This is a genomic window from Pseudomonas sp. 300 (assembly GCF_055803035.1).
Window position 1 is genome coordinate 714,665 of sequence record NZ_JAVLRV010000003.1, and the last position, 57,671, is coordinate 772,335.

Consider the following 57,671-nt stretch of genomic DNA (forward strand, 5'->3'; position numbering starts at 1 on the left):
GTGCTGAATATCGACACTGATTGACGTCCCTTCATAGGTGTAGCGCAGCGCATTTGAGAGCAGATTGGAAATCGCTCGGTGGAGCATAAGAACATCACCTCGCACGCTCCCCCGTCCTGAAACCTTGAGCTCGATCCCTCGTTCATCAGCCAACAGGCGGTAGTACTCAAGCAATTTTTCCACGACAGCCACCAGGTCTATTGGCTTGCTCTCGTGCGTAATTAGACCATTGTCAGATTTCGCCAGAAAAAGCATGTCATCAATCATCCGGCTCATGCGCTTCAAGTCATCAAGATTGGAGTACAAATTGTCTTCGTAGTCCTCGATGTTTCTTTTTCTCGAAAGCACCACTTCAGTGTGGGTCATCAAGTTGCTCACGGGGGTCCGTAGTTCGTGGGCAATGTCTGCCGAAAAGTTGGATAACCGGACAAATGCATCGTCGAGCCTGGATAACATGGCGTTGAACGACAACACCATCTGTTGAAGCTCTTTCGGAACGGGTGCCAGGGGAATACGCTCCTTGAGTGATTTTGCTGACATGGAGGCAGCAACCCATGTGACCTGGCGGATAGGCCGCATGCCACTGCTAGCTACCATCCAGCCGAGTGCAGCACTGACCAATGCGCTGATCACCAACCCTATCCAAAACCATCGTTCGAGCGTCTCGAAAAAGGACATATGCTGCGTAACGTCAAAAATCAACATGACAGTTAATGGCCTTTCTTGTCCCGTCACTACGGATTGCGCAGTCACACCACGGAACATCTGCTCTTGCTCCCGCCATTCCCAGACGGTTGTGTTTGTGGTTGTTCGAAACGCCTTCGGAACGTCGACCGGGCCGGGATCCGCAAACAGCACCTTGCCGTCGCCATCGATGATAAGCGCAGTCAAATCACGGTGTGCGCCCAGCAGCGCTTCTAACTCCGGTTTAGCCTCGCTGAATTGATCGATGTTGCTCAGCCCGGACAAGATCCGCTGGGTCGAGTGGAGTTTTTCGTACAATGCCTGCTGATCCAGCATCTTGAAATGATGCCGGCTGAGGTTATTGAAACTGAGTCCGGCGACCGTGAGCACGGCCGTTACCGCGAGCATAAACATCAGACTCATACGAGTCGTCAGGGACATCCGGTTCATCACGACTCCGAATCTGGTGCATCGAGCATGTAACCCATTCCCCTTGAGGTATGAATCAACTTGACCTCAAAATCGTCGTCTATCTTGGCCCTGAGCCGTCTCACTGCAACCTCGATAACGTTGGTATCGCTGTCGAAGTTCATATCCCAAACCTGGGAGGCGATAAGAGACTTTGGCAGCACCTCCCCTCGACGACGCAGCAGAAGCTCAAGCAACGCGAACTCTTTGGCCGTAAGGTCTATGCGTTTGCCTCCTCGGATGGCTCGACGCTTGAGCAGGTCCACTTCAAGGTCAGCCAGTTTCATAAAGGTTTGCGAAGGTGCGCTGCTACCGCGACGCAGCAGCGTTCTGACTCGAGCAAGCAATTCAGAAAACGCGAAGGGTTTGATCAGATAGTCATCCGCACCGAGTTCAAGTCCCTTCACTCGGTCTTCAACGCGGTCTCTGGCGGTGAGAAAAAGCACCGGGACGTCTTTCCCGGAAGCGCGCACCTTCTGCAGGACTTCCCAGCCATCCAAACCCGGCATCATGACGTCGAGAATCAGCAGATCATAGGCTTCGCTCAAAGCGTGCTGAAGCGCCTCTTTTCCATTCGTGAAACGGTCGACATTGAACCCGGCCTCGTTGAGCCCTTGCTGCAAATAGATACCTATTTTTGGTTCGTCTTCAGCGACAAGAAGTCTCATGAGGTCGTTCTCAGATAAAGGTTAAGCGGAGTCTGCAACGAAAACTGGCAGCCAACCAGCAACTGACAGAAAAGTAATCTTGGCTTCAGGTAGATGTCAGCGAGTGCTGGCTAGGGTTCAGACATGAGCACTTCATTGGTGCTCGACCGACCTCTGAGCGATGAATCGTATGGAAGTCGGATTCCCTCATGAGGAGCTACCCCGATGAACCACCTGAAAATGCTGTTTTTTGTAAGCTCGATACTGGTCTCGGCTTCTGTGTGGGCTGAAAGCGGCGGAGATCGTGTGATTGAGCGTATGGAAGGTTTGCGCGACAAGGCCGAGGCCACGTTGATGAAAGCTGAACAAGCCCCTGAAGGAGAGCGTCACGTCCACATGGCAGAACACATGAAGATGCTTGGCGACATCATGAGCCAGCTCCACAACGATCACCCAGATGCCTCAATGTCACCCCAACAGCATCTAGCCTGGATGGAGAAGCACGACAAAATTGTTGACGACGTTTTGCGCCAGATGCAGCGCGAGCACAAATTGATGCTTTCAGAAAACCATCAATAAACGCCCCCAGGATAAGTACTTGTCAGCATCTTGTTGCGGCGTCAATTGGACGCCGTATCTATTTAGAAAACTGACAAAGAAGTAATGCCCAAGTCAGTTAGCTGGCAGCTGAGCATCATTAGCATAGCCAATGTTCCCACGTATTCCTGAGGTCACCATGAAAACTACGCTCGCTACCCCGTTCATCGCAGCAATGACCCTTTTTTTCGCTGCTACGGCTATGGCTAATGCTGGGCATGGACAAGACGACATAGGCCAGCCTGGTGTGGCCTCTGACGTTACCCGCACTGTAGAGGTCGAGATGGGCGACATTTTTTTCAAGCCTAAAAGCATCGACGTAAAACCTGGTGAAACAATCCGCTTTGTCCTTCGCAACGAGGGTTCGCTGCTGCATGAGTTCAACATCGGCAAAGCCGCTGCTCATGCAGCACACCAGAAAGAAATGGCAAGCATGTTCAAGAACGGAACATTAAGCCCTACCGGTACCGGGAAGATGAGCGGCATGAGCCACGGCATGGGCGGAATGAAGATGGTCGCAATGGAGCATGACGACCCTAACAGTGTCCTGATTGAGCCTGGCTCAACCCAAGAGCTGATCTGGACCTTCAACGACAGTGCAGGGCTTCAGTTTGCCTGCAACGTGCCGGGGCATTACCAATCGGGAATGGTCGGCGAATTTGATCTGAAATAAACCGGAGTCGGCTGTTTCTGCCGGCCCGACGCAAGAGTTGGCTACGCTAAGTCGCAAGTAACATAGCAACGCTTCTCAGCCGGGGTCCGTGCGGAAACATCACCGCACCACTGTGGAGCCGCAAATCAGCGTTGTACTGAATATGCTCATTTCTAGTAGCACCTTACAAGGGGAATAGACATGCCTACCACCTCTGGCCATCACGACCATAATCACACCCATGCTGCTTCCCGGGATGATGCTGATCTACATGACCCGGTGTGTGGAATGGCAGTCACTTCGTCGAGTAAATTTGCTGAGACTTACCAAGGACAGACGTATCGGTTCTGTAGCCTGAAATGTCAGGAGAAGTTTCGAGCGGACCCTGAGCGCTACAGTGGCCACGTGGTGCGCAACGAGTCAGGCAGCACAACGCCGGAGTCTGCGGTACAAACGGGCACTGAATTTACGTGCCCGATGCATCCTGAAATACGGCAGACCGGCCCCGGTAACTGTCCTAAATGTGGCATGGCACTAGAGCCTGTCATGCCGGCGCTTGATGAAGAAGAAAATCCTGAACTCCGGGATTTCAATCGCCGCTTCTGGTGGTCGCTGCCCTTAACCGTGGTCGTAACCGTGCTCGCGATGGCGGGTCACTCGTTACAACTTCTTCATGGTTCGGCTCAAAACTGGATCGAGTTCGCTCTGGCGACACCCGTGACCTTATGGGCAGGATGGCCTTTTTTTGTAAGGGGACTGGCCTCGGTTAAAAATCGCAGTCCCAACATGTGGACTCTGATTGGGTTGGGCACCGCCGCAGCTTATCTGTACAGCGTCATAGCAACGCTCTTCCCCCAAAGTTTTCCCTCCAATTTCATGCAAGATGGACGTATCGGCGTTTACTTCGAAGCGGCAGCGGTCATCATCTCGCTCACGTTGCTTGGCCAGATCCTTGAGCTCAAAGCCCGATCACAAACTTCCGCCGCCATTAAGTCTCTTCTCGGCCTTTCGCCCAAAACTGCACGCCGGATCAATGCCGATGGCCAGGAGGAAGACATTCCTCTCACACATGTGCACCTGGGAGACCACTTACGGGTCAGACCGGGTGAAAAGGTGCCAGTTGATGGTTCGGTACTTGAGGGTGAAAGTGCGGTGGATGAGTCGATGCTCACTGGCGAGCCAGTCCCGGTAATGAAGAAAGCTGGAGATAGCCTGATCGGCGCCACGCTGAATACGCATGGGAGCCTGGTGATGGAGGCCCAGAAGGTCGGTGCCGAAACCATGCTGTCCCAGATCGTACAGATGGTCGCGAGAGCTCAGCGTTCCAAGGCGCCGATGCAACGAATGGCCGACTCGATTGCCGGCTACTTCGTGATGGGTGTTATCGCGATTGCGATAATGACATTTATCGGTTGGGGGCTTTTCGGCCCTGAGCCCAGTTGGGTGTTTGGTCTAATCAACGCTGTCGCCGTGCTGATCATCGCTTGTCCCTGTGCGTTGGGACTTGCTACGCCTATGTCGATCATGGTGTCGACAGGTAAAGCAGCCAGCATGGGTGTTTTGTTCAGAGATGCCAGTGCAATTGAAAGCCTTTGCAGAATCGACACGCTGATTGTCGACAAGACAGGCACCCTGACAGAGGGACGGCCCGTGTTTCACAGCGTGGAGGCCACTCCCACCTTCAATCCCGACGACGTCCTTCACCTGGCTGCCAGCCTTGATCAGGGCAGTGAGCATCCTTTAGCACATGCGATCGTCGATCACGCCCGAGCCGAGAACATAAAGCTCACCAAGCCCGAATCCTTTGAGTCGGATTCGGGTATCGGCGTCAGTGGCGTTGTCGATGGCAAGAAGCTCCAGCTGGGGAACACAGCGTTGATGGAAGCCGCAGGCGTGAGCACCAACTCCCTACAAGAGCGCGCTGAGGTGTTGCGACTTGACGGCATCAGTATTATCTACCTCGCCGTCGACGGCGCATTGGCAGGTTTGTTGGCCGTATCAGATCCGATCAAGCCAACCTCAAAAGAGGCCGTCACCAAGCTTAAGGCTCACAACGTGAAAATCATCATGGCTACTGGGGACGGGCTTACTACCGCTCGGGCTGTCGCCAGGGAGATGGGGATTGAAGAGGTCCACGGTGAAGTCAAACCCCAAGACAAGGAACGTCTGGTGGCAGACCTACAGCAACACGGGCGAAAAGTGGCCATGGCAGGTGACGGTATCAACGATGCTCCGGCCCTGGCGCGAGCAGATGTGGGGATAGCCATGGGAACGGGGACTGACGTGGCGATGAATAGCGCGCAACTCACGCTGGTCAAAGGTGACCTGATGGGGATCTTACGAGCACGAGCTCTTTCGGTCGCCACAGTTAAAAACATGCGCCAGAATTTGGGCTTTGCTTTTCTCTACAACTCAATGGGTATACCTCTTGCCGCTGGTTTGCTCTATCCATTGACGGGGCACCTCCTGTCGCCAATGATCGCTGCCATAGCCATGAGCGTCAGTTCCGCGTCGGTAGTTTTCAATGCATTGAGGCTGAGGAATACCCGAGTTGACTGACCTTCAAAATTGCAGCGGTTTTAACTCGGGGGGAATGGCGATCCATGTGCTTTCTTCAATCCCTTTAAGCGCGCATTCGCCCTTTGCACAGCGGCCATTTTTTCGGGCCGCTTCATGCGCTTCCACTTTCTGATGTCTTCCTTATTCCGCCCGCAGCTCACACACAGATCACCACTGAGTTGGCAAACCGAGATACAAGGATTCTCGATTTCTTTTGCCATGGTCAGTCCCCCTTAGCTTTATGTAGTTGAGCCACGCGACGTTTCCAGTCGCCTATGTGCGTGCGTTGGCACTCTTGCTCCGAGTCAAAGCGGACATTGCGGTCTGAAACAGGCAGGTCAAGATTGGCCTCTTTCAAGGCGATCGCCGTCAACTCAAAGATGCGGGCCTTCGCGTCAATCTCGGCCCGCTTCCTGTCAGCCAGGGTTTCGAACACCCAGATGACCTTCAGGGTTTCAGCCAACGCACTTAGGTCAGCGGTGTGAGTGAGCCAAATAAACCCCTTTATCTCGTCCTTTGCTGTTTCGCACGCGTCGGTGAGCGTGACGATCAACTGGCGCTCGATCCGAGCCAGTTCACGTTTACCGGGCGGCATCGGTGTGTCCTATAGAGGTTGTGCTGGACAGGCGCTGAGTCATGTCTGCCGGAACTCGACGGTCAGGTGGCTGACTTCGTGAACTGTTTTGAGACGCTCACGAATGCTCTCGGCGTTCACAGTGGCTTCACCTAGAACGCTGACGATCGCCGCGCACGCTTGAGGTCCCACCCTCCAAACGTGCAAGTCTGTAATGGTAGCGCCACCAGGTTTCTCAACGAGTTCGCGGATTTCCTCGGCAACGTGCGCGTCGGTCTGATCGAGCAACACGCCCGCAGTTACCCCCATCAAGGTCCAGGCCCAACGCGCGATAACGATAGCGCCGACGATACCCATGACCGGGTCGAGCCACACCCAACCCAGATATCGACCGGCAAGCAAGGCAGCGATGGCCAGAATCGACGTCAGCGCGTCTGCAACGACGTGGACATAGGCGGACCTCAAGTTGTTGTCGTTTCCGTTGTGGGCATGAGGGTGATCGTGGTCGTGCCCATGTCCATGTCCATGCCCATGCCCATGCCCATGACCCAGCAGCAGGGCACTGACAATGTTGACGAGCAAACCGACAACGGCGATGAGGGTCGCGGTGCCAAACTGAACCGGTGTTGGCTGCAACAAACGCATGAACGATTCAACGCCAATGCCCAACGAAATCATGCCAAGAATCAGCGCCGAGGCGAACCCGCCCAAGTCTCCAACCTTTCCTGTACCGAAACTGTAGCGCTGGCTGGTAGCGTGGCGTTTTGCGTATCCGTAAGCGGCCGCCGCGATGCCCAATGCGCCGGCATGGGTTGCCATGTGGAAGCCATCGGCCAGTAACGCCATCGAACCCGTGATATAGCCGGCGGTGATCTCCCCGATCATCATTACCACCGTGAGTGCTACAACCCAAAGCGTACGCTTGGCATTCTCATCGTGCGCTGAGCCTAGAAACACGTGGTCGTGTGTGTAATCGATGTCGGTCCTGCTCATACGTGTTTACCTGGATGCATTCACTTGGAGTACCGGCGGATAGCTTCAAGAAGCTCTTCGACGCCCTTGTTACGCTCTTCTTCGCTGAGCGCGGGGTTCGCGACATGTGCTCGTGCGTGATCCTCGATGATCTCCTCCATCAGCCCGTTGATGGCACCCCGAGTGGCCGCAACAAGATGTAGTGTCTTGGCGCAGTCGAAGTCCGATTCCAATGCTCGTTCAACAGCTTGAATTTGCCCGGCAATACGTTTTACACGTTTAAGAAGATCGTCTTTGTGTGATGCGATATGACCCACGCTATACCCCCCCTACCTATATAGGGTCGCATGATAGGCCTCCCCCCTATACCTATGCAAGGTTCGCGGGAGGACAGATCAAAGCCGTTGACGAAACGAGAGGCATACAAAATCGTTGGATCAAGCGAGAGAGCCGCAATGTTGCCGTTAGCCGACCTTTACCGACGAGAACAATAGGGCGCACTCCTGGAAACCGTTCAAATGGTAGCGAGCTAATTAGCAGCCGAGTGGTCAAGTCCCGTAAAACTTCTCGAAATCTGCGCTCACGGCTTTGATTAGATAATCGTTGACCTTGCCATGGTGTCAACGTCGATGCTGTCGCTGCGGGGAAAAGACACCGCTCAGCACGAGGGTAATTCACATGGTCGTCTTAGATGTATCAGGCATTGGTTGCGGCAGCTGCGTCGGCAAAATCACCAGAGCGATCCAGGCACTGGACGACAACGCTACGGTCTCCGTCGATCGATCAACCGGTAAGGTGAGTGTTGAAAGTAGCGAAAACGCTGAACAGCTCCGTAAAGCTGTGGAGGCTGTTGGTTTTCCTTCCAAGATCAGCCATTGAATGGAGACGCCTGCTCCTGAGTAGAGCGTCGTCTGATGGTGAATACCTTTGAATCCGAAAGTACCTGAGCCGCTGTATCGGCCAAAGTTGGCTCGCATGCGCCTATGCTGCTAGTCACCGCGCAGAGCTTTGAGCAAACCCTTGAATGCTCCATTTAGCCGAGTAAAAGCGGCATCGAAACGTATCGCGTTTTCCGTGTATTTCGCGACCTCGACCTGCTGATCGACAGTATTTTGGTCCAAGGCAGGCTGAGCCGGCGTGCTGTAAAGCAAGTCGCGCCCGTATATAGCCACCGCCGATTCTTTCTTAAGAAAATGCTTTGCGTTTGTTGTTTTCAAAGAAAACGCAGTGGTAGCAGGTTCTTTGGTTTGGCTGGCGAGCACAGTAGAAAAATCCAAGTCTTGGGCTTTGAAGTTCGGAGTGTCAGCGTTCGCGATATTGTTACTTAAGATCTCAGCTCTTTGGCCACGATAAACTAACGCTCTTTCTGCGGAGCCTAATGCTTTCTCAAAATTAATACTCACAATTAATCACCCTCGGTGGCATTACTATCTTCTTTGATCATTGAACACCCAGCTGTTGCAGCAGAGCATTCAAGTCTCCTATTAATTTTAATGCAGAGACCTAGAACATCGCCTCCGTGAGAATTAATGGAACCCAAAGCAATGATTACACTTCAATCTTATATTCAATAAAAGTCGCGCAATGCGAAAAGATGGAGACCATACGTATTAAATAGCGTGTACTTCAAGAAAAATATTCCAAACTGACACAACTGTAATATTGGCCTAAGCTTCCTGACAGGGGGTGTCTCTTATAGTCCAACTGAGTCTTTTGCTCACCCCCAAAGAGTCCAATCCATGATGTGATTCAGAGGGGATATTTTCACACATCTGAGGTAGCCCATATGAACACCATCAAAACCTTGTTCGTCGTCGCAGCGCTGACTGTTTCCACTCTGGCCATGGCTGAAGGCGGTGGTGACCGGACTTTCGCACGTATGGAAGTGGCCAGGACGAATTCGATGGAATCGTACCAGGTAGCTCAAACGCAGAGCGCTCAACCGCCTGTCGCTGAAAGCAAAGCCAAAGCGATGGACCATAAAAACTGCTGAACGATCAGGCACGCGGCCAAGCTGACAGAAATGTAATCACGAAGGTGGTTTAGATGTGGCAATTTCTGAGCTCGCTTGCAATGAAAAATTCGTCTTTTTTTCGGTACGCGAAGCTCATCTTGCCAACTCACGGGTTGATTTGAACGGCTCCCTTTTGACTGATTGGAAATAAACGGCATGCATTCCAAAACCTCTAGACGGACATTCGTTAAAGGCCTGGCCGCCGGCGGCATCCTTGGTGGCCTTGGTCTGTGGCGCACTCCTGTATGGGCAGTGACCAGTCCCGGCCTGCCGAGCGTCCTCACCGGCAACGAATTTGATCTGTTTATTGGTGAAACGCCGGTAAACATCACTGGCTCGCCGCGCACAGCCATGACCATCAATGGCTCGTTGCCGGGGCCTTTGCTGCGTTGGCGCGAAGGGGAGACGGTCACTCTGCGCGTGAAGAACCGTCTGGATCAAGACACCTCCATCCACTGGCACGGCATTATTTTGCCTGCCAACATGGATGGCGTACCGGGTTTGAGCTTCCACGGCATCGCGCCCGACGGCATGTACGAATACAAGTTCAAGGTGCATCAAAACGGCACGTACTGGTACCACAGCCATTCTGGGTTGCAAGAGCAGGCAGGTGTTTACGGGCCAATAGTCATCGATTCGAAAGAGCCTGAGCCGTTTCAATACAATCGCGACTATGTGGTGATGCTGACTGACTGGACCGATGAGGATCCTGGGCGCGTCATGGCCAAACTCAAGAAACAATCGGACTACTACAACCACCACAAACGTACCGTGGGCGACTTCATCGACGACGTCAGCAAGCAAGGTTGGTCTGCTGCCGTCGCCGACCGGAAAATGTGGGCCGAAATGAAAATGAACCCAACTGATCTGGCAGACGTCAGCGAGGATACTTACACCTACCTCATGAATGGCCAAGCGCCGAACGGCAACTGGACCGGTATTTTTAAGCCTGGCGAGAAGCTACGCCTGCGCTTTATCAATGGCTCAGCGATGAGCTATTTCGATGTTCGCATTCCTGGTTTGAAAATGACCGTGGTGGCGGCCGACGGCCAATATGTCCAACCAGTCAGTGTCGATGAATTCCGAATCGCCGTGGCAGAAACCTATGATGTGATTGTTGAGCCTGCCACCGAGGAGGCTTACACAATCTTTGCCCAGTCCATGGATAGAACCGGCTATGCGCGGGGGACCTTGGCAGTTCGTGAAGGACTGAAAGCACCGGTACCGGCGATCGATCCGCGTCCGCTGTTGACCATGGATGACATGGGCATGGGCGGTATGGCTGGCATGGACCATGGCAGCATGGCTGGCATGGGCGGCGGCGATATGAAACAGGGTGACATGTCAGGTATGGCTGGCATGGATCACAGCAAGATGCAGGGAATGGACCAAGGTGACATGACCGGGATGACCGGCATGGGCAGTGGTGACATGACCAACATGGCCGGCATGGACCATAGCAAGATGGCAGGTATGGACAAAGGTGACATGTCCAACATGGCCGGCATGGACCACAGCAAGATGGCGGGGATGGACAAAGGCGACATGTCCGACATGGCCGGCATGGACCACAGCCAGATGGCAGGGATGGGCGGTATGGGAGGCGAGATGCAATCTCACCCAGCGTCCGAAACCAACAACCCGTTGGTTGACATGCAGGCCATGAACCCAACGCCAAAACTGAACGATCCAGGTATCGGTTTGCGGAACAACGGTCGACGGGTGCTCACTTACTCAGATCTGAAGAGCACTTTCCAGGACCCTGATGGCCGAGAGCCCAATCGCACCATTGAGCTGCATCTGACCGGTCACATGGAAAAGTTTTCCTGGTCCTTCAACGGCATCAAATTTTCTGATGCTGAGCCCCTTCGTCTCAAGTACGGGGAGCGTCTTCGCATCACCTTGGTAAACGACACCATGATGACGCACCCCATCCACCTTCATGGAATGTGGAGCGACCTTGAAGATGAAAACGGCAAGTTCATGGTACGTAAGCACACAATCGACATGCCACCGGGTACCAAGCGCAGCTATCGAGTAACCGCCGATGCTTTAGGTCGCTGGGCCTATCACTGCCACCTGCTTTTCCATATGGAAATGGGCATGTTCCGTGAAGTACGGGTTGATGAGTAAAGGAGACGATCTGTGAGCACACACCTAAATCGTAAATCGCTGATCGGTTGCCTCTTTGCTTTTGGCCTGATGGGTGGATTCTCCTGCGTAGCATTGGCAGTCGAAGAACGTGGTGATCCTTCACCTGCTACTTCTGCGGATGCGCCGAACAAGACTGCGACCACGTCAAACGAGGCAACGCCGAATCACGCGACGATACCTCATACCAAGATGCGCCATGAGTCGATGGATCATGACCATGAAAACAAGAAGGCGGATTGAGATCATGACCAAGAATTTTTTACGCCCAACGTTGATGGTATTGGCAGTTTCTACGAGTCCTGTCTTCTTTGCCGTGGCTCACGCCGCTGAAGAGATGGATCACTCGAAGATGAACCATGGCTCCATGGGAGCGATGGACCATAGCAACATGGGGGCTATGGACCACAGCAAGATGAAAATGGACGACGGTCAAATGACCGGCATGGAAAGTATGGATGAAGGGACGACGACAACCAGTCGAACCCCTGTCCCCGTACTTACCGATGCTGACCGTGCAGCCGCCTTTCCAGATGTCGCTGGTCATGGTGTCCACGACAAAACAATCAACTCTTTCATGCTGCTGGATAAGTTTGAATACCAGGATGCTGACAACGGTAGTGCGTTGGCTTGGGATGCGAAAGGATGGATCGGCGGTGACATTGATCGACTGTGGTTGCGCTCGGAAGGCGAACGTACCAATGGCGTGACGGAAAGTGCTGAATTATCCGCGCTCTGGGGGCACTCCATCGGACCGTGGTGGGACGTCGTCACCGGTGTACGACAGGATTTCAAACCAGGGTCTCCTCAAACCTGGGCCGCACTCGGCATTCAGGGCATGGCCCTCTACAACTTCGAGGCCGAAGCGACTGCCTACATCGGTGAGAACGGTCAATCGGCTGCTCGACTGGAAGGCGATTACGACATTCTGCTGACGAATCGATTGATCTTGCAGCCGACGGCCGAGGTCAATTTTTATGGGAAGAATGACCCTCAGCGCGGCATCGGGTCCGGATTAGCCAACACCGAAGTGGGGCTCCGATTGCGTTATGAGATTGTCCGCCAATTTGCCCCTTATATCGGGGTGAGTTGGAGCCGTTCCTATGGCAATACGGCAGACTTTGCACGTGAGGAAGGTGAAGATGCCAGCGAGGCACGCTTTGTCGCCGGTATCCGGATGTGGTTCTGAGAACCGGGCATGAAGATTACACTGAAGGCACTGATAGCTGCTGGTCTGGCCACCGTAGCAGCGGCTGCCGGCGTGGTATATTTCGGCGTGATCAATGTCGGGGCGGATGATCCCCACTCTGCCCCTGTCTACGCGCTACTTTCTATTGCTCGGGATCGCTCGATCGAAGTGCGCTCGCGCGACATTCAGGTCCCCGACCTGAGCCAAGAAGCCCTCATCCGTGAAGGTGCTGGCAACTACAACTCGATGTGTGTCGGTTGCCATTTGGCTCCGGGCCTTACAGGCACCGAACTGAGTAACAGCCTTTACCCCGCACCTCCGAACCTTTCAAAACTGGGCGTCGATGGGCACCCAGCCGCAGCTTTTTGGATCATCAAGCACGGCATCAAATCCACCGGCATGCCCGCGTGGGGCAAAAGCATGGCCGATCCGTACATATAGGGGATGGTCGCATTTCTCCAGCAGCTTCCGTCACTTGATACAGAGCAATACAAAGCCCTGATCACGAGTAGCGGTGGCCATCAACACGGTGGTGGCGAAAGCGTGATGCACAACCATGAGGGTCAACATGGAACGACCCAGGGGCAAAGTGGCGCAGGTGCTGCCAACCAAAGGGCGGAAGTCCGCGCTAATGATGACGAGAAAAACACGGCACATGCCCATGGCCCCTCCGCAGCGCCGTCTGCAAAGGAGCCTGCGGACCACGCCGATCATAAGGGTAGGGAAGCTTCAGATGACGCGGCCCCGACTCCAACCGTACAGCCCAAATCACATACACATACTGATGGGAAGGAACATACCCATGCGAAATAATTCTCTTCGTCGCAGACGGGCACTTCGTCTCGCTGCTCTCGTGGCTCTGTTCATCAGTTCAGCCAGTCACGCAGCAGAGCCATTGACGATCGATGTACATCGCGACGCTAATTGCGGATGCTGCAAGAAATGGGTCCAGCACCTTGAAGCCAGCGGCTTTACCGTCGTTGATCACGTGGAAACCAACATGAGCGCGATCAAGCGCGGTCTCGGGATTTCTCCTGAGCTCTCGTCCTGTCACACAGCAACCATCAACGGAAAGTTTGTTGAAGGTCACGTGCCCGCCGAGCAAATCATTGCGATGAGCAAACGTGATGACCTGCTCGGGATTGCCGTTCCAGGCATGCCGGCCGGCTCCCCAGGAATGGAAGTGGACGGGAAACATGACGCGTATAACGTAATCGGCTTGTCAAAGGCAGGCACAGACCACGTCGTTGCTGAATACCCCGAAAACTGATCTTCTAATCTCACTCCTGCATGGTGAAGGTCATGGCCGTGCAGAGGACATAGCTCATTTCGAACGTAAAAAAGGCGCCACTAGGGCGCCTAAACCACCTCCCAAACCAAAGGAAAAACAAGGAGGCGGGATGTATCAGGTGGTCGAGCAATTGTTTACTGCACGTTAGAAACCCTTCGACTGACGGAATGATTTCATAAAATGGATAACTTCAGGCTTTCCTGAAAATTACTTCTACGTCAGCGAGCAGTAAGCTAGTTTCGGACAAAGGAGAATTATGCAGTTCTTAAATAATTTCATTGTCTAGCTTCCATGGGGGCAGTTGTCGGCCATGACCTTATATTCCACGGTGTTAAGCTTGCCCGTAGAGTCTTCATAGGTCATGCGCGAAGGGGCAACCCCACAGGTTTTATTGGCTTGCGTGACACTGACGACCTTGTGGATATCGAGGTTCATACCATATTCATAATGAACAACTTCAGGAGGAGTCTTGCCGTTCCTTGAGGCATATTGCTCCATTGCTTGTTGGTTCTCTTGCATCATTCGACCATACACGCGGTCACCGCCACCTTCAGCCATGGCTAATGAAGATAAGGTCAAAATCGAAGCGGCGCAAAACGCTTTCACTGCTGTCATTGCTTTCATGATTTTCTCCTAAAGCTCAATTTACTGAGTTAAAGAGTAACAAGTGAAAGCTTTCAGAAAGCTGCCGCGAAGGTTACTAATGTGAAAGGTGGACGCTACCCCGCATTTACGCTTTCAAGCCAGATGGGATTTTTGTTAACACCAAAGGTTGGCAGACGCTGACGGAACAAAGATGCCCTCAAAAGCTTATTTGAACCGGTGGTCCCTCCCAATTCCTCGATACGCCGGTAGACCTGAGCAGGGCCTCCGCGTCGACCCCGGTTCTTGCCAGGCTTTCCAGATCCCACTCGAAGAAACTGCAAAAAACCAGGAAAACCTTGCTTGATACCGCTGAGGTCAATCTTACCGTCGAGTAATTCACGGGGAGCTTCATCCTGATGAGTTCAGAGACAGTCCACACCAAAGTTCTTAGACGAAAATGCCATACTGACTCCTGATGAATCTTGATCTGTTGATAAGTAAGAGGGAACCTCTGCTTGCGTAGATCCAGCTCATGAGGTAACGAACCTGGGAGCAGCGATTGCAAATTCCGAATGTTCACTCTCTTCGGATCTTTCGTAACTTTATACAGCTCATCTACGCCCGCTTCGATAAGGGCTGCATAGGCGTCGTCTCTTGAGTCGACGGACTTTTCGACCTTAACTGTAGCTTTTTTAGGGGCATGGAGTTTTGCCATTAACCATGCGTTATCATTTTCTAGAATCCATTGCGTAGGTTTGTACGCCTTCTTCCAGAGGTACTCGATATTGGCATCGGTACGTAGCGCTAAAAGCAACTCGATTTTTTGGCGATATCTAGTTTTTTGACTAAGACGCGATTCTTCGACTTTGGGCGCTCGCGGAGAAACAGCGGCACTCAGCAGAATAGACTCATTCTTCAGAGCCTCTTCAAAGCCATCTGCACTGGAAAACAAATGAAGAGCAATGATCAAATGCCGCGCGAGCGGCATATTTAGCTGACCTTTATCTGATTTGAGCCGGATCCATTGCTCATGCTTTCCGGTGTTGTAGGCTGGATCAATCTGCGCCAAAAGCTCATCGCCGTAAGCGCTTTGGATGCTGTCGAATAGTTTTGCGATACCCGCATTTTTTCCGAAAATGAATCCGCGTTTCTTGCATTGGCGGACGTAGCACGAACTTAATACCGTACTGCCTATCGGAGGGATATTGCGTTGCAGGATATCGTGTGCGAACAGAGCGACTTTCTGTTCCATCTTTGACCCCTTGTGTATTGCTGCGCTGTTTAACGGGCTCCAGCCGCATGCGCATGGCTCAGTCAGATTGGGAAGCAGCTTCAATTTACGGTAGAACGGGCGAGAGCACTCGGGGCAGGCATGGATCAATGCGTCGCCATGACGCCAACAGACGGCAACACCGGGTATCTGGTGAGATCGATGCCAGTAGGCAGAACCCCGCTCAATCAAATCTTCCTGAACGCAGGTAGGACAAAGCTTAGCCTTGCCATGGGTGGACTCTTCTCTGCGGGGCACCCGTACCACCCCGTCATAACCCAGTGGCCCTACGTCGTTCTCTGGCCCCTGCTTAACCCCAAGAAACGGTCGGTAAGCAGGAAAAGTAGTATTGCTTCTGATCAACTCTGCGAGATTGCTCTCCGATTGCCCCGGCAGCCTGTGCGCGAGCCTCTCGATCTGCTTGGGTACGATGCCACCGATGCAAAAGGGTTTCGATGCGAACAAATCGCGATAGGTTTCCGTCGCGGTTCTGTTACCTGACAGATAGTGATATCGGGTGACACGAGAGTAAAGCATTTCATCCGGCATCGAAACGGGGAAAAATAATAGATCAGACATCATTTACCGATTAAAGGTAGGGCTCGAAGAGAATGTGCATCCGGGGGCAGTATATATGCAACCCCTAAAATTCTGCATCCGGTCTGGATTTGAAATGACAAGCCGCTCAACTTTGAATCGTAGTGAATTCATCTAAATCCTGCCGCGCCCGTATTCCTCGAATACAAAACACGTATCGATAAACCCGCGTAGGTCAGCCCATGCCGGTTGCAAAACTATTTCCGTTGATCGCGGGTTAGTACGTTTACATGCTGATCGTGATGATCCAGCGTATGCCGGACCTATTCTGGAGGGGAATTTTTTCATTAACAGAAAAATAATGGGTTTATGGTGAATTGATTTAGAACTTTTTAGATGGAGGGGGAATGCCCAGCTGGATTACAGCATGGGTCGAATGCTCGCGACCCTGTAGAGCGAAGAACGTGATACAGCCTTGCCCTCTGAGAGCAATTGGCGTCTAGCCCATCGCAGACGCCTATCGTGAAAGCCTTCGATTGGTTCACATACTTTTTCGAGCATTGCTGCACACAGAGGAAGCTTGCAAAGCTGCTTTTCGAAGCGAGAAAGAACATGAAGCTCCCGACCTATCCTGGTACGCGAAATGCGGACAGGCTTACCCGCAAGAGCATAAAGCGCGTCGGCACACTGACGGACTTCGCCGGCCAGTCTCGCATCGAGGGCAGCGAACATTTCGGTGCTATTTAGACGAGGCGTACGATGGGGGCTTGGGTTTGCAGTTGACTCCGAAAGCCACTGCTTATCGTGGCGATACAGCCACGCATACCCCCTGCATGCATGTGCTTTGTAAAATCGATAATCAGCCTCGAAAGCCGCGCGTCTTGCGCATAGCTCAGTGTGAAATCGTGCCTCCCTCCAAGCATCTTGCCCGCCGGGTACATTTCTGATGTGACGATAGACATACGCTGATGAAACGCCTAGAACGGCAGCGATCTTTTTGGCATCAGCTCCTTCAAGAGCATGTTGCCACACAGCGGCTGACGAACAGTCCAGGCCTTCACCAGGCATCACCGGAGAAAGGCGCGCGTGAAGCCGAATGTGAGCTTTCGGATCACATGCCACCGCCTCTTTCACTGGGCATTGACCATGAAGCAAGCTCACCATTTCAACGCCCAGAGCACCGGCCAATAAAATGTATTTGAGCGGATGGTGAGAGGTTATAGGCGTACGAAGCAGCTTCGTGACCCATGAGGCGGGTGTACCTGCACGAACATCTCCGAGTATAGAAAACTCCCATTCTCGCGGGAGTGCAGCAAAAAAATCGGCCATGTGCTGCGCCAGCATGTGCAGGTGCAAGCGATGGTTATCAGAAGCAAGGTTGAGCTGCGTTGCCCTGTGTAAAAGCGTGAAGCGCACCGCCTCCGCCGACAAAGCAGTGACGTCAGACTCGAGGACCTGAAGTGAGCGCAACGCTATTTCGTGAAGCGGTGGCATGCACCGCAACGGGGTGTCGAGAAGTACTGTGTGTGCTTGCACATTCTCATCATTGGGCAGATTGAGTTGTCGAGAGCTGCGGCTGGACCAGCGAGGATCAAGGATCCTGAGTGACGTACCGTGATGCGGACATACCAGCACGCCTGGAAGCATGTGGACCCTGTGCCAGTAAGCGACTCCCCGTTGAGCCTGATCTTGTGCGATACATTCTGGGCATAACCGCACTCGGGAGGCGAATCCAATACGGCTCGCGTTGACGCCCAGCTTCAACATCAAGCCTTTCCCATCAGCGGTCATCAGCGTCCGAGCGTGTTCGACCTGGCTCATCCTCAAAAACGGCGCATAGTAGGGTAATAATGTGTGGCGCATGAGGACCTCGGCTACCGATAGCTCAGTACCGCTGGGTAGCGCATCGACAAAATCCCCTAAATGACTCGGGAATGCCACATTTTGCGAAAAAGCTGCCGCCGATTTCAGTCCGGCAAATGCTGCTTGGCAATTACGAACACCGCAAAGACGGGCATAACGAGAAATCACGCTGTGCAGCGTCTCGTCGGGAAACGCGGCGGGGAAGAAATGGAGTTTAAGTTGCACTTCACCCCCCCTCCGACTCACGCTTTGTGATACATCGGTGAGAACTCAAACAGGTCCTCGTTGAGCCAGCCCGCAGCGCGCAGAGCGTCGAGGGGAGCGTCATGTTCGCTAAGCGCTTTAGCCTCTGAGTTTTCCACAGCAGTAGCAATCGGCGATGGGTGATCTTTCGCAAAAATGGTCGGAGATGGGTCTACCGGCTTCTCACGGGATACAACGCTTCGAAGCAAGGTGAGGCGATCCTCTCGTGCCAATCCATCGAAAACCATCATTTCGCTCAGCTGATCCTCAATCGGCAGCAAATCGTCAAACTGTCGCATCCGCTTCGGATCACGGCTACGCAGAGCTGAAAGGGCTGGCTTTAGAATCTGCATTTTTGAGTTGCTTACCTTCACCAGGATCTCGGCAGTCAAACACTCCGAGCCACTCTGGACCGCATAACGCTGACTCAATACCAGCAGCTTGACCAGGAAATCCGTGACGCCTTGAGTGTGCTCATACAGCGTGTCAAAAATCTCGTCGGTCAGCTCAGCCGTCTGTTTGCACCACTGATAGCTCCAGAGATTTTCGACCAACAACCGCCACTCCTCATCATCCTTTTCGAATCGTTTGAATTCGAGCGTACCAGCACCACAAACTCGGCGGGCAGTCCGCATGGCTTCTGAGAACAGGCTAATCGTCGAGTTCGTGCCACTGAAAACCACCGGGATACCGATGTTGTTTACCAAGTGCAGGAAAAAATTCAGCATGCTCTCCTTACCACCGGTTTTCGCCAGGTGGAGGTTTTGCAGCTCGTCGATCAACAAGGCGCCGATGAAAAACGTGCTGGCCACCTGCTCCATCTGTTGCAGCGCATCATTGATGTTTCGATGCCGGTAGCGCTTGTGGTAGTCCTTGTCTCCTAGAGCGTCTCCAACCGCATAAAAAAACTGCTGGCAAAATCCAGCCAGCGATCCATCCCGAGGGCAGTCAAGCTTCAGCCATGTGATTTGGGTATGAACAAACTGCTTTCCCTCATAGCGCTCATGACGGATTGTCTGTGGATAAAGGCTCAAGATGGCGTGGAGTGCCGTTGACTTGCCAATGCCGCTCAGGCCGACGACCGTAAACGTTTCTGCAGTGGACTTGAACGCATCGTGGTAACGCTGAGCTCCCGATAAAGAATGCAAATGCCGGACGGTAGCGGGCGACATCGGGTTACGCCCGACATACCCTCGACGGATGAGCAGTGAGAACAGGGCCTCCAGTTCCAGATGTAGCAAGAACGGCTGTACGACGGTTCTCAGCCTGTCGATACAGTGAATTCGAGTGGCTCCTTCGAGCGTCAGCTCTTTCGGATCCACCGGCTGAGGAAAGTTCGAAATCAGTTCAACAGCCGCCGCCTCCGACAATATCGGAGGCAAAGCTTCGATAAGCGGGTTACCCGCATACTCACTAATGTCCTGTCTGACGTAATTGGCAAACGTCTGTGCACCTTTCATTTTGCCTGTCCTGGCCGAATTCTTTTGAGCAAATCGATAACCTGAGCGGTGCGCTCACCGGCATATGAATCATGCGCTTTCTGTGTCGTTTCAGATTGAAGTGAAGCTGGCTCCACCCTGACGCCTTCAGGAACAACCGCATTTTCACGCTCGCGGAGACGTTCTTCTGCGCGGTTCTCGCGGATGTTTCCAGTGGCCTCTGCCTTAGTAGGCGGAGCAGGTTCCTGTTTTCGTTCTGCGAGCGCGTGACTGATGATCTGGTGGACCTGATCGCTAAGCTGCACACGGCTTTCCAGCTCAGCTCGACGGCGAGTAGGCGGTTTTTGGCGATAGGCTTCGAGCAGATCAAAAATCTCGTCCGAGCGATAATTCGCGTAACCGGCATCCGATCGTCGAAGATCACAACGGATAAACTGCTTGGCCTCTCCTTGAATCCAAATGTGTGCCGCAGAGTTCGGATCGAACCAACACTCTATTGACCAAACGCCCCCTTTGCGAGCCTTGGCAAACCAATCTTTCTCTATGGCCATATCACACACGTAGTGCATGCCGCGAAACATCACTCCGCCCTTTTGAACGGTCGCGCGCTCACGCGGTAAAAGGTGGAGATAAACCAGCTCGTCGGGACGTTTGTTGGATTCGATCAGGTCGTTGTCGCAGGCCCAATTCCATATACCGTTAGGCGTAGGTTCTACGCCGTCATTCATCATCGCTTGAGTCAGTCGGTCAGGCTGTCGATGGTGACGGTTATAGTGGAGCACGCAATTGATGAGGATTTGGGTGAACTCTTTGAGGTTCAGCGTGGCATCGAGCCGGTAATCTCGCTCGCCGCGCTCTTTGTCCCGCGCAGCTACCCCGCCAGGTAGCCACCTGATACCCGTCAAATCATTCAAAATGCCAAACCGACTTTCTACCATAGGCTTCCAATCAGGCCGATAAGGTGGGGCAGTGCCCATCTCAATTCCCAACCCTGAGGATAACCCCTCTGCTGCGAGTGACAGCATCTCTCCCCGGTCGGCGTAAATCTGGTGGGGCAGGTGGTGACAATTCCAATCATCTGCATTGATGTCAACGCCGTTCTGAGCGCAGAACTCGACTTTGGAGGTAAACGCGTTGAACAGCGCTTGTCTCGCCCCATTCCAACTAGGGCCCTCCAATCCTACATAGAGACCAGCAATTATTCCGGAGAAACTATCCACTACGATATAAACAACGGGCCGACCAATGAGCATCCGTCTAGAGTAGCTGTTGACCAAATAAATATCGGCAATCGTTGCGTCGATTTCGAACTGATGACAGGGTCCACGCAGCCAATCTCGAACGGTACCTGAAAGCGGACGGCAATCCTTTAACCACCTCCTCAACCCTTTACGGCCACGCTCGGTTTCAATCTCGTCGAAAAAAATCTGTCCCCAATATTGGAACTGCCTCAAGCTGGGGAGTTCTGAACCAGGCAACAAACGAAGCTCTTCTTCACTGTTTTTAGAGATGTCTCGAACAGAGTAGAATCGTCTCAACATTTCGTCATATGCGCTCGAAATAGATGATTTCTTATCTCTTACATAAAGAGCATATCCAACACGGATGCATCGTTTATCAACTGCACTGAGCATCTTGGAAGGCGAAGTAAGAACGCCTTGAAATTTAGGCTTTCGCCCTGGTGGCCTGCTCGGATCATATTTTCTATCGGCAACACCTACCGCCGTATAATTATTAAGCAATGAGTTGCGAACTTGACCATAAAACCAATATCGGTAAAGAAGCCGATAGATCGTTTTCCGCTGGATTCCGAGCTCTGACGCCCGTCTGCTAACAAGCCGGCCTAACTCACCTCGTACAAATATTTGTCCCGGGTATTCAGGATCTAATAGAGGGGCGATGACGGCCCACTTTTCGTCCCGGCCTTGCTTGGCTCTCTCATCCAACTGTTCCTCAAGCACAAGCATAAACTCGGGCGTGGTGATGGCTGCTGGTTTGGTGTGACCAGACGCTATCGAGCGACGCAGCTCATCCAGACCAACCGCGTACGGCTGCCGGGGTGGGTCAGCTAGATCCATCAAAACTGCTAAGTCATGCGTTTCATCCTGGTAAAGGAGCCTGGCTATCGTAGCAATGACCGACAGATCGGTTACAGGCTCGAAAACGTCATTAACGAGAACAGTCATGATAATTTCTCCTTCAACGATACTTGGACAGGGCCCGGTGAAACTTCGAAGCCAGGAACTAGACCAGTAAGGTGGAGAGGAGTGTTAACCAAATCGATTTTCAGTATCTTGTTCCAAACCAGATGAAAGAAAATTGCTTGAGCGTCTATATAGGAAATGGACAGAAGTGATGCTATTTTTCTTAGACAGGTGGCCAAGGTCCACGAATATTCCCGGCTGTTTACAAGGCACTCGATAAAACTCGAATGCAACGGCGCTTTCATTAAATCACGAGAGAGCTTCGAGTACCTCCTGATTAGTCCAAGATTTTTAATCAAATCTCGTGTAAAAAACTCGTCTGTTACGATTTTCCAATCAACACCTTGGCTTTCCCAAAAACGCTTTTCAATTTCAAGTTTTTCAAGCGTTCTTTTACTTCCATTGCCAATTAAATCGGAACGATACTTCACCGTCCTAGCTACCGATTTGAAGTTTCCGCTCGGGTCCTTAACAGTTAACAGGAAGTCTGTTGTCATCACATAAGGCAGTGTTGTTCTAGGGTATCTTGGATAGCGTACATCGATCGCCGACGCTATCGCTTGCGCACGCTCTGTGGGTAGTAAAGGGTATTGCTCCCGTATATCCACGACGTCTTCAGAAAATTCACACACAAGGAAGTACGAACGCTCGAGATCTGACAGGAGGTGATGAATCCTCTCGATCTTCACGCCTTGAATCTTGTGCGAACGACCTATCGACGGGACATCTTGTACCCGCAGCCAAGGCACGTAGCTTGCCCCGGCGCCTTCGCCAAATCCATTTGCAATGTGCCGTTCAATGTCCTGCTGTGATGCAAACTTACGACCTCGCAACCCACGCCTCCTCAGTCGATGCGGACCGCTTCACCTCGCGCCGAGAAAAAGTCGTAGAAGGACACGACCGGCAAAGCGGCCGTATACAAAACGTTTTCTAGACTACACCCGCTGAAAGTTGAAGCGATGATTCCAGACCAAAGGGAAAGCCTGGAAAGGAAAACCCCCGTAGATACGGGGGTTTGAGCCTTGTGTCAATCTATGTTCGCCAGTGTCAAACTTTATTGTTTTGTGTCAATCTTTATTGTTAAAAACCACCCCTCGATTCAGCTGTGGATAACTTATTCCACGGTGACGGACTTCGCCAGGTTGCGCGGCTGGTCAACGTCTGTGCCTTTCAACACCGCGACGTAGTACGACAGCAACTGCAGCGGGATGGTGTAGAGGATCGGCGACAGAATGTCGTGGATGTGCGGCATGTGCACAACGTGGGTGCCTTCACCGTTGGTCATGCCGGCCTGCTCGTCAGCGAAGACGATCAGTTGGCCACCACGGGCACGGACTTCCTGGAGGTTGGACTTCAACTTCTCCAGCAATTCGTTGTTTGGCGCCACGGTCACTACCGGCATGTCGTTATCCACAAGCGCCAACGGGCCGTGTTTCAGCTCGCCAGCCGGGTACGCTTCGGCGTGGATGTAGGAAATCTCCTTGAGTTTCAGGGCACCTTCCATCGCGACCGGGAATTGCGCGCCACGACCGAGGAACAACGTGTGGTGCTTCTCGGCGAACAGCTCGGCGATTTTCTCCACAGTGCTGTCCATGGCCAGGGCTTCGCCCAGACGGGTCGGCAGGCGACGCAGTTCTTCAACCAAAGTAGCCTCGACACCTTTGGCCAAGGTGCCGCGCACCTGACCCAGGGACAGCGTCAGCAACAGCAGGCCAACCAATTGAGTGGTGAAGGCTTTGGTCGAGGCCACGCCGATTTCGCGGCCGGCCTGAGTCAGCAAGGTCAGGTCGGATTCACGCACCAGCGAACTGATGCCGACGTTGCAGATCGCCAGACTGGCGAGGAAACCCAGTTCCTTGGCGTTGCGCAGCGCTGCCAGGGTGTCGGCGGTTTCGCCGGACTGGGAAATGGTCACGAACAGGGTGTCGGGCTGCACCACGACTTTACGGTAGCGGAATTCGCTGGCGACTTCGACCTGGCACGGGATGCCGGCCAGTTCTTCCAGCCAATAACGGGCGACCATGCCAGCGTGGTAGCTGGTGCCGCAGGCGACGATCTGCACGTTGCGTACTTTGGCGAACAGCTCGGCAGCCTGCGGGCCGAAAGCCTGCACCAGTACGCCGTCCGGGCTCAGACGACCTTCGAGGGTACGTTGCACCACGGCAGGTTGTTCGTGGATTTCCTTGAGCATGAAGTGGCGGTACTCGCCCTTGTCCGCCACATCGGCGCCGTCACGGTACTGCACGGTTTCACGCTGGACAATCTTGCCGGTAACGTCCCAGATCTGAACGCTATCGCGACGAATTTCGGCGATATCACCTTCTTCCAGATACATAAAGCGGTCCGTGACCTGGCGCAGGGCCAACTGGTCCGAAGCAAGGAAGTTCTCACCCAGGCCCAGGCCAATCACCAGCGGGCTGCCACTGCGAGCGGCAAGCAGACGGTCGGGTTGCCGAGCGCTGATCACCGCCAGGCCGTAAGCACCGTGCAGCTCTTTAACAGTAGCCTTGAGGGCCACGGTCAGATCGTGCAGATCCTTGAGTTTGTGGTTCAGCAGGTGGGCGATGACTTCAGTGTCGGTGTCCGATGTGAACACGTAACCCAGTGCCTTGAGTTGTTCGCGCAGGGCTTCGTAATTCTCGATGATGCCGTTGTGCACCACCGCCAGGTCGCCGGAGAAATGCGGGTGAGCGTTGCGCTCGCACGGCGCACCGTGCGTGGCCCAGCGAGTGTGGGCGATGCCCAGGCGGCCGATCAGCGGCTCGGCCTGGAGCGCCAGTTCCAGCTCGCTGACTTTACCCGGACGACGCATGCGCTCGAGCTGTTGGTCATTGGTATAGACCGCCACACCGGCGCTGTCATAGCCACGGTATTCCAGGCGCTTGAGGCCTTCGAGGAGGATGGCAGTGATGTTACGTTCTGCGACTGCACCGACAATTCCACACATGCTATTTCTCCTGACTGACAGCCGCGCATATCAGCGTGATACCGCGGGCTTGTATCTGATCGCGTGCCTCCAGCGGCAGGCGATCATCGGTAATTAGGGTATGGACGCTGCTCCATGGCAGCTCCAGGTTGGGAATCTTGCGGCCGATCTTGTCGGACTCCACCATCACGATCACTTCGCGAGCCACATCCGCCATGACGCGGCTGAGTCCCAGCAATTCATTGAAGGTGGTGGTACCGCGCACCAGGTCGATGCCGTCGGCACCAATGAACAACTGGTCGAAATCATAGGAACGCAGCACCTGCTCGGCGACCTGCCCCTGGAAGGACTCGGAATGCGGGTCCCAGGTACCACCCGTCATCAACAGCACCGGCTCGTGTTCGAGTTCGCTCAAGGCGTTGGCGACGTGAAGCGAGTTGGTCATCACCACCAGACCTGGCTGCTGGCCGAGTTCCGGAATCATCGCCGCCGTGGTACTGCCGCTGTCGATGATGATCCGCGCATGCTCGCGAATCCGCGTGACCGCAGCCCGGGCAATCGCCTGTTTGTATCGGGACACTGGTTGACCGATATCGGCAACCAGTTCCTGAGGCATGGTGATCGCACCACCATAACGGCGCAGCAACAGGCCGTTGCTTTCAAGTGCCGCCAGGTCCTTGCGAATCGTAACTTCCGAGGTTTCGAAGCGCTTGGCCAACTCATCCACACTGACTTCACCCTGCTCATTGAGCAAGGTGAGGATGTTGTGACGGCGTTGAGGTGTATTGCGTTTCGACATGACGGAGTAAGTTTCGATTCGAAAGATAACGTAAGCAATCAAAACCTATCAGCGAAACTTCGTCAAGCGAGAGGCGACAAAAAGATCTGTGGATAACCTCATAGGAGCCGGCTCGCTGGCGATTGCGGTTTCCGCTGATACACCGCGTCGTCTCGATCGCCAGCAAGCCGGCTCCTACAGGGATTGTGGATAACTTACGTCTTTTTGATCTTCTCCGGCCGCTTCCAGCCGTCGATGTTCTTCTGACGCGCACGGCCCACGGCCAATTGTGCGTTATCCACATTCTGCGTAATGGTCGATCCGGCGGCGGTGGTTGCACCGCTAGAGATATCCACAGGCGCCACCAACGAGTTGTTGGAACCAATGAACACATCTTCACCCAACACGGTTTTCCACTTGTTGGCACCGTCATAGTTGCAGGTGATGGTGCCTGCTCCGATGTTGGTCCGCGCGCCAATCTCGGCATCGCCCAGATACGTCAAGTGACCGGCCTTGGCGCCTTCGCCCATGTGAGCGTTTTTCAGTTCAACAAAGTTACCCACATGCGCGCGAGCCTCTAGCACGGTGCCGGGACGCAGACGCGCAAATGGACCGGCATCGCTGCCTTCGCCCATGATCGCGCCCTCGATATGGCTGTTGGCCTTGATCACCACGCCTTTTCGCAGGGTGCTGTCCTTGATCACGCAATTCGGGCCGATCACCACGTCATCTTCGATGACAACGTTGCCTTCAAGAATCACGTTGATGTCGATCAGTACATCGCGACCGACAGTGATGTCGCCGCGGACATCGAAACGTGCCGGGTCGCGCAGTGTCACGCCCTGGGCCATCAAACGGCGACCCGCGCGCAGTTGATAATGACGCTCCAGCTCGGAAAGCTGCTTGCGATCATTGGCGCCCTGCACTTCCATGGCGTCATGAGGTTGCTCGGTGGCTACCACCAGACCATCGCTGACCGCCATGGCAATCACGTCAGTCAAGTAGTACTCGCCCTGGGCGTTGTTGTTGGAGAGACGGCTCATCCAGTCACCCAGTTGCGCAAATGGCAGCGCGAGAATACCGGTGTTGCCTTCAGTGATTGCACGCTCGGCGTCGTTGGCGTCTTTCTGCTCGACGATGGCCGTCACCTTGCCGGCAGCATTACGGACGATGCGGCCATAGCCAGTCGGATCGTCCAGCTCCACGGTCAGCAAACCCAATTGCTGTGGCGCAACCTGCTTGAGCAAACGCTGAAGGGTCTCGACTTCGATCAAAGGTACGTCACCGTAAAGAATCAGGACGGTGTCGGACTCAATGAATGGCACTGCTTGAGCAACCGCGTGGCCAGTACCCAACTGTTTGTCCTGCAGGACGAAATTCAGATCATCGGCTGCCAGTCGCTCACGTACCGCGTCGGCACCATGGCCGATCACCACGTGGATGCGCTGTGGATCAAGTTGCCGAGCGCTGTGGATAACATGGCCAAGCATCGAGTTGCCGGCAATCGGATGCAGAACTTTCGGCAGTGCCGAACGCATGCGAGTGCCTTGGCCGGCAGCGAGGATAACAATTTCAAGAGACATGACAGGCTACCAATCCTGGGTGGTCAGCGGCTGCGACCAGGTTATGAAAATCGGAAAAGAAAAAAGGGTAGCCGAGGCTACCCTTTTTAATCAATCGCGCAACAAGTGATGGCCTGTTAGTGGCCGAACTTCTTGCGGATCTGCTGGACGGTGCGCAGCTGAGCTGCAGCCTCGGCCAGACGTGCAGAAGCAGAACCGTAATCGAATTCCGCGCCCCGCTCATGCAAGGCCTTCTCGGCAGCCTTAACGGCTTCCTGAGCGGAGGCTTCGTCCAGGTCGGCAGCTCGTTGCACGGTGTCGGCAAGAACCTTGACCATGTTCGGCTGAACCTCGAGGAAACCACCGGAGATGTAATACACCTCCTCTTCCCCGCCCTGCTTGACCAGGCGGATCGGGCCCGGCTTGAGATTAGTGATCAACGGCGCGTGACCCAAGGCGATACCAAGATCACCCAGTGCACCGTGCGCAATCACCATCTCGACCAGGCCGGAAAAGATTTCCCCTTCCGCGCTGACGATATCGCAATGGACTGTCATAGCCATCTGATTGCCTCAACCTAAATTAGCGCCCGTTGCCGGGCGCCGGGATTACAGTTTCTTGGCTTTCTCGATCGCTTCTTCGATGCCGCCGACCATGTAGAACGCTTGTTCTGGCAGGTGGTCGTAGTCACCGTTGAGGATGCCTTTGAAGCCAGCAATGGTGTCTTTCAGGGAAACGTATTTACCCGAAGCACCGGTGAAGACTTCAGCCACGAAGAACGGCTGCGACAAGAAACGCTGGATCTTACGAGCACGGTTTACCAACTGCTTGTCGGTTTCCGACAGCTCGTCCATACCCAGGATCGCAATGATGTCCTTCAGTTCTTTGTAACGCTGCAGAACATACTGTACGCCGCGAGCGGTGTCGTAGTGGTCCTGACCGATTACGTTCGGGTCCAACTGACGCGAAGTCGAGTCGAGTGGATCGACCGCCGGGTAGATACCCAGGGAAGCGATGTCACGGGACAGAACGACGGTGGCGTCCAAGTGGGCGAAGGTGGTCGCTGGCGACGGGTCAGTCAAGTCATCCGCAGGTACGTATACCGCTTGGATCGAGGTGATCGAACCGTTTTTGGTCGAAGTGATACGCTCTTGCAGAGTACCCATCTCTTCGGCCAGGGTCGGCTGGTAACCTACTGCGGAAGGCATACGGCCCAGCAGTGCGGATACTTCAGTACCGGCCAGGGTGTAACGATAGATGTTGTCGACGAACAGCAGAACGTCGTTACCTTCGTCACGGAACTTCTCAGCCATGGTCAGGCCAGTCAGAGCAACGCGCAGACGGTTACCCGGCGGCTCGTTCATCTGACCGTAAACCAGTGCCACTTTGTCCAGAACGTTGGAATCCTTCATCTCGTGGTAGAAGTCGTTACCCTCACGAGTACGCTCACCCACACCGGCGAACACGGAATAACCGCTGTGCTCGATGGCGATGTTACGGATCAGTTCCATCATGTTTACGGTTTTGCCTACACCGGCACCACCGAACAGACCCACTTTACCGCCCTTGGCGAACGGGCAAACCAGGTCGATAACCTTGATGCCGGTTTCCAGCAGGTCGTTGCCGCCCGCTTGTTCAGCGAAGGTTGGCGCAGGACGGTGAATGCCCCAGCGCTCTTCGGTGTCGATCGGGCCAGCTTCGTCGATCGGGTTGCCCAGTACGTCCATGATCCGGCCCAGAGTCGCTTTACCGACCGGTACGGAGATGGCTGCGCCAGAATCGGTGACTTCCAGACCGCGCTTCAAGCCCTCGGTGGAACCCATCGCAATGGTACGAACCACGCCGTCGCCCAGCTGCTGCTGAACTTCAAGAGTGGTGCCTGCATCGCTTTTTACACTCAAAGCGTTGTAGATGCTCGGTACGCTGTCGCGTGGGAATTCCACGTCGATAACGGCGCCGATGATTTGAACGATACGTCCGCTACTCATAGCTGGATCCTCTGAATATTTGAACCGTTAAACCGCGGCAGCGCCGCCGACGATTTCCGAGATCTCTTGGGTGATCGCAGCCTGACGCGCCTTGTTGTAGACCAGCTGCAAATCGCTGATCAAATCACCGGCGTTGTCGGTAGCGTTCTTCATCGCGATCATCCGCGCAGCTTGTTCAGCCGCGTTGTTCTCGACCACCGCCTGGTAGACCTGCGACTCCACGTAACGGACCATCAAGCCGTCAAGCAGCTCTTTGGCGTCCGGTTCGTAGAGATAGTCCCAGTGGTGCTTGAGTTCTTGATCCGGGGTTGCCACCAGTGGAATCAACTGCTCCACGGTAGGCTGTTGCGTCATGGTGTTGATGAACTTGTTGGACACAACGCTCAGACGGTCGATACGACCATCGAGGTAGGCATCCAGCATCACCTTGACGCTGCCAATCAGATCATTGATCGATGGCTCTTCACCCAGGTGGCTGATAGCTGCTACGACGTTTCCGCCGAAGTTGCGGAAGAAAGCCGCACCCTTGCTACCAACAACACACAGATCGATCTCGACGCCGTTTTCACGGTTTTTCGCCATGTCCTTGACCAAGGCCTTGAACAGGTTGGTGTTCAAGCCACCACACAGACCACGGTCACTGCTCACCACGACATAACCAACGCGCTTGATTTCACGCTCGATCATGAATGGGTGGCGATATTCCGGGTTAGCGTTGGCCAAATGGCCAATAACCTGGCGGATGCGCTCCGCGTAAGGACGGCTAGCAGCCATGCGCATTTGTGCCTTGCGCATTTTACTGACCGCCACTTTTTCCATGGCGCTGGTAATCTTTTGCGTGCTTTTGATGCTCGCAATCTTACTGCGAATCTCTTTTGCGCCTGCCATGTAACACCTATCAGGTTAGCAAGCGGGAGCCTTGCGGCTCCCGCTGCGGCTTACCAGGTTTGGGTGGCCTTGAACTTCTCGATACCGGCTTTCATGCCAGCGTCGATTTCGTCATTGAAGTCACCCTTCACGTTGATCTTCGCCATCAAATCGGCGTGATCGCGGTTGAAGAAAGCAATCAGCGCTTGTTCGAAGCTGCCGATCTTGGCGATTTCAACGTCAGTCAGGAACCCACGCTCAGCGGCATACAGCGACAGCGCCATGTCAGCGATCGACATTGGTGCGTATTGCTTCTGCTTCATCAGCTCGGTAACGCGCTGACCATGCTCAAGTTGCTTACGGGTCGCTTCGTCCAGGTCAGAAGCGAACTGGGCGAATGCCGCCAGTTCACGGTACTGAGCCAGAGCGGTACGAATACCACCGGAGAGCTTCTTGATGATCTTGGTCTGAGCGGCACCACCCACACGGGATACCGAAACACCGGCGTTCACAGCAGGACGAATCCCGGAGTTGAACATGGCCGATTCCAGGAAGATCTGACCGTCGGTGATGGAAATCACGTTGGTCGGAACGAACGCGGAAACGTCGCCAGCCTGGGTTTCGATGATCGGCAGTGCGGTCAGGGAACCGGTTTTGCCGGTCACTGCGCCGTTGGTGAACTTCTCTACGTATTCTTCCGAAACGCGGGATGCGCGCTCCAGCAGACGGGAGTGGAGATAGAACACGTCGCCTGGGTAAGCTTCACGGCCTGGTGGACGGCGCAGCAGCAGGGAAATCTGGCGGTAAGCCACTGCTTGCTTGGACAGATCGTCATAAACGATCAGCGCGTCTTCACCGCGGTCGCGGAAGAATTCACCCATGGTGCAACCGGAGTACGGTGCCAGGAATTGCAGTGCTGCAGATTCCGAAGCGCTCGCTGCCACGACGATGGTGTTAGCCAGTGCGCCGTTTTCTTCCAGCTTGCGAACCACGTTGGCGATGGTCGATTGCTTCTGACCGATCGCTACGTAGACGCAGAAAATACCGCTGTTTTTCTGGTTGATGATCGCGTCGATCGCCAGAGCGGTTTTACCGATCTGACGGTCACCGATGATCAGCTCACGCTGGCCACGGCCGACAGGGATCATGGCATCGACAGCCTTGTAGCCAGTCTGTACAGGCTGGTCTACCGACTTACGCCAGATCACGCCTGGAGCAACTTTCTCGACCGCATCGGTCTCGGTGTTGTTCAGCGGACCTTTGCCGTCAACAGGGTTACCCAGTGCGTCGACTACGCGACCCAGCAGTTCCTTACCAACCGGAACTTCGAGGATACGGCCGGTGCACTTGGCGCTCATGCCTTCAGCCAGAGACTGGTAGGAGCCCAAAACTACGGCACCTACGGAGTCTTGCTCCAGGTTGAGAGCCATACCGAAGACGCCGCCCGGAAACTCGATCATCTCGCCGTACATAACGTCGGCCAGACCGTGAATCCGCACGATACCGTCAGATACGCTGACGACAGTGCCTTCGTTACGGGCTTGGGAGGTCACATCGAGCTTGTCGATGCGGCCCTTGATAATTTCACTTATTTCGGAAGGATTGAGTTGCTGCATTGCTCTGCTGCCCCTTCAAACTCAAGATTTCAATGCTTCGGCAAGGTTCGCGAGTTTGCCGCGAACCGAGCCATCGATAACCAGGTCGCCGGCGCGGATGACAATGCCCCCAATAAGGGATTTGTCTTCCTCGACTTGCAGGCGCACTTCCCGGTTGAGTCGTGCACTGAGAACCTTGGCGAGTTTGTCTTGCTGTTCTTGGTTCAATGCAAAAGCACTGGTCACTTCAACGTCTACCGACTTCTCTTGTTCGGCCTTGTACAGGTCGAACAGAGCGGATATCTCCGACAACAGCGGGAGACGGTCGTTTTCGGCAACGACGTTAATGAAGTTCTGTGCCTTCACATCAAACTTGTCGCCGCACACGTCAATAAACGTGGCGGCCTTGTCTGCGCTCGTCAGTCGCGGGGCCTTGAGCACGCGCTGCATGGTGTCGTCTTGCGACACTGCTGCAGCCAGGCCGAGCATGGCTGACCAAGAGGCCAGTTGCTGGTGGGCCTGGGCGTGCTCGAAGGCTGCCTTAGCGTAAGGTCGGGCCAACGTGGTCAATTCTGCCATGATCGCCCTCGCTTAAATTTCAGCAGCCAGTTTGTTTACCAGCTCCGCGTGCGCGTTTTGATCGATTGTGGCACCCAGGATCTTCTCGGCGCCGCCAACGGCCAGAGCACCCAATTGGGCACGCAGCGCGTCTTTGACACTGTTCAGTTCCTGCTCGATCTCGGCCTGAGCCTGAACCTTTACACGGTCAGCGTCGATACGGGCTTTTTCAACAGCCTCTTCAACAATCTGGTTACCGCGTTTCTTGGCTTGCTCAATGATTTCAGCTGCCTGAGCCTTAGCTTCGCGCAGTTGTTGACCCGCTTTATCTTGGGCCAACTCCAGGTCGCGAGCTGCTCGGGCGGCAGCGTCCAGTCCATCCGCGATCTTCTTCTGACGTTCGTGCAAAGCCGCGATGACCGGAGGCCACACGAACTTCATGCAAAACAGTACAAAAATGAAGAACGCAACGGACTGGCCAATCAGGGTTGCATTAATGTTCACGCCAACACCTCGCTCGTTCGTTGCACATCAAACCAATCACTCGAAGGTTCGAGTGATTAGCCAGCGAGTTGACCAACGAATGGGTTCGCGAAGGTGAAGAACAGAGCGATACCAACACCGATCATGGTTACGGCGTCGAGCAGACCGGCAACGATGAACATTTTAACTTGCAGCATTGGAACCATTTCTGGCTGACGCGCTGCGCCTTCCAGGAACTTGCCGCCCAACAGGCCGAAACCAATTGCGGTACCCAGTGCGCCCAGGCCGATCAACAGTGCAACAGCGATAGCGGTTAGACCAACTACAGTTTCCATCTTTCCTCCCGACTTTTACGTCGTATGGTTTAGGTTTTTTAGATTTTAAAGCGGTAAAACAAATCGTTTCATAGCCCTGTTCGGGCCCCCACTCGTTTGACCGAGTGGGACATCAGACTAGTCGAGACTGGTCTTAATGGTTCTCTTCGTGCGCCATCGACAAGTAAACGATGGTCAGCATCATGAAGATAAACGCCTGCAGGGTGATGATCAGGATGTGGAACACAGCCCACGCCCACTGCAGAACTACGCCCAGGCCGCTAAGCCAGAGCAGACCGCTGCCGAACATCACAGCAATCAGAATGAAGACCAGCTCGCCGGCGTACATGTTGCCGAACAGACGCAGTGCCAGCGAAATTGGCTTGGCGATCAGCGTCACGAACTCCAGCAGGAAGTTCACCGGAATCAGCAGGGCCTGAACGAAGATGTTCTTGCTGCCGAACGGGTGCAGGGTCAGTTCGCCGATGAAACCGCCGATGCCCTTGACCTTGATGCTGTAGAAAATGATCAACGCGAACACCGACAGGGCCATGCCCAGGGTAGCGTTCGGGTCAGTGGTCGATACGGCACGGAACGGAATGTGCGCATCGCCAGTGATCAGGATGGCCAGCTGAGGAATCCAGTCGACCGGAATCAGGTCGACGGCGTTCATCAGGAAGACCCAGACGAAGATGGTCAGTGCCAGCGGTGCAATCACCGGGCTACGGCCATGGAAGCTGTCTTTCACGCTGCCATCGACGAATTCGACCAATACTTCAACGAAGTTCTGCAAAGCACCAGGCTGACCGGAAGTCGCCTTCTTTGCCGCCATGCGGAAAAGAAGAACGAAGATCAGACCCAAAGCGACCGACCAGCCGAGTGTATCGACGTGGAAAGCCCAGAAGCCCATTTCTTTGGCTTCTGCTGCGGTGTGGGCAAAACCCCACCCGCCGGTTGGGTGCTGACCGAAAGTCAGGTTCTGCAAGTGGTGCTGGATATAGCCCGAAGCGGTTGTTTCTGCCATGGTTGCCTCAAACGCCCTAAGGTCTCGAAAGTCTTGTTCTCATCAGCAGGGGCGCGAACCAGCTGACCAGTTGGGTCAACACGAAGACGCCGAATACAGCTAGCGGCGCCAATGGCTTCACACCTGCAAACGTCAATGCAAAGAGCACTGCCGTCAAAATCAGTTTGCCCGCCTCGCCGGCATAAAAAGACCGGACGATGGCTTGAGCTGCTCGGGCGCCGGAAAACCGAAATGCCCTGTGAGCGAAATAAACATTGGGCAGCAAGGCTATCAGGCCTCCGCAAAGTCCTGAGTATCCTGCAACGACTCCATGCCAGTACCAGAGCGCCAAAGCGGCCAGTACCAAAACGACAAATTGAGCCATCAACACCGGAAAAACTGCCAGGCGATGGAACGGCAAGCGGTTTGGCGTGCGGCTCTCCATCGTTTTTGCTCCCCAATGATCGGCTGCCAGAATTCAATAACTTGGCATAATTTGTGCCGACAAAATGCGCGCAGAGTATAGGGGCGGTTCTGCCCCTATTCAACTGTCAGGTAGTGATTTCCGACTGCACGCTACATGAGGAAATGTTTCAGCGGATGTGGGCAAGCACACCTTGAAGCTCATCGAGGGAGTTGTAACCAATTACCAACTGCCCTTTCCCCTTCTTTCCGTGTCGGATCTGCACCGCAGAGCCTAGGCGCTCAGCCAGGCGCTGCTCAAGTCGGGCGATATCCGGGTCCGGCTTTACCGGTTCAGCAGGCTCCTGTTTACCACTCAACCACTGGCGAACCAGTGCTTCAGTCTGGCGCACAGTCAGCCCCCGTGCGACAACATGTCGCGCCCCTTCAACCTGTTGATTCTCCGGCAAACCGAGCAAAGCACGCGCATGACCCATTTCCAGGTCGCCGTGCGAGAGCATGGTTTTGATTACTTCCGGCAACGCGATCAAGCGTAGCAGGTTGGCCACGGTCACGCGGGATTTGCCCACCGCTTCGGCCACTTGTTGCTGAGTCAGCTGGAATTCCTGCTGCAAACGCTGCAGGGCCACCGCTTCTTCGATCGGATTGAGGTCTTCGCGCTGGATGTTCTCGATCAGCGCCATGGCGATGGCGGTTTCATCCGGCACATCGCGAACCATCGCCGGGATGGTTTCCTGGCCAGCCTGCTGGCTCGCACGCCAGCGGCGTTCGCCGGCGATGATTTCGAAGCGGCCGCTGCCGATCGGGCGAACCACGATCGGCTGCATCACACCCTGGGCCTTGATCGACTGCGCCAGTTCTTCCAGCGCTTGCGGGTCCATGTCCCGACGTGGCTGGTACTTGCCGCGCTGGATCAGGTCCAGGGGCAAATGCTGCAACTCACGCTGATCGGCTTGTACAGCCTGCTCTTCCAGCGAGCTGACGGTCGGACCGCTCAGCAGTGCATCCAGTCCACGTCCGAGACCTCGTTTCTTGACGGCCATGGGGATTCCTTAAGTTGCCTGAGCAGCGGCAGTGCGTGAGTTTTTGCGCTGACGGCGAACCATCTCGCCGGCGAGTGCCAGATAAGCAATGGCGCCCCGCGAAGTCTTGTCGTAGGCCAGCGCCGGCATGCCATAGCTTGGCGCTTCAGCCAGGCGGATGTTACGCGGGATAACCGTATCGTAGAGCTGTTCGCCGAAGTGTTCCTTGAGCTGCGCCGACACGTCGTTCATCAGGCTCAGGCGCGGGTCGTACATCGTCCGCAACAGGCCTTCGACTTTCAGGTTCGGGTTCAGCAGTTCAGCGATGCGCTTGATGTTATCCACAAGGTCGCTCAAGCCTTCGAGGGCGAAGTACTCGCACTGCATGGGGATAATCACCCCATCGGCAGCGACCAGGGCGTTCAGTGTGAGCATCGACAGCGACGGCGGGCAGTCGATCAAAATGTAATCGTAGTTTTCACGGATGGGCGCCAACGCACTGCGCAGGCGGCTTTCCTTCATCTGCATTTCCAGCAGAACCACTTCGGCCGCAGTCAGGTCACGGTTGGCCGGCAACAGTTGGTAACCACCGTGCTCGGAATAGTGCATGGCCTGGGCCAGATCGCATTCGCCGATCAACAGGTCGTAGACCGAGTTTTCCAGGCCGTGTTTATCCACACCGCTACCCATGGTGGCGTTGCCCTGTGGATCGAGATCGATCAACAGCACCCGGCGCTTGGTAGCGACCAGGGAAGCTGCGAGGTTGATGCAGGTGGTGGTTTTACCCACACCACCCTTTTGGTTCGCTATCGCGAATACCTTAGCCATTCTTGCTTGTGTTCCCAATCATGCCGTGCGGCGCAGTATCAGCAGATGGCGTTGGCCTTGGCAACCAGGTACGGCCAGGGCGTGTTCGCTATCGAGGTGGAAGTCCGCCGGCAATGCTACCAGCTCATCGGCCGGATGAACGCCCTTCATTGCCAGCCAGCGTGTATCGGCATCGCCGAGGTGACGCGTCCAGTTGCTGAAGTTCTCCATGCTGCTGAACGCCCGGGAAATGATCCCGTTGAAAGGCTGTACAGGCTGGAAGGCTTCGACGCGACTGTGGATAACTTGCAGGTTATCGAGTTTGAGTTCGAGTTTGACCTGGGTCAGAAACCGGGTTTTCTTGCCGTTGCTGTCCAGGCAGGTCACTTGGGAATCTGGAAACAGGATGGCCAACGGAATGCCCGGCATGCCGCCACCGCTGCCAACGTCCAGCCAACGGCCGTTTTCGATGAACGACATCACACTCAAACTATCGAGCAGGTGACGCGAGACCATTTCGTCCGGATCGCGCACGGCGGTCAGGTTGTAAGCCTTGTTCCATTTGATCAACAGGGCCAGATAACCCAGCAACTGCGCATGCTGGGTTTCGGTCAGTGCGACACCAAGCTGGCGAGCACCTGTGGATAACTCTTCGGCGTGTTGCGAGGTGACCAACGAACTCAAGCGCTTTGCTCCAACTGACGGCCCGCGCCGCGTTTTTTCAAATGAATCATCAACAGCGAAATCGCTGCTGGCGTGACACCCGGAATGCGTGACGCCTGGCCCAGTGTTTCTGGACGGGTCGCACCGAGCTTGCTCTGGATCTCTTTGGAGAGACCGGAAATGTTCGTGTAATCGATATCCACAGGCAGTTTCGTATCTTCACTGGCCCGCAGACGCGCGATTTCGTCCTGCTGACGATCGATGTATCCGGCGTATTTGGTCTTGATTTCGACCTGTTCGGCAACCTGTGGATCTTCCGCGCCGCCGCCGGTCACGGCGATCAGACCAGCGTAGTCGATTTCCGGACGGCTCAGCAGGTTGAGCAAGTTGTATTCGTGGGTCAGCGGCGTGCCGAATTTTTCGGAAATCGCATCGCCTTGCTCGGTGCCCGGGCGGACCCAGGTACTTTTCAGGCGTTGTTCTTCCAGATTGATACTTTCGCGTTTCTTGCAGAAAGCCGCCCAACGCACGTCATCCACCAAACCCAATTCGCGACCTTTTTCGGTCAAACGCAGGTCCGCGTTGTCTTCGCGCAGGATAAGGCGGTACTCGGCGCGGGATGTGAACATCCGATACGGTTCCTGAGTCCCCAAGGTAATCAGGTCGTCGACCAGCACTCCGATGTACGCCTCGTCGCGTCGCGGGCACCAGGCGTCTTTGCCCTGAGCACGCAGTGCGGCGTTGGCCCCGGCCAGCAAACCTTGGGCGCCGGCTTCTTCGTAACCGGTAGTGCCGTTGATTTGGCCGGCGAAAAACAGACCGCCGATGACTTTGGTTTCCAGGCTGTACTTCAGGTCACGCGGGTCGAAGTAGTCGTACTCGATGGCGTAGCCAGGACGAACAATGTGCGCGTTTTCCATGCCGCGGATCGATTGCACGATCTGCAATTGCACGTCGAACGGCAAGGATGTGGATATCCCGTTCGGGTACAGCTCGTGAGTGGTCAAACCTTCCGGTTCGATGAAGACCTGATGGCTTTCCTTGTCGGCAAAGCGGTGGATCTTGTCTTCGATCGACGGGCAATAACGCGGGCCGATGCCTTCGATCTGCCCTGCATCGGAATACATCGGCGAACGATCGAGGTTCGCGGCAATGATTTCGTGGGTGCGGGCATTGGTGTGGGTAATCCAGCAGCTCACCTGTTTCGGGTGTTGCTCTTTGGAACCCATGAACGACATCACCGGGATCGGTGTATCGCCTGCTTGCTCGGTCATCACCGAGAAATCCACAGAACGACCGTCGATTCGCGGCGGCGTACCGGTTTTCAGACGACCAACCCGCAATGGCAATTCACGCAGACGGTGAGCCAGAGCGATCGATGGCGGATCACCGGCACGACCACCGGAAAAATTCTGCATGCCGATGTGGATAAGTCCACCCAGGAAGGTGCCAGTGGTCAACACCACGGAATCCGCGAGGAAACGCAGGCCCATTTGGGTGACAACACCGCGCACTTGTTCCTGTTCAACGATCAGGTCATCAGCAGCTTGTTGAAATATCCACAGGTTCGGCTGGTTTTCCAAGGCTTCGCGGACAGCGGCCTTGTACAAAACCCGGTCTGCCTGAGCGCGAGTTGCACGCACGGCCGGGCCTTTGCGGCTGTTCAACACGCGAAACTGAATTCCGCCTTTATCGGTAGCCATGGCCATCGCGCCGCCGAGGGCATCGATTTCTTTCACCAAGTGGCTTTTGCCGATCCCGCCAATGGCCGGGTTGCAACTCATGGCACCAAGGGTTTCCACGTTATGCGTCAGCAACAGGGTTTTAGCACCCATACGTGCTGAGGCCAGTGCTGCCTCGGTACCGGCATGACCGCCGCCGATGACGATCACTTCAAAACGGGAAGGGAAATCCACCACGCACCTCGTGCCTGCTTCAGTTAGGTAATCAGGAATAGTTTGAGCTCAGGTTTTTGGACCTGGTCGACAAGTATAGGGACTTAGCCCTTCCTAAAGAACCCTTTGCACAAAATTTAACCAGCTGTGGAGAAGTCGGGGTTATAGAAATTAAAAAGAGAGAAATTTATTAAATCTTTGTTTTTATGTTTATTTCTACTGAGGCACATTTCTGTGGATAGATCTCTACAGGCCTTTATATTCAATATGTACAGAGATTCAAAACCCTGTGGTCATGTGCCAAGGAGGCCCTTGGATAACCGGTTTAAGCCTGTGGATGAAAGGGGTGGTTATCCACAGGGGTGGTTATCTTCAGTTTTCAGGCCCTGTTATCAACTGCCCTTAGTGGCAGTTACTCACAGGGCTTAATCCACAGAAAAGTGCTGATCGAGCGAATTCCGCGCACGAAAAAACCACTCAAGCAGAAAGAATCTGCTCAGCCTGAAGGAAGATCTAAGAGAAGAGAGGGAACAGACAGGCGCGAATGGCCTGTCTGTGGACAACGGATGGACTATTTACCGATGCAGAAGCTGGAAAAAATGCGCCCCAGCAGGTCATCGGAGCTGAATGCACCGGTGATTTCACCCAAAGAGTGCTGAGCCTGGCGTAAATCTTCGGCCAGCAGTTCACCGGCGCCCGCCAAGGTCAACTGTGCACGGCCATGTTCAAGGGATGCGCTGGCATGTCGCAGTGCCTCAAGGTGACGCCTGCGTGCACTGAAGCTGCTTTCAGAGGTCTGCTCGTAGCCCATGCAGGCCTTGAGATGTTCGCGTAGCAGTTCCAGGCCCATGCCGGCGGATTTCGCACTGAGGTTTATGGTGACGTGGCCATCATCGCTGACTTCCAGGGCAATCGCTTCTCCCGTCAGGTCAGCCTTGTTACGGATCAGCGTAACCTTTGCCGGATCCGGGCGTATTTCCAGGAATTCGGGCCATAACGCGAACGGATCAAGTGCCTCAGGAGCCGTCGCATCGACCACCAACAACACACGATCAGCCTCGCCGATGGCTTTTAATGCCCTCTCGACGCCAATTTTTTCCACGTGGTCATCGGTATCTCGCAAACCTGCCGTGTCGACCACGTGCAACGGCATGCCATCGATGTGGATATGTTCGCGAAGAATGTCCCGGGTGGTGCCGGCAATCTCGGTCACGATCGCGGCTTCTCGCCCGGCCAGCGCATTCAGCAGGCTGGACTTGCCGGCATTCGGCCGGCCGGCAATGACCACGGTCATCCCGTCGCGCAACAACGCACCCTGCCCGGCTTCGCGAAGCACTGTGGATAATTCGTCGCGCACCTTATCGAGCATTGTCAGTACGTGACCGTCAGCCAGGAAGTCGATTTCTTCTTCCGGGAAATCGATGGCCGCTTCGACGTAGATGCGCAGGCCAATCAGCTGCTCGGTGAGGTTATGCACACGATCGGAAAATGCCCCCTGCAAGGAACGCAGTGCATTGCGGGCAGCCTGTGCAGAACTGGCCTCGATCAGGTCCGCGATCGCTTCGGCCTGTGCCAGGTCGAGTTTGTCGTTGAGGAATGCGCGTTCGCTGAATTCACCTGGCCGTGCCAATCGACACCCGAGTTCAAGGCAACGCTTGAGGAGCATGTCCAGAACAATCGGGCCGCCATGACCCTGGAGTTCCAGCACGTCTTCGCCGGTGAACGAGTTCGGTCCCGGAAAATACAAGGCGATGCCCTGGTCCAGCACCTCTTCATTTTTATCGAAAAACGGGCCGTAGTGGGCGAACCGTGGCTTGAGCTCACGACCGCTGAAGGCCGTGGCCGCTACGCTCGCCAGTGGCCCGGAAATACGGACGATGCCTACACCACCACGACCTTGAGCGGTGGCGACGGCGGCGATGGTTTCACGAGGAACGCTCATAAACCGGTATCCAGACAAAAGTGACAGATAGCAAAACGCCCCACTAGGGGGCGTTTTGAGTGGTTATCCACAGTGTAAGTCAGGCAGCTGCTTTAGTAGCCGCTTCGACCTTACGAGTGATGTACCACTGTTGGGCGATCGACAGGCAGTTGTTCACTACCCAGTACAGCACCAGACCAGCCGGGAACCACAGGAAGAAGAAGGTGAAGATGATTGGCATCAGCTTCATCACCTTGGCCTGCATCGGATCCGGAGGAGTCGGGTTCAACTGCTGCTGGATGAACATGGTTGCCCCCATGATGATCGGCAGAATGAAGAACGGGTCCTTGATCGAAAGGTCAGTAATCCACAGCATGAATGGCGCTTGGCGCATTTCAACGCTTTCCAGCAGAACCCAGTACAACGAAAGGAATACCGGCATCTGCACGAGGATTGGCAAGCAACCACCCAGCGGATTGATCTTCTCTTTCTTGTACAGCTCCATCATGGCCTGCGACATTTTCTGCCGATCATCGCCATGTTGCTCTTTCAACGCAGCCAGTTTCGGTGCCACTGCACGCATGCGGGCCATGGATTTGTAGCTGGCAGCCGACAACGGGAAGAAGATCCCTTTGATCAGCATGGTCAGGAAGATGATCGACCAACCCCAGTTACCGACCAGCGCGTGGATATGTTGCAGCAACCAGAAAATTGGCTGGGCAATGAACCACAGAATGCCGTAGTCGACAGTCAATTCAAGACCTGGGGACAACTCTTTCAATACAGCCTGGCTTTTCGGACCTGCGTAAAGAACGGCACTTGTCTCGGCTTTAGCACCTGGCGCAACAGTCATTGCCGGGGCGGTGTAGCCGATGATGTAGTTGCCTTTGCTGTCTTTGCGGGTCTGGACGACGTTGTTTTCGCCCTTTGCCGGAATCCATGCGGTCACGAAGTAGTGTTGCAACCAGGCAACCCAACCACCGTTCACGGTTTCTTTCAACGAGGCCTTGTCCATGTCCTTCATGGACACTTTCTTGTAAGGCTCGTTACTTGTCCACAGGGCAGCGCCGAGATAAGTCGCGGTGCCGGTAGCCGTTGTGGAAGAAGGATCGGCGCTGGCGTCACGCTTCAATTGCGCAAACATTGCACCCGACCAAGGCTGAGCGCTCTGGTTATCGATCAGGTAAGAAACGGTTACGTCATACAGGCCACGTTTCAGAGAGAAACGCTTGATGTAGTTGACGCCATCCTTGCTGAACTTCAGGTCCACGACCAATTGGTCCTGACCGTCAGCCAGTTGATAAGTCTTCTTCTCCGAGGAGTAAACCGGACGACCGGCCGGGCTTGCGTCCGGGCCGTTGATGCCGATCAGACCGCTTTGAGCCAGATAAGTCAGCTCACCACCGTTGTCGAACAACTGGAATGGAATTTCCGGATGGTCCTGGCGACGTGGATACAACGGCAATTTCAGCTGGGCAACATCGCCACCTTGTGGATCGATCGCCAGGTCGAGCACATCCGTTTTGATCTGGATGAGGTCTTTGCTTGCAGCTACTGGTGATTCAGCAGGTGCAGTGGCACTGGTATCGCTTGCGGCGCGGGGAATGTCGTCACTGACAGAAGCATTATTGCCAGTCGCCGTATCCGGTAAGCCCGGTGCGGTAGTACTGGAAGCAACATTCTGAGTCGGCAGGGCAGCCTGGCCATAGTCCTGGTTCCATTTAAGAACCATAACGTAGGACACGATTGCCAGGGCGACGATCAGGATCGTGCGTTTGATATCCATGATTACTCGGCCATCGAAGAAGAACGGGAGGTAGGGATAGGTGGAACCGGGTCATAACCACCGGGATTCCACGGATGACAGCGACCTAAACGACGAAAGGTCAGCCAGCCACCGCGCAGAAGGCCATGATTTTCTATGGCTTCTAACGCGTAGCAGGAACAACTGGGGTAGAAACGACAGTGACTGGCCATCAGGGGACTAATGGCATAGCGATAAAACTGGATCGGAACGAGTGCCAGTTTACGCATCGGGACTGTCTACCCCTACAGTTTCGGTTTTGACTGCTGGTACCGGCGTGCTGCGTGCCAGACGCTTCCAGAGTTTGCCGAAATGCTGAATCAATTCGGGGTTTTCTACGTCACCCAAACCTTTGCGCGCGACGATAACGATGTCCCAACCGACCAGTGAATCCTGGTTCAGACGGAACGATTCGCGCATCAGACGTTTGAGGCGATTGCGCTCTACGGAGAGCTTTACGCTCTTTTTCCCGATAACCAGCCCTAGACGGGGGTGATCAAGATCGTTGTTGCGCGCAAGGAGCAGGAGATTTTTCCCCGGAACCTTGCCGGTAGGGGAGTCAAAGACTGCCTTGAAATGCCGGGGAGTAAGCAGACGCTTTTCCCGACTGAAGTCCTGACTCACCTCCAGTGCCGGCTTATCAAACTGCCAGACGCGCACGACCTTTGGCGCGACGACGCGACAGAACGGCACGACCGTTCTTGGTAGCCATGCGAGCACGGAAACCGTGGGTACGAGCGCGTTTGATAGTGCTTGGTTGGAAAGTACGTTTCATTGTCGTGTTACCTGGTTCGTCCACAACGGGCCGGAATGGCCCCCGTTTTAAGAGACCGGGGATTCTAGAGAAAGCAAGCCTCTAGGTCAATTTCCAACCAGCGTTTCCTTATAAATAGATCTGCAGACGTTTTGCTCGCCCTCGCCTCCTGCCAAATATAAAAATAAAGAAGGAAAGTATTTAAAGCTTTTCTGTAAAGCTTATAAAAGCTAGGGCACCGATCATCTGTGGATAACTGCCTTAAGGCCTTTTATCACGTGCTGTACAGAGAATGACAACTACAGTGGAAAACGGTGGTCAGCCTGTGCTGCGCTGTCGGATAAGCTGTGTGTGAAAGGGCCTGTTATCCACAGGCAGGTTATCCACCGAGTTTCGCCCCCACTTGTGCAACGACCTCAGGGGCGGTTATCCACAGACCTTATGCACAGACCATTGGTCGTCTTTTTTACGTATAAACAGTTGATTGTTCTTGGTTGGTGAACAACCTTCGTGTGGATAAGTCGGCGTCTGGTCGCTACAATGGCCGCTTGTTTTTGCCTCACCGGCTTTCAACTTAGGGGATATCCGTGTCAGTGGAACTTTGGCAGCAGTGCGTGGAGCTTTTGCGCGATGAGCTGCCTGCCCAACAATTCAACACTTGGATCCGTCCACTACAGGTCGAAGCCGAAGGCGACGAGTTGCGTGTCTACGCACCGAATCGTTTTGTTCTCGACTGGGTCAACGAAAAGTACCTGGGCCGTGTCCTTGAACTGCTTGATGAGCATGGCAATGGCATGACGCCGGTGCTGTCCTTATTAATAGGCAGCAAACGCAGTTCGGCACCGCGCGCTGCACCCAATGCGCCGCTGGCCGCTGCTGCATCACAGGCTCAGGCGATTCAAGCGCCTGCCAGTGCCCCGGTACCTACCCCCTCGGCGCCCAAGCGTTCGACGCAAAAAGTTGCCGAGGTCAGTGAAGAGCCATCGCGCGACAGTTTCGATCCGATGGCGGGCGCCAGTTCTCAACAGGCCCCGGTTCGTTCCGAACAGCGCACTGTCCAGGTAGAAGGTGCCCTCAAGCACACCAGTTACCTGAATCGCACCTTCACCTTCGAGAACTTCGTCGAAGGTAAGTCCAACCAACTGGCTCGGGCTGCGGCCTGGCAGGTGGCGGACAATCCCAAGCACGGTTACAACCCGCTCTTCCTTTATGGTGGCGTCGGCTTGGGTAAAACTCACTTGATGCACGCTGTGGGTAATCACCTATTAAAGAAGAACCCGAATGCCAAGGTTGTGTACCTGCATTCGGAGCGTTTTGTGGCCGATATGGTCAAGGCGCTGCAACTGAACGCGATCAACGAGTTCAAGCGCTTCTACCGTTCGGTGGACGCGTTGCTGATCGATGACATTCAGTTCTTCGCCCGCAAGGAACGTTCGCAGGAAGAGTTTTTCCACACCTTCAACGCCCTGCTCGAAGGTGGCCAGCAGGTCATTCTCACCAGTGATCGCTACCCGAAAGAAATCGAAGGCCTTGAAGAGCGCCTCAAATCCCGCTTCGGCTGGGGCCTGACGGTAGCTGTCGAGCCTCCGGAGCTGGAAACCCGCGTCGCGATCCTGATGAAAAAGGCCGACCAGGCCAAAGTCGATCTGCCCCACGACGCTGCGTTCTTCATCGCCCAACGCATTCGTTCCAACGTCCGCGAGCTGGAAGGCGCGCTCAAGCGCGTGATCGCCCACTCGCACTTCATGGGGCGCGATATCACCATCGAGCTGATTCGCGAATCCCTGAAAGACCTGTTGGCGCTGCAAGACAAACTGGTCTCTGTGGATAACATTCAGCGCACTGTCGCCGAGTACTACAAGATCAAGATCTCTGACCTGCTGTCCAAGCGTCGTTCTCGCTCGGTCGCTCGTCCGCGTCAGGTTGCCATGGCCCTGTCCAAAGAGTTGACTAACCACAGCCTGCCGGAAATCGGCGATGTGTTTGGCGGCCGCGACCATACGACCGTTTTGCACGCCTGCCGCAAGATCAACGAACTTAAGGAATCCGACGCGGACATCCGCGAGGACTACAAGAACCTGCTGCGTACACTGACCACTTGATGAACACCAGCGCAGCTTATTAAGGCAAGGGACTAGACCATGCATTTCACCATTCAACGCGAAGCCCTGTTGAAACCCCTGCAACTGGTCGCAGGCGTCGTCGAGCGCCGACAGACCTTGCCGGTGCTCTCCAACGTGCTGCTGGTTGTCGAAGGCCAGCAACTGTCGCTGACCGGTACCGACCTGGAAGTCGAGCTGGTCGGTCGTGTACAGCTCGAAGAGCCTGCTGACCCAGGTTCCATCACTGTGCCTGCGCGCAAGCTGATGGACATCTGCAAAAGCCTGCCGAACGACGCACTGATCGACATCAAGGTCGACGAGCAGAAACTGGTAGTGAAGGCTGGTCGTAGCCGCTTCACCCTGTCGACCCTGCCGGCGAACGATTTCCCGACTGTTGAAGAAGGCCCGGGTTCGCTGACTTGCAGCCTTGAGCAAAGCAAACTGCGTCGTCTGATTGAACGCACCAGCTTCGCCATGGCCCAGCAGGACGTGCGTTATTACCTGAACGGCATGCTGCTGGAAGTGTCGGCCGGGATTATCCGCGCCGTGGCCACTGACGGTCACCGTCTGGCCATGTGCTCGATGCAAGCCGACATTGGTCAGCCGGATCGCCACCAGGTCATCGTGCCGCGCAAGGGTATCCTCGAGCTGGCACGTCTGCTGACCGAGCCGGACGGCATCGTCAGCATCGTTTTGGGTCAACATCACATCCGCGCTACCACGGGCGAATTCACCTTCACTTCGAAACTGGTCGACGGCAAATTCCCGGACTACGAGCGTGTTCTGCCCAAGGGCGGCGACAAACTGGTTCTCGGCGATCGTCAGGCGCTGCGTGAAGCCTTCAGCCGTACCGCGATTCTGTCCAACGAGAAGTACCGTGGTATCCGTCTGCAATTGGCCAACGGTCAGCTGAAGATCCAGGCCAACAACCCGGAGCAGGAAGAGGCGGAAGAAGAAGTGGGCGTTGAGTACAACGGCGGCAATCTGGAAATCGGCTTCAACGTGAGCTATCTGCTCGACGTGCTGGGTGTGATGACGACTGAGCAAGTTCGCCTGATCCTGTCCGACTCCAACAGCAGTGCGCTGGTGCAAGAGTCCGACAACGATGACTCGGCCTATGTTGTCATGCCGATGCGTCTGTAATCATGCTCAGCAGAAGCTAGATGTCATTAAGTCGCGTCTCGGTCACCGCGGTGCGCAATCTGCACCCGGTGACCTTCTCCCCCTCCCCCCGAATCAACATTCTTTACGGCGCCAACGGCAGCGGCAAAACCAGTGTTCTGGAAGCCATTCACCTGCTGGGGCTTGCCCGTTCGTTTCGTAGTACCCGCCTTTTGCCGGTTATTCAGTACGAACAATTGGCCTGCACAGTGTTTGGCCAGGTCGAATTGGCCGAGGGCGGGCATAGCGCATTGGGGATATCGCGGGACCGCCAAGGCGAATTCCAGATCCGTATTGATGGGCAGAACGCGCGCAGTGCAGCGCAGCTGGCGGAAATCCTGCCGCTGCAACTGATCAACCCTGATAGCTTCCGTCTGCTTGAAGGTGCGCCGAAGATTCGCCGACAGTTTCTCGACTGGGGCGTGTTCCACGTGGAACCGCGATTCATGTCCACCTGGCAGCGCTTGCAGAAGGCCCTGCGCCAGAGAAACTCTTGGCTGCGGCATGGTACACTTGACGCCGTTTCGCAAGCGGTTTGGGACAGGGAACTGTGCCAGGCCAGCGCTGAAATTGATGAATACCGCCGTGCCTATATCAAAGCCTTGAAACCAGTCTTTGAACAGACCTTGAGCGAATTGGTTGAGCTTGAAGGTTTGACGCTCAGCTATTACCGAGGCTGGGACAAAGACCGCGAATTGAGTGCCGTGCTCGCTGGGTCCGTTCAGCGGGACCAGCAAATGGGTCATACCCAGGCCGGACCACAGCGCGCTGATTTGCGTCTCAAATTGGGCGCACATAACGCCGCGGACATCTTGTCCCGTGGTCAGCAGAAGTTAGTGGTTTGTGCGTTGCGGATTGCCCAAGGGCACCTGGTCAGCCAGGCCCGACGCGGCCAGTGTATTTATCTGGTGGATGACTTGCCGTCCGAGCTGGACGAGCACCACCGTCGCGCGCTTTGCCGCTTGCTGGAAGACTTACGCTGCCAGGTGTTTATCACCTGTGTAGATCACGAATTATTGAGGGAAGGCTGGCAGACGGAAACGCCAGTCGCTCTGTTCCACGTGGAACAGGGCCGTATCACCCAGACCCACGACCATCGGGAGTGAAGGCATTGAGCGAAGAAAATACGTACGACTCAACGAGCATTAAAGTGCTGAAAGGCCTGGATGCCGTACGCAAACGTCCCGGTATGTACATTGGTGACACCGACGATGGCAGCGGTCTGCACCACATGGTGTTCGAGGTGGTCGATAACTCGATCGACGAAGCTTTGGCCGGCCATTGCGACGACATCAGCATCATTATCCACCCGGACGAATCCATCACCGTTCGCGACAACGGTCGTGGTATCCCGGTAGACGTGCACAAAGAAGAAGGCGTCTCGGCAGCTGAGGTCATCATGACCGTGCTGCACGCCGGCGGTAAGTTCGACGACAACTCCTACAAAGTATCCGGCGGTCTGCACGGTGTAGGTGTGTCGGTTGTTAACGCACTCTCCAAAGAACTGATTCTGACCGTTCGCCGCAGTGGCAAGATCTGGGAACAGACCTACATCCATGGTGTGCCGCAAGAGCCGATGAAGATCGTTGGCGAGAGCGAAACCACAGGTACCCAGATTCACTTCAAGCCATCGGCTGAGACGTTCAAGAACATCCACTTCAGTTGGGACATCCTGGCCAAGCGGATTCGTGAACTGTCCTTCCTCAACTCCGGTGTCGGCATCGTCCTCAAGGATGAGCGCAGCGGCAAGGAAGAGCTGTTCAAGTACGAAGGTGGCCTGCGTGCGTTCGTTGAATACCTGAACACCAACAAGACCCCGGTCAATCAGGTGTTCCACTTCAACATCCAGCGCGAAGACGGCATCGGCGTGGAAATCGCCCTGCAGTGGAACGACAGCTTCAACGAGAACCTGTTGTGCTTCACCAACAACATTCCGCAGCGCGACGGCGGTACTCACCTGGTGGGTTTCCGTTCCGCACTGACGCGTAACCTCAACACCTACATCGAAGCTGAAGGTCTGGCAAAGAAGCATAAAGTTGCCACCACCGGTGATGATGCGCGTGAAGGCCTGACCGCGATTATCTCGGTAAAAGTGCCGGATCCGAAGTTCAGCTCCCAGACCAAAGACAAGCTGGTTTCTTCCGAAGTGAAGACCGCCGTCGAACAGGAAATGGGCAAGTACTTCTCCGACTTCCTGCTGGAAAACCCGAACGAAGCCAAATTGGTCGTCGGTAAGATGATCGACGCGGCCCGTGCCCGTGAAGCTGCACGTAAAGCCCGTGAGATGACCCGCCGCAAAGGCGCGCTGGACATCGCCGGCCTGCCGGGCAAACTGGCTGACTGCCAGGAAAAAGACCCTGCCCTGTCCGAACTGTACCTCGTGGAAGGTGACTCTGCTGGCGGTTCTGCCAAGCAGGGACGTAACCGCCGCACCCAGGCCATCCTGCCTCTCAAGGGCAAGATCCTGAACGTCGAGAAGGCGCGCTTCGACAAGATGATCTCTTCCCAGGAAGTGGGCACCTTGATCACCGCGCTGGGCTGCGGCATCGGCCGCGACGAGTACAACATCGACAAGCTGCGTTATCACAACATCATCATCATGACCGATGCTGACGTCGACGGTTCGCACATCCGTACCCTGCTGCTGACGTTCTTCTTCCGTCAGTTGCCGGAGCTGATCGAGCGTGGCTACATCTATATCGCTCAGCCACCGCTGTACAAGGTCAAGAAAGGCAAGCAAGAGCAATACATCAAAGACGACGACGCCATGGAAGAGTACATGACGCAGTCGGCCCTGGAAGATGCGAGCCTGCACCTGAACGAGGAGGCCCCGGGTATCTCCGGCGAAGCCCTTGAGCGGTTGGTGAACGACTTCCGTCTGGTGATGAAGACTCTCAAGCGTCTGTCGCGTCTGTACCCACAGGAGCTGACCGAGCACTTCATTTACCTGCCAGCGGTGAGCATGGAGCAGCTGTCCGATCACGCTGCGATGCAGGATTGGCTGGCCAAGTACGAAGTTCGCCTGCGCACCGTCGAGAAGTCTGGCCTGGTCTACAAAGCCAGCCTGCGTGAAGACCGTGAACGTAACGTCTGGCTGCCAGAGGTCGAACTGATCTCCCACGGCCTGTCGAACTACGTCACGTTCAACCGCGACTTCTTCGGTAGCAATGACTACAAGACCGTTGTCTCTTTGGGCGCTCAACTGAGCAGCTTGCTGGACGAAGGCGCGTACATCCAGCGTGGGGAGCGCAAGAAGCCGGTTACCGAGTTCAAGGAAGCCCTTGAATGGCTGATGACTGAAAGTACCAAGCGTCACACCATCCAGCGATACAAAGGTCTGGGTGAGATGAACCCGGATCAGCTGTGGGAAACCACGATGGACCCAAGCCAGCGCCGGATGCTCAAAGTGACCATCGAAGACGCCATTGGCGCGGACCAGATCTTCAACACCCTGATGGGTGATGCGGTCGAACCTCGTCGTGACTTCATCGAAAGCAATGCCTTGGCGGTGTCCAACCTGGACTTCTGATCCAGAGGATTTGCCAAACAAAAAACCAGCGCATTGCGCTGGTTTTTTTTTCGGATTTTTTCGGGATTCGGCGTGAAGCGCCTGAAAAAAACGTGGTGTTGTCTTGATGATAGATGTTATACATATAACATGACTGGCTATAATGACATCTAGATAACAGTTCCTCGATCGGTGCGCTGACATGCCTACAGAAAAGAACAGCTTCCTTCAGTTGCTCGAGCAAGAGTTCTCCAACCTGACTCCGACTGGCAAACGCATTGCCAGCTACCTGTTGGGGAACCCGGATCAGCTACCGTTCGAGTCGGCCGACAGCATCGCGCAGCAGGCTTCCACCACCGGCATTTCCGTGGGGCGTTTTTTCCGTTCGCTGGGTTATCAGAACATTGATGAGGTTAAACAGAGTCTGCGCGGCGAAGCGCCGGCGTCCTGGTTGATCACCGACCGTATCGGTGCCTTTCGCACCGAAAGCACTCTAGAAGACGCGCTCGACCGCTCCATGAGTCGCGAGATCGAGGCCATCCGGCACGTCTATGGCCTGGCGCGAAGCAGTGCCTTCGCTGAAATCGTGCAGCGCATCTACGAAGCCGATGCGGTATTCATTCTCGGCATCCAGTCGACGCGCGGGATTCTCACCGCGTTTCACAGTCACCTCGAATACATTCGGGCCAAGGTCTACTACGTCGACGGCTTGTCCGGCATATATGCCGAAACCCTGAATTCCGGCTTTGCCAATCCCTACGCAATCATTTCGGATTTCCGGGCCTATTCCAGTGTGACCCGGACCTTCTGCGACGCCGCCATCGACAGCAATCTGCCCTTGGCCCTGATCACCGATCTGCAATGCCCATGGGCACGTGACTACCCGCTGGATCTGCTGCAACTCAAAACCGATGTCGGGCAGTTCTGGGACTCCCCTGCCCCGCTGGCCTGCCTGTTGAACCTGATGGTGTCGGCCGTTGCGGAAAAGTACGGCGATCGCCTCGATGAACGTCTGAGCAAAAATCGACAATTGCAAAAAGCTTTCGGCCAGTTCGAAGGCTAGATCCATCCAATCCCAACTGGAGTTTTTGCGTGAACAACAGCCCCCTTGTAGAGATTGATGCCGAGCGATATCAGGTGCAAATCGATCTGATCTACGCCAGTGCCGACAATCTGGCAGGAAAGGTGATTTACCCCAGTGCCCGTTGCCTGCTGCATCGCCAAGCAGCCGAGTGCCTGGGCAAGGCCAGTGAACTGGCACGGCTGGCCGGTTACACGCTGCGCATCTATGACGCCTACCGTCCACCTTTCGCCCAGTTTCTATTGTGGGAGGCGTTGCCTGACGGCAACTACGTGCGCGATCCCCATTTGGGTTCCCACCATAGCCGTGGCGTGGCAGTGGATTTGACTCTGGTGGGGAGTGATGGACAGCCGCTGGATATGGGCAGCGCCTTCGACACCATGGAAGAGAAGTCCCATCAGTTCTACCCCGACCTTCCCGTTCACGTGCAACGCAATCGTCTGCTGTTGCTGGGAATAATGCTCGCGTCCGGGTTCTGCGCAATTCCCACTGAGTGGTGGCATTACGAACTTCCGGATGCCGATGATTACCCCCTGCTGGAAGACAAACAGACCACGTTCTCGAACAACTAAAACCGCAACAAACCGATAACGAAACCAAAGAGTTTCGAAACCAATGCAACACGATAACAACAAGTCCGCGTTACCTGCTTCACCTGCAACTGCCCGGTTATAGCTTTTATAAAAAACCTGACGTACTTCCATACATCGAATGATTAAGGAAACCGGCATGACCCCAATGAACACCGTGACCCGCAATACCTTTCCACGCACCAGCAAGCTGCTGCTTGGTCTACTGTGCAGCGCGATGAGCCTGGGCGCCTGGCAAGCCGCTTCGGCGGCGACGGCTCAGGACACTCTGGTCATCGGCAAGCCCGCCGACCCGCAAACGCTCGACCCGGCGGTAACCTTCGATAACAACGACTGGACCATCACCTACCCGTCCTATCAGCGCCTGGTGAGCTACAAAACCGACGGTGACAAGAGCAGCACCGAAGTGACAGGGGATCTGGCGGAAAGTTGGACCGTGTCGCCGGACAACCTGGTGTGGGAGTTCAAGATCAAGCCCGGAAACAAGTTCGATGACGGCACCGCGGTGGATGCCGCCGCCGTGAAGTTTTCCTTCGATCGCCTGATGACCCTCAAGCAAGGGCCGTCCGGTGCATTCCCGGAGGACATGGTGGTGGCGGTGATCGACCCGCAGACCATCCGCTTTACGCTGAAAACGCCGTTCGCCCCTTTCCTGTTCACCCTGGCCCATAACGGCGCCTCGATCGTTAACCCGCTGGTGGCCAACAAGGGTGCCGAAACCAATGCCTGGCTGTCCAGCCACACCGCAGGCTCCGGTCCTTTCCGCCTGACCAACTGGCAAAAGGGCCAGTCCGTCACGATGGAGCCGAACCCCTACTTCGCCGGTCCCAAGCCTGCGTTCAAGACCGTGATCCTCAAGACTATTGCGGAGCCCTCGGTGCGTCGGCTGCAACTGGAGCGCGGGGACCTGGATATCATCGAAGACATGCCCGAAGACCAGTTGGGTGCACTGGGCGGCAAGCCGGGCGTAGTGGTCAGGGATTTTCCTTCGCTGCGCGTCACTTATCTGTACCTGAACAACAAGAAGGGTCCTCTGACCGACGTCAACGCCCGTCGTGCGATCACCGAAGCGGTGGACTACAACGGTATCGTCAAGGGCATTCTCAAGGACAAGGCCAAGCTGCTGAACGGGCCGATCCCGGATGGCATGTGGGGCTACGACAGTTCGCTGCCAGTGATGAAGCAGGACATGGCCGCCGCGAAGAACAGCCTGGCCAAGGCACCCCAGAAGATCACCAACCTGAACTACATGTATTCGGACAAGGACGCCAACTGGGAACCGATCGGCCTGACCTTGCAGGCGGCCCTGGCACCCCTGGGCATCAACCTCAAACTGGAGAAAACCGCCAACGCCACCCTGCGTGAACGTGTTGGCCAGGCCGACTACGACATCGCGGTGGGGACCTGGAGCCCGGACTTCGCTGACCCGTACATGTTCATGAACTTCTGGTTCGACTCCAAGATGCAGGGCCTGCAAGGCAACCGCTCGTTCTACAGCAACCCGGAAGTCGACAAGCTGATTCGTGAAGCGGCCGCTGTCAGCGACACCGCCAAGCGCATCGAGCTTTACCAGACTGCGCAGAAAAAGGTGCTCGACGACAGCGTCTATGCCTACCTCTATCAGAAGAGCTACTCCCTGCCGATGCGTGATTCGGTCAAGGGCTACGTGTTCAACCCCATGCTCGAACAGGTGTTCAACCTGGGAAGCATGAGCAAGTAAACATGCTCCTTCGCGCCAGCCCCGGTGGTTGGCGCGGCTTCTGATTTCGTCGCTCGTGTAACTGAGGTGCCAGATGGCCTTCCTGACATTGTTGCGCAAGCGCCTGCTCGGCTTGATGTTGGTCGTGTTCGGTGTTTCGCTGATTACCTTTTCAATTTCCCACCTGATCCCGGGCGACCCTGCCCGATTGATCGCCGGTGACCGTGCCAGCGACGCTCTCGTAGCCGGCATCCGTCATCAACTGGGATTGGATCTGCCGCTGTATCAACAATACGGTCGCTACCTGATGGATCTGTTGCACGGGGACCTGGGAACCTCGATACGCACCAACCGTCCCGTCCTGGAAGACTTGCAAGCGTTCTTCCCGGCGACACTGGAACTGGCGCTGGTCGCACTGACATTGGCGATTCTGGTCGGTGTGCCGCTGGGCGTGTTGTCAGCGGTTTACCACAACCGGCTGATCGATCAGATCGCCCGGACCCTGGCGGTCACCGGTATTTCCACGCCGGCCTTCTGGCTCGGCCTGGGTGCAATCGTGCTGTTCTACGGTCATCTGGGCTGGCTGCCCGGTGGTGGCCGGTTATCTGAAGGACTCTCGCCGCCACCGACGATCACGGGTTTTTATCTGATCGACTCGCTGCTGGCGGGGGATGTCCGACTGTTTCTCGATGCGGCCGAGCACCTGATTCTTCCAGCCGCAACGCTGGGTTTCGTGACCCTGGGGGTTGTCGCCAGGCAGATCCGCTCGGCCATGCTGGATCAATTGGGCGAAGACTACATCCGCACCGCGCGCGCCTATGGCCTTTCGCGGTGGACAGTGATCCTGCGTCATGCTCTGCCTAACGCTCTAATCCCTTCGGTGACCGTCCTCGGGTTGACCCTGGGTGATTTGTTGTACGGCGCGGTACTGACCGAAACAGTATTTGCCTGGCCAGGAATGGGTGCCTATGTGGTCAAGTCGATCCAGTCGCTGGATTTCCCGGCGGTGATGGGCTTTGCCATTCTGGTGTCGTTCATCTATGTCCTGTTGAACATGGCTATCGACCTTTTGTATCGCGTGATCGACCCACGCATCGGCGAGGTGAATTGAAATGTCCGTGACTCTGACGGCGGTACATGGCCTGCGCAGGGCTGAAAAACTCGCCTACCTGGCATACCAGATCCGCCGGAGCCCGCTGACCATGGCGGGCCTGCTGATCCACTTCTATCGTATTGCTGTGCATGATCTTCGCGCCCTGGCTCGCCAGCCACGACCCGAATGCACTGAACCTCGGCGAACGCCTGGCGCCGCCATCTGCCGACCATTGGTTCGGCACCGACGAAGTGGGCCGCGACTTGTTCAGCCGGGTGCTGTTCGGCAGCCAGCAGTCGGTGGGTGTCGGCCTGTTCGTGGCTTTTACCTCCTGTTTCATTGGCGGGCTGTTGGGATGCTTTTCGGGGGTGATCGGGGGGCGTTTCGACGCATGCATCATGCGCCTGATGGACATCATGCTTTCAGTCCCGTCACTGGTACTGATCATGGCATTGGCGGCCGCATTGGGCGCGAGCCTGTTCAACGCCATGCTGGCCATTACCCTGGTGCGAATCCCATCCTACGTAAGACTGGCCCGTGGCCAGGCCTTGAGCATTCGACAGATGGGTTACGTCAAGGCAGCCCATACGTTCGGGGCCGGACGCTGGCACGTGGTGCACTGGCACGTGGCGCGAAACGCAATGCCGCCCTTGCTGGTGCAACTGAGTCTGGATATCGGTAGCGCAATCCTCATGGCCTCGGCCCTTGGATTCATCGGCCTGGGTGCACAGCAGCCAACCGCTGAGTGGGGCGCAATGGTCGCCACCGGGCGCAACTACATCCTCGATAACTGGTGGTATTCGACCTTTCCAGGCATGGCGATTTTGATCACCGCCACCGGTTTCAACCTGCTGGGCGATGGTGTGCGCGACCTGCTCGACCCACGGCAACAGGGGAAATGACAATGCAGACTTCGAGCCCAGTGCTGGCCATCGACAACCTGAGCCTGGAATTCCCGGCTTACAAAAACAATGTGAAAGCCCTGAACGGCGTGACGTTGCACGTCAATCCCGGCGAAATCGTCGGCGTGGTGGGGGAGTCCGGGTCGGGCAAGTCGGTCACGGCCATGCTCAGCATGCGTTTGCTGCCCGAGCGCAGCTATCGGATTACCGCGGGCAGCCTCAGCATGCTCGGCCGCGACATGCTGACAACGCCTGAAAAGGAACTGCTGCAGATTCGCGGACGCGATGCGGCGATGATTTTCCAGGAGCCGATGACCGCCCTGAATCCGACCCGACGCATCGGTCGACAAATGCTTGATGTGATCATCCATCACCAGAAAATCAGTGCTGCCCAGGCACGACTCAAGGCGATTGCCCTGTTGCGTGACATGCACATCGCAAGCCCCGAGCACGTATTGGAGAGCTACCCGTTCGAACTGTCCGGGGGCATGCGCCAACGGGTGATGATTGCGCTGGCGTTCTCCTGTGAACCGCAACTTTTGATCGCCGACGAGCCGACCACCGCGCTCGACGTGACGGTGCAACGCCAGGTGCTGTTGCTGCTGCGAGAAAAGGCCAGGCAACGGGGGACTGCTATTTTGCTCATTACCCATGACATGGCATTGGTGTCGCAGTTCTGTGACCGGGTGTATGTCATGTACACCGGCGCTGTGGTCGAAGAAGGCCGCACCGTCGACGTGATGAACAATCCGCAACACCCCTACACCCGTGGGCTGCTCAGCGGCCTTCCGGAAATGGTGGAACCGGGCCAGCCGTTGCTGACCATTCCCGGGCAAGTCCCCAACCTCGCTTCTTTACCCGAGGGCTGCACCTTTCAGGAGCGGTGCTCATACGCCATGCCTGTCTGTGCCAAACGCCCTACCCTCAATGCCATTAACGACCAACGTAAAAGCGCTTGCTGGTTGCCCGTCAAGGAGCTTTCGTGATGAACAATGCCGTCCTTCATAGTGCAATCGACATGGCTCCCCCGATTCTTCAACTCAACGATGTTCGTGTGCGTTTCCCCGTGAGCAACGACTGGCTGGGTCGGCCGCGAGGCTATGCTCACGCCCTGAATGGCATTGATCTTCAGGTACGAGCGGGCGAAACCCTGGGGATCGTGGGTGAGTCAGGCTGTGGAAAAAGCACATTGGCGCAGCTGTTGATGGGCTTGATTGCGCCCAGCAGCGGCGATTTGAACTGGGCCAGTCGTACTGGCAGCGAAGGCCGTAACAACGTGCAGATTGTGTTCCAGGACCCCCAGTCTTCGCTCGACCCGCGTCTGCCGATCTGGAGGATCATCACCGAGCCGCTGTACGCCCGGGGTCATGCCGATCGAGCACAGATGCGCGAGGTGGCAGCCAAGGTCGCGTCCCAGGTCGGTATCCGCCCGGAATACCTGGACCGCTTTCCCCACCAGTTTTCCGGCGGCCAGCGTCAGCGGATTGCCATTGCGCGGGCTCTGTCCTCCGACCCGGACATTATCGTCCTCGACGAACCCACATCGGCGCTGGATATCTCGGTTCAGGCGCAGATCCTCAACCTGCTCGCAGAGCTGCAACGAGCCCGCAACCTGACCTACATCCTCATTTCCCATAACGTATCCGTCGTGCGTCATATGGCAGACCGGGTAGCGGTGATGTATTTGGGGCAAATCGTCGAGCTTGGCGAGGCTGCCCAGGTGCTCGACCAGCCTCGCCATCCCTATACCCGCCTGTTACTCGACGCGGTGCCGCGACTGGGCGCTGCGCTGCATGAAGAGCAGGTGGCGGCGCCTACCGAATTGCCGGGTAACCGTCATCTGCCAACTGGCTGCTTCTTTCGGGAACGTTGCAGTCTGTGCACCGTTGGCTGTGACAAACCTCAGGTCTTGCAGGGAGACGAGCAGCAGCGGGCGCGGTGTCATTTACAAGGCTGATGTCCTGTCGGCAGAAAGCGTGTTGTGGCGCATAAAAAAACCGGCTTTGTTAGCCGGTTTTTTTGACCTTAGGAAAAACCTATGCACATTTTTCCGACTTTTATGAATTTAAGAAATATATAGTTAAATCATAGTCTTAAAAGCAAAACACGGCGTGTGTCAGCAAAACGGCACACAGGTTATCCACAGATTCTCAGACAGCCACCTGGTCACTGGAGGCAGGCGCTTGCGGAGCGGGTGGAAGCGAACCCATTTCCCGTTGCATCTGCTCGTTCC

At 55.3% G+C, this 57,671-nt stretch carries 54 protein-coding genes and 3 pseudogenes (2 of these 57 running past the window's edge); 21 read left to right on the plus strand and 36 right to left on the minus strand.

Annotated elements, in window-relative coordinates; all coding sequences use genetic code 11:
• Both Q7W83_RS28655 and Q7W83_RS28660 read right to left on the minus strand, forming a co-directional pair.
• Positions 1–1,134: the 5' portion of a heavy metal sensor histidine kinase gene (locus Q7W83_RS28655; protein ID WP_019816985.1), read on the minus strand. 255 nt of this gene lie to the left of the window's left edge; the window shows 1,134 of its 1,389 coding nt (coding positions 1–1,134); the start codon lies at positions 1,132–1,134; the stop codon falls past the left edge of the window.
• Complete coding sequence (locus Q7W83_RS28660) at positions 1,134–1,820, minus strand: heavy metal response regulator transcription factor (protein WP_019816984.1); 687 nt, start codon at positions 1,818–1,820, stop codon at positions 1,134–1,136. Before Q7W83_RS28660 ends, Q7W83_RS28655 begins: the two co-directional genes overlap by 1 nt.
• Positions 1,821–2,024: 204 nt before the next feature.
• Between Q7W83_RS28660 and Q7W83_RS28665 the strand changes: the two genes are divergently transcribed.
• The 3 genes from Q7W83_RS28665 to Q7W83_RS28675 all read left to right on the plus strand — a co-directional run bounded on the left by Q7W83_RS28665 (position 2,025) and on the right by Q7W83_RS28675 (position 5,607).
• A complete protein-coding gene (locus tag Q7W83_RS28665) occupies positions 2,025–2,378 on the plus strand; it encodes a co-regulatory protein PtrA N-terminal domain-containing protein (RefSeq protein WP_024014911.1) in 354 nt (117 codons plus the stop codon).
• Between the two features lie 157 nt (positions 2,379–2,535).
• Entirely contained in the window at positions 2,536–3,069 is a 534-nt protein-coding gene (locus Q7W83_RS28670) for a cupredoxin domain-containing protein (RefSeq protein ID WP_019816982.1), read from the plus strand.
• A gap of 180 nt (positions 3,070–3,249) precedes the next feature.
• Complete coding sequence (locus tag Q7W83_RS28675) at positions 3,250–5,607, plus strand: heavy metal translocating P-type ATPase (RefSeq protein ID WP_024014913.1); 2,358 nt, start codon at positions 3,250–3,252, stop codon at positions 5,605–5,607.
• A 20-nt stretch (positions 5,608–5,627) separates the two neighbouring features.
• Here Q7W83_RS28675 and Q7W83_RS28680 read toward each other — a convergent pair whose 3' ends face one another.
• From Q7W83_RS28680 to Q7W83_RS28695, 4 genes are read right to left on the minus strand one after another with little or no spacing between them, the layout of a single operon-like run.
• Entirely contained in the window at positions 5,628–5,828 is a 201-nt protein-coding gene (locus Q7W83_RS28680) for a DUF1289 domain-containing protein (RefSeq protein ID WP_019816980.1), read from the minus strand.
• A 2-nt stretch (positions 5,829–5,830) separates the two neighbouring features.
• Positions 5,831–6,202, minus strand: coding sequence for a hypothetical protein (locus Q7W83_RS28685; RefSeq protein ID WP_045061253.1), 372 nt, complete (start codon positions 6,200–6,202; stop codon positions 5,831–5,833).
• A 39-nt stretch (positions 6,203–6,241) separates the two neighbouring features.
• Positions 6,242–7,174, minus strand: coding sequence for a CDF family Co(II)/Ni(II) efflux transporter DmeF (gene dmeF, locus Q7W83_RS28690; RefSeq protein ID WP_019816891.1), 933 nt, complete (start codon positions 7,172–7,174; stop codon positions 6,242–6,244).
• Positions 7,175–7,194: 20 nt separating this feature from the next.
• The gene (locus Q7W83_RS28695) at positions 7,195–7,470 is read right to left on the minus strand and encodes a metal/formaldehyde-sensitive transcriptional repressor (protein ID WP_019816892.1); all 276 of its coding nucleotides are present in this window, start codon (positions 7,468–7,470) and stop codon (positions 7,195–7,197) included.
• A 361-nt stretch (positions 7,471–7,831) separates the two neighbouring features.
• On the opposite strand from Q7W83_RS28695, the gene Q7W83_RS28700 reads away from it, so the two are divergent.
• On the plus strand, positions 7,832–8,032 hold the full coding sequence (locus tag Q7W83_RS28700; RefSeq protein ID WP_019816893.1) for a heavy-metal-associated domain-containing protein: 201 nt from the start codon (positions 7,832–7,834) through the stop codon (positions 8,030–8,032).
• Between the two features lie 110 nt (positions 8,033–8,142).
• Here the strand turns inward: Q7W83_RS28700 and flgB are convergent, their stop codons facing one another.
• Positions 8,143–8,556 carry a flagellar basal body rod protein FlgB gene (gene flgB, locus Q7W83_RS28705; protein ID WP_019816894.1) on the minus strand — a complete coding sequence of 138 codons (414 nt, stop codon included), beginning with the start codon at positions 8,554–8,556 and terminating at the stop codon, positions 8,143–8,145.
• A gap of 383 nt (positions 8,557–8,939) precedes the next feature.
• Here flgB and Q7W83_RS28710 point away from each other — a divergent pair, with 383 nt between their 5' ends.
• The 6 genes and pseudogenes from Q7W83_RS28710 to Q7W83_RS28735 all read left to right on the plus strand — a co-directional run bounded on the left by Q7W83_RS28710 (position 8,940) and on the right by Q7W83_RS28735 (position 13,777).
• Positions 8,940–9,146 carry a co-regulatory protein PtrA N-terminal domain-containing protein gene (locus Q7W83_RS28710; protein ID WP_019816895.1) on the plus strand — a complete coding sequence of 69 codons (207 nt, stop codon included), beginning with the start codon at positions 8,940–8,942 and terminating at the stop codon, positions 9,144–9,146.
• 177 nt (positions 9,147–9,323) lie between these two features.
• Positions 9,324–11,300, plus strand: coding sequence for a copper resistance system multicopper oxidase (locus Q7W83_RS28715; protein ID WP_019816896.1), 1,977 nt, complete (start codon positions 9,324–9,326; stop codon positions 11,298–11,300).
• 12 nt (positions 11,301–11,312) lie between these two features.
• The gene (locus tag Q7W83_RS28720; protein ID WP_131670796.1) at positions 11,313–11,561 is read left to right on the plus strand and encodes a hypothetical protein; all 249 of its coding nucleotides are present in this window, start codon (positions 11,313–11,315) and stop codon (positions 11,559–11,561) included.
• Positions 11,533–12,507, plus strand: a complete 975-nt coding sequence (locus Q7W83_RS28725; protein WP_019816897.1) for a copper resistance protein B — start codon at positions 11,533–11,535, stop codon at positions 12,505–12,507. Before Q7W83_RS28720 ends, Q7W83_RS28725 begins: the two co-directional genes overlap by 29 nt.
• Before the next feature lie 9 nt (positions 12,508–12,516).
• A pseudogene (locus Q7W83_RS28730) lies at positions 12,517–13,320 on the plus strand (c-type cytochrome).
• Positions 13,310–13,777: a DUF411 domain-containing protein gene (locus tag Q7W83_RS28735; protein WP_032872163.1), complete on the plus strand. Its 468-nt coding sequence runs from the start codon at positions 13,310–13,312 to the stop codon at positions 13,775–13,777. The pseudogene Q7W83_RS28730 and the gene Q7W83_RS28735 overlap by 11 nt, the downstream one beginning before the upstream one ends.
• 303 nt (positions 13,778–14,080) lie before the next feature.
• On the opposite strand, the gene Q7W83_RS28740 is transcribed toward Q7W83_RS28735, so the two are convergent.
• The 28 genes and pseudogenes from Q7W83_RS28740 to rpmH all read right to left on the minus strand — a co-directional run bounded on the left by Q7W83_RS28740 (position 14,081) and on the right by rpmH (position 43,323).
• Entirely contained in the window at positions 14,081–14,413 is a 333-nt protein-coding gene (locus tag Q7W83_RS28740) for a DUF2790 domain-containing protein (RefSeq protein WP_032872197.1), read from the minus strand.
• 187 nt (positions 14,414–14,600) lie between these two features.
• Complete coding sequence (locus Q7W83_RS28745) at positions 14,601–15,635, minus strand: hypothetical protein (protein ID WP_019816903.1); 1,035 nt, start codon at positions 15,633–15,635, stop codon at positions 14,601–14,603.
• Positions 15,636–15,782: 147 nt separating this feature from the next.
• A pseudogene (locus Q7W83_RS28750) lies at positions 15,783–16,235 on the minus strand (TniQ family protein); the annotation flags it as partial.
• 375 nt (positions 16,236–16,610) lie between these two features.
• Entirely contained in the window at positions 16,611–18,278 is a 1,668-nt protein-coding gene (locus Q7W83_RS28755; protein WP_082060923.1) for a TnsD family Tn7-like transposition protein, read from the minus strand.
• Between the two features lie 17 nt (positions 18,279–18,295).
• On the minus strand, positions 18,296–19,756 hold the full coding sequence (locus tag Q7W83_RS28760; protein ID WP_019816907.1) for an ATP-binding protein: 1,461 nt from the start codon (positions 19,754–19,756) through the stop codon (positions 18,296–18,298).
• On the minus strand, positions 19,753–21,921 hold the full coding sequence (locus Q7W83_RS28765) for a Mu transposase C-terminal domain-containing protein (RefSeq protein WP_045061251.1): 2,169 nt from the start codon (positions 21,919–21,921) through the stop codon (positions 19,753–19,755). The genes Q7W83_RS28760 and Q7W83_RS28765 overlap by 4 nt, the downstream gene beginning before the upstream one ends.
• Complete coding sequence (locus Q7W83_RS28770; RefSeq protein WP_045061250.1) at positions 21,918–22,772, minus strand: TnsA endonuclease N-terminal domain-containing protein; 855 nt, start codon at positions 22,770–22,772, stop codon at positions 21,918–21,920. The genes Q7W83_RS28765 and Q7W83_RS28770 overlap by 4 nt, the downstream gene beginning before the upstream one ends.
• A 281-nt stretch (positions 22,773–23,053) precedes the next feature.
• Positions 23,054–24,886 carry a glutamine--fructose-6-phosphate transaminase (isomerizing) gene (gene glmS, locus Q7W83_RS28775; RefSeq protein ID WP_150630631.1) on the minus strand — a complete coding sequence of 611 codons (1,833 nt, stop codon included), beginning with the start codon at positions 24,884–24,886 and terminating at the stop codon, positions 23,054–23,056.
• A gap of 1 nt (position 24,887) precedes the next feature.
• Positions 24,888–25,664, minus strand: coding sequence for a DeoR/GlpR family DNA-binding transcription regulator (locus tag Q7W83_RS28780; protein ID WP_150630632.1), 777 nt, complete (start codon positions 25,662–25,664; stop codon positions 24,888–24,890).
• 194 nt (positions 25,665–25,858) lie between these two features.
• Complete coding sequence (gene glmU, locus Q7W83_RS28785; protein ID WP_150653869.1) at positions 25,859–27,226, minus strand: bifunctional UDP-N-acetylglucosamine diphosphorylase/glucosamine-1-phosphate N-acetyltransferase GlmU; 1,368 nt, start codon at positions 27,224–27,226, stop codon at positions 25,859–25,861.
• A gap of 116 nt (positions 27,227–27,342) precedes the next feature.
• Positions 27,343–27,768, minus strand: coding sequence for a F0F1 ATP synthase subunit epsilon (locus Q7W83_RS28790; RefSeq protein ID WP_075946957.1), 426 nt, complete (start codon positions 27,766–27,768; stop codon positions 27,343–27,345).
• A 45-nt stretch (positions 27,769–27,813) separates the two neighbouring features.
• Positions 27,814–29,193 carry a F0F1 ATP synthase subunit beta gene (gene atpD, locus Q7W83_RS28795; protein ID WP_150630634.1) on the minus strand — a complete coding sequence of 460 codons (1,380 nt, stop codon included), beginning with the start codon at positions 29,191–29,193 and terminating at the stop codon, positions 27,814–27,816.
• A 27-nt stretch (positions 29,194–29,220) separates the two neighbouring features.
• Positions 29,221–30,081 carry a F0F1 ATP synthase subunit gamma gene (atpG, locus tag Q7W83_RS28800; protein WP_150630635.1) on the minus strand — a complete coding sequence of 287 codons (861 nt, stop codon included), beginning with the start codon at positions 30,079–30,081 and terminating at the stop codon, positions 29,221–29,223.
• Positions 30,082–30,131: 50 nt separating this feature from the next.
• Positions 30,132–31,676 carry a F0F1 ATP synthase subunit alpha gene (gene atpA / locus Q7W83_RS28805; RefSeq protein WP_008155713.1) on the minus strand — a complete coding sequence of 515 codons (1,545 nt, stop codon included), beginning with the start codon at positions 31,674–31,676 and terminating at the stop codon, positions 30,132–30,134.
• A 21-nt stretch (positions 31,677–31,697) separates the two neighbouring features.
• Positions 31,698–32,234: a F0F1 ATP synthase subunit delta gene (locus Q7W83_RS28810; RefSeq protein ID WP_473658362.1), complete on the minus strand. Its 537-nt coding sequence runs from the start codon at positions 32,232–32,234 to the stop codon at positions 31,698–31,700.
• A 12-nt stretch (positions 32,235–32,246) separates the two neighbouring features.
• The gene (locus tag Q7W83_RS28815) at positions 32,247–32,717 is read right to left on the minus strand and encodes a F0F1 ATP synthase subunit B (RefSeq protein ID WP_008027535.1); all 471 of its coding nucleotides are present in this window, start codon (positions 32,715–32,717) and stop codon (positions 32,247–32,249) included.
• A 56-nt stretch (positions 32,718–32,773) separates the two neighbouring features.
• Positions 32,774–33,031 (minus strand): F0F1 ATP synthase subunit C, encoded by a 258-nt coding sequence (gene atpE, locus Q7W83_RS28820; protein WP_002555987.1) that lies wholly within the window; start codon positions 33,029–33,031, stop codon positions 32,774–32,776.
• A gap of 133 nt (positions 33,032–33,164) precedes the next feature.
• The gene (atpB, locus tag Q7W83_RS28825) at positions 33,165–34,034 is read right to left on the minus strand and encodes a F0F1 ATP synthase subunit A (protein ID WP_010465471.1); all 870 of its coding nucleotides are present in this window, start codon (positions 34,032–34,034) and stop codon (positions 33,165–33,167) included.
• A gap of 16 nt (positions 34,035–34,050) precedes the next feature.
• Positions 34,051–34,458, minus strand: coding sequence for a F0F1 ATP synthase subunit I (locus tag Q7W83_RS28830; protein ID WP_150630636.1), 408 nt, complete (start codon positions 34,456–34,458; stop codon positions 34,051–34,053).
• 148 nt (positions 34,459–34,606) lie between these two features.
• Positions 34,607–35,479, minus strand: coding sequence for a ParB/RepB/Spo0J family partition protein (locus Q7W83_RS28835; protein ID WP_008027541.1), 873 nt, complete (start codon positions 35,477–35,479; stop codon positions 34,607–34,609).
• A gap of 9 nt (positions 35,480–35,488) precedes the next feature.
• Positions 35,489–36,286 carry a ParA family protein gene (locus Q7W83_RS28840; RefSeq protein ID WP_027926208.1) on the minus strand — a complete coding sequence of 266 codons (798 nt, stop codon included), beginning with the start codon at positions 36,284–36,286 and terminating at the stop codon, positions 35,489–35,491.
• A gap of 18 nt (positions 36,287–36,304) precedes the next feature.
• Entirely contained in the window at positions 36,305–36,949 is a 645-nt protein-coding gene (gene rsmG / locus Q7W83_RS28845) for a 16S rRNA (guanine(527)-N(7))-methyltransferase RsmG (RefSeq protein ID WP_150630637.1), read from the minus strand.
• The gene (mnmG, locus tag Q7W83_RS28850) at positions 36,946–38,844 is read right to left on the minus strand and encodes a tRNA uridine-5-carboxymethylaminomethyl(34) synthesis enzyme MnmG (protein WP_473658366.1); all 1,899 of its coding nucleotides are present in this window, start codon (positions 38,842–38,844) and stop codon (positions 36,946–36,948) included. The genes rsmG and mnmG overlap by 4 nt, the downstream gene beginning before the upstream one ends.
• A 550-nt stretch (positions 38,845–39,394) precedes the next feature.
• Positions 39,395–40,765, minus strand: a complete 1,371-nt coding sequence (gene mnmE, locus Q7W83_RS28855) for a tRNA uridine-5-carboxymethylaminomethyl(34) synthesis GTPase MnmE (RefSeq protein WP_473658368.1) — start codon at positions 40,763–40,765, stop codon at positions 39,395–39,397.
• Positions 40,766–40,844: 79 nt separating this feature from the next.
• Positions 40,845–42,530: a membrane protein insertase YidC gene (gene yidC / locus Q7W83_RS28860; protein ID WP_458378059.1), complete on the minus strand. Its 1,686-nt coding sequence runs from the start codon at positions 42,528–42,530 to the stop codon at positions 40,845–40,847.
• A gap of 2 nt (positions 42,531–42,532) precedes the next feature.
• Entirely contained in the window at positions 42,533–42,778 is a 246-nt protein-coding gene (gene yidD, locus Q7W83_RS28865) for a membrane protein insertion efficiency factor YidD (RefSeq protein ID WP_010207715.1), read from the minus strand.
• Positions 42,771–43,172, minus strand: a complete 402-nt coding sequence (gene rnpA / locus Q7W83_RS28870) for a ribonuclease P protein component (RefSeq protein WP_028620331.1) — start codon at positions 43,170–43,172, stop codon at positions 42,771–42,773. Before rnpA ends, yidD begins: the two co-directional genes overlap by 8 nt.
• 16 nt (positions 43,173–43,188) lie before the next feature.
• Entirely contained in the window at positions 43,189–43,323 is a 135-nt protein-coding gene (gene rpmH, locus Q7W83_RS28875; RefSeq protein ID WP_003213577.1) for a 50S ribosomal protein L34, read from the minus strand.
• A gap of 566 nt (positions 43,324–43,889) precedes the next feature.
• On the opposite strand from rpmH, the gene dnaA reads away from it, so the two are divergent.
• From dnaA to Q7W83_RS28930, 11 genes and pseudogenes are all read left to right on the plus strand, one after another.
• Positions 43,890–45,404 (plus strand): chromosomal replication initiator protein DnaA, encoded by a 1,515-nt coding sequence (dnaA, locus tag Q7W83_RS28880; RefSeq protein ID WP_150630641.1) that lies wholly within the window; start codon positions 43,890–43,892, stop codon positions 45,402–45,404.
• Positions 45,405–45,443: 39 nt separating this feature from the next.
• Positions 45,444–46,547 (plus strand): DNA polymerase III subunit beta, encoded by a 1,104-nt coding sequence (gene dnaN, locus Q7W83_RS28885; protein WP_017341709.1) that lies wholly within the window; start codon positions 45,444–45,446, stop codon positions 46,545–46,547.
• A gap of 20 nt (positions 46,548–46,567) precedes the next feature.
• The gene (gene recF, locus Q7W83_RS28890; protein WP_150630642.1) at positions 46,568–47,671 is read left to right on the plus strand and encodes a DNA replication/repair protein RecF; all 1,104 of its coding nucleotides are present in this window, start codon (positions 46,568–46,570) and stop codon (positions 47,669–47,671) included.
• 5 nt (positions 47,672–47,676) lie between these two features.
• Positions 47,677–50,094, plus strand: coding sequence for a DNA topoisomerase (ATP-hydrolyzing) subunit B (gyrB, locus tag Q7W83_RS28895; RefSeq protein WP_150630643.1), 2,418 nt, complete (start codon positions 47,677–47,679; stop codon positions 50,092–50,094).
• A gap of 181 nt (positions 50,095–50,275) precedes the next feature.
• Positions 50,276–51,136, plus strand: a complete 861-nt coding sequence (locus tag Q7W83_RS28900; RefSeq protein ID WP_145317775.1) for a MurR/RpiR family transcriptional regulator — start codon at positions 50,276–50,278, stop codon at positions 51,134–51,136.
• 29 nt (positions 51,137–51,165) lie between these two features.
• Complete coding sequence (gene ddpX, locus Q7W83_RS28905) at positions 51,166–51,726, plus strand: D-alanyl-D-alanine dipeptidase (RefSeq protein ID WP_473658373.1); 561 nt, start codon at positions 51,166–51,168, stop codon at positions 51,724–51,726.
• 157 nt (positions 51,727–51,883) lie between these two features.
• Positions 51,884–53,464, plus strand: coding sequence for an ABC transporter substrate-binding protein (locus tag Q7W83_RS28910; RefSeq protein WP_145317780.1), 1,581 nt, complete (start codon positions 51,884–51,886; stop codon positions 53,462–53,464).
• A gap of 73 nt (positions 53,465–53,537) precedes the next feature.
• Complete coding sequence (locus Q7W83_RS28915) at positions 53,538–54,554, plus strand: ABC transporter permease (RefSeq protein ID WP_047535659.1); 1,017 nt, start codon at positions 53,538–53,540, stop codon at positions 54,552–54,554.
• A gap of 1 nt (position 54,555) precedes the next feature.
• Positions 54,556–55,438 (plus strand): annotated as a pseudogene (ddpC, locus tag Q7W83_RS28920) (D,D-dipeptide ABC transporter permease).
• A gap of 2 nt (positions 55,439–55,440) precedes the next feature.
• Positions 55,441–56,424, plus strand: a complete 984-nt coding sequence (locus tag Q7W83_RS28925; RefSeq protein WP_047535672.1) for an ABC transporter ATP-binding protein — start codon at positions 55,441–55,443, stop codon at positions 56,422–56,424.
• Positions 56,424–57,395, plus strand: a complete 972-nt coding sequence (locus tag Q7W83_RS28930) for an oligopeptide/dipeptide ABC transporter ATP-binding protein (protein ID WP_150630645.1) — start codon at positions 56,424–56,426, stop codon at positions 57,393–57,395. The genes Q7W83_RS28925 and Q7W83_RS28930 overlap by 1 nt, the downstream gene beginning before the upstream one ends.
• A gap of 193 nt (positions 57,396–57,588) precedes the next feature.
• Here Q7W83_RS28930 and Q7W83_RS28935 read toward each other — a convergent pair whose 3' ends face one another.
• Positions 57,589–57,671, minus strand: the end of a protein-coding gene (locus Q7W83_RS28935; protein WP_458378056.1) for a lysophospholipid acyltransferase family protein. The gene runs 697 nt beyond the window's last position; only the last 83 of its 780 coding nucleotides appear in the window; the start codon falls outside the window, past its right edge — the gene reads right to left on this strand; its stop codon occupies positions 57,589–57,591.

Coding starts and splice junctions, on each gene's coding strand:
- Q7W83_RS28660 (WP_019816984.1), bottom strand. CDS start 1,820: ATGAGACTTCTTGTCGCTGAAGACGAACCAAAAATAGGTATCTATTTG.
- Q7W83_RS28665 (WP_024014911.1), top strand. CDS start 2,025: ATGAACCACCTGAAAATGCTGTTTTTTGTAAGCTCGATACTGGTCTCG.
- Q7W83_RS28670 (WP_019816982.1), top strand. CDS start 2,536: ATGAAAACTACGCTCGCTACCCCGTTCATCGCAGCAATGACCCTTTTT.
- Q7W83_RS28675 (WP_024014913.1), top strand. CDS start 3,250: ATGCCTACCACCTCTGGCCATCACGACCATAATCACACCCATGCTGCT.
- Q7W83_RS28680 (WP_019816980.1), bottom strand. CDS start 5,828: ATGGCAAAAGAAATCGAGAATCCTTGTATCTCGGTTTGCCAACTCAGT.
- Q7W83_RS28685 (WP_045061253.1), bottom strand. CDS start 6,202: ATGCCGCCCGGTAAACGTGAACTGGCTCGGATCGAGCGCCAGTTGATC.
- dmeF (WP_019816891.1), bottom strand. CDS start 7,174: ATGAGCAGGACCGACATCGATTACACACACGACCACGTGTTTCTAGGC.
- Q7W83_RS28700 (WP_019816893.1), top strand. CDS start 7,832: ATGGTCGTCTTAGATGTATCAGGCATTGGTTGCGGCAGCTGCGTCGGC.
- Q7W83_RS28710 (WP_019816895.1), top strand. CDS start 8,940: ATGAACACCATCAAAACCTTGTTCGTCGTCGCAGCGCTGACTGTTTCC.
- Q7W83_RS28715 (WP_019816896.1), top strand. CDS start 9,324: ATGCATTCCAAAACCTCTAGACGGACATTCGTTAAAGGCCTGGCCGCC.
- Q7W83_RS28725 (WP_019816897.1), top strand. CDS start 11,533: ATGACCATGAAAACAAGAAGGCGGATTGAGATCATGACCAAGAATTTT.
- Q7W83_RS28735 (WP_032872163.1), top strand. CDS start 13,310: ATGCGAAATAATTCTCTTCGTCGCAGACGGGCACTTCGTCTCGCTGCT.
- Q7W83_RS28740 (WP_032872197.1), bottom strand. CDS start 14,413: ATGACAGCAGTGAAAGCGTTTTGCGCCGCTTCGATTTTGACCTTATCT.
- Q7W83_RS28745 (WP_019816903.1), bottom strand. CDS start 15,635: ATGGAACAGAAAGTCGCTCTGTTCGCACACGATATCCTGCAACGCAAT.
- Q7W83_RS28760 (WP_019816907.1), bottom strand. CDS start 19,756: ATGAAAGGTGCACAGACGTTTGCCAATTACGTCAGACAGGACATTAGT.
- Q7W83_RS28765 (WP_045061251.1), bottom strand. CDS start 21,921: ATGACTGTTCTCGTTAATGACGTTTTCGAGCCTGTAACCGATCTGTCG.
- glmS (WP_150630631.1), bottom strand. CDS start 24,886: ATGTGTGGAATTGTCGGTGCAGTCGCAGAACGTAACATCACTGCCATC.
- Q7W83_RS28780 (WP_150630632.1), bottom strand. CDS start 25,664: ATGTCGAAACGCAATACACCTCAACGCCGTCACAACATCCTCACCTTG.
- glmU (WP_150653869.1), bottom strand. CDS start 27,226: ATGTCTCTTGAAATTGTTATCCTCGCTGCCGGCCAAGGCACTCGCATG.
- Q7W83_RS28790 (WP_075946957.1), bottom strand. CDS start 27,768: ATGGCTATGACAGTCCATTGCGATATCGTCAGCGCGGAAGGGGAAATC.
- atpD (WP_150630634.1), bottom strand. CDS start 29,193: ATGAGTAGCGGACGTATCGTTCAAATCATCGGCGCCGTTATCGACGTG.
- atpG (WP_150630635.1), bottom strand. CDS start 30,081: ATGGCAGGCGCAAAAGAGATTCGCAGTAAGATTGCGAGCATCAAAAGC.
- atpA (WP_008155713.1), bottom strand. CDS start 31,676: ATGCAGCAACTCAATCCTTCCGAAATAAGTGAAATTATCAAGGGCCGC.
- Q7W83_RS28810 (WP_473658362.1), bottom strand. CDS start 32,234: ATGGCAGAATTGACCACGTTGGCCCGACCTTACGCTAAGGCAGCCTTC.
- atpE (WP_002555987.1), bottom strand. CDS start 33,031: ATGGAAACTGTAGTTGGTCTAACCGCTATCGCTGTTGCACTGTTGATC.
- atpB (WP_010465471.1), bottom strand. CDS start 34,034: ATGGCAGAAACAACCGCTTCGGGCTATATCCAGCACCACTTGCAGAAC.
- Q7W83_RS28830 (WP_150630636.1), bottom strand. CDS start 34,458: ATGGAGAGCCGCACGCCAAACCGCTTGCCGTTCCATCGCCTGGCAGTT.
- Q7W83_RS28835 (WP_008027541.1), bottom strand. CDS start 35,479: ATGGCCGTCAAGAAACGAGGTCTCGGACGTGGACTGGATGCACTGCTG.
- Q7W83_RS28840 (WP_027926208.1), bottom strand. CDS start 36,286: ATGGCTAAGGTATTCGCGATAGCGAACCAAAAGGGTGGTGTGGGTAAA.
- mnmE (WP_473658368.1), bottom strand. CDS start 40,765: ATGAGCGTTCCTCGTGAAACCATCGCCGCCGTCGCCACCGCTCAAGGT.
- yidC (WP_458378059.1), bottom strand. CDS start 42,530: ATGGATATCAAACGCACGATCCTGATCGTCGCCCTGGCAATCGTGTCC.
- yidD (WP_010207715.1), bottom strand. CDS start 42,778: ATGCGTAAACTGGCACTCGTTCCGATCCAGTTTTATCGCTATGCCATT.
- rpmH (WP_003213577.1), bottom strand. CDS start 43,323: ATGAAACGTACTTTCCAACCAAGCACTATCAAACGCGCTCGTACCCAC.
- dnaN (WP_017341709.1), top strand. CDS start 45,444: ATGCATTTCACCATTCAACGCGAAGCCCTGTTGAAACCCCTGCAACTG.
- recF (WP_150630642.1), top strand. CDS start 46,568: ATGTCATTAAGTCGCGTCTCGGTCACCGCGGTGCGCAATCTGCACCCG.
- Q7W83_RS28900 (WP_145317775.1), top strand. CDS start 50,276: ATGCCTACAGAAAAGAACAGCTTCCTTCAGTTGCTCGAGCAAGAGTTC.
- Q7W83_RS28910 (WP_145317780.1), top strand. CDS start 51,884: ATGACCCCAATGAACACCGTGACCCGCAATACCTTTCCACGCACCAGC.
- Q7W83_RS28915 (WP_047535659.1), top strand. CDS start 53,538: ATGGCCTTCCTGACATTGTTGCGCAAGCGCCTGCTCGGCTTGATGTTG.
- Q7W83_RS28925 (WP_047535672.1), top strand. CDS start 55,441: ATGCAGACTTCGAGCCCAGTGCTGGCCATCGACAACCTGAGCCTGGAA.
- Q7W83_RS28930 (WP_150630645.1), top strand. CDS start 56,424: ATGAACAATGCCGTCCTTCATAGTGCAATCGACATGGCTCCCCCGATT.